We start from the raw sequence: 54972 nt of genomic DNA on the forward strand, positions 1-54972 counted from the left end.
GGAAACCCGAGACGACATGCACGACGCGTTCCTCCAGCTCGCCCAATGCATGATCCTCGCCCGCAAGATCCCAGCATTCTGAAAGGACCCCTAAGAGACAGGTCGGCACAGCCCGCGGACTGGGTCGGCAACTGCCGGATAGCGCGCCGTCAGCTCCGCCGCGTCCCCGTGTTCATAGCCCTCGAACGTGAAGCCGGGGGCCATCGTGCAGCCGAACAGGGTCCACTGCCCGCCCTCGCGCACCCTGCCGCCCATCCACGTGCCCGCCGGGATCGTGAACTGGACGTGCTGGCCGTCGAGGACGTCCGGTCCGAGGACCGCCGTCCGCGTGCTGCCGTCCGGGGCGAGCAGGAGGAGCTCCAGGGGGTCGCCGAGGTAGAAGTGCCAGATCTCGTCGGTCGGCAGGCGGTGCAGGGCGGAGAAGTCGTCCGCTGTGAGGAGCGCGACGATCGCCGTGCCCTCCGGTCTGCCGTCGGGGCGTTCGGGACCGGCCCAGGTCTGGCGGAACAGGCCGCCCTCCCGGGGGATCGGCTCCAGGCCGTAGTGAGCGATGAGGTCGTCGGGCGTCACGCGGGGAAGAGTATCTCCCGGTCGAGGAAGGCGAGCTGGGCCTTCTTCTCGGGCAGGTACACGTCCGGCAGGTCGATCTCCGGCAGGACCACCACCGGCCCCGGGGTGAAGCCCATTGTGAGGAAACGGGCGACCGCCTTCTCGTTGCGGACGTCCGGGTCGACCACGATCCGCCGGCGGTCCAGCCCGAGCAGGACGTACCGGGCGACGGCGGTCACGAGCCGTGCGGTCCAGCCGGAGCGGGTGCCGCCCGGGCCGGCGGGGGCGATCAACAGGTGGACGCCGATGTCGCCGGGGCGGACGTCGTAGCACTCGCTGACGCGGTCCGCCTCCGGCTCGTAGGTCTGGAGGAGGGCGACCGGCTCGCCGTCGCGGACGACGAGGTAGGCGTGGTGGGTGGGGAGGGTGTCCATGTGGGCGTAGATCTCGGCGACCTGACGCTCGGTGAGGCCGGTCATGCCCCAGAAGGCGGCCCGGTCCTCGCTCACCCAGCGGTGGACCGTCCCGGCGTCGGCCTCCGGGTCCAGGGGCAGGACGCGGACGGTGCCGAAGCCGTCGGTCACCTGCTCGTGGACGGCCGTGCGGGAGGTGTACGGGTCAGACATCGGTCTCCTTCTTCAGCAGGGTCCAGTCGGTGACGACCGGGACGAGGTCGCCGACGAGCCACAGGGGGAGCTGGTCGCGGTGGTGGGGTGAGCCGGGGACGCCCGAGGCGCCGAGCGGGACGACCCAGCGGCTGTCCTCGCGCCGGGCCAGGTCCCAGACGTAACGGGCCGCCGGGCCGCGCGCGGCGCGGTCGGTGAGGCCCGGCACGCCCGAGGTGCACAGCACGCAGTCGTGGTCGCCGGACAGCCCCGGTTCGTCGTACGGCGTCTCCGGCTCCCGTGCCCGCCAGGGGGCGAGCCGGTGGGTGTCGCCCCAGACACCGGCGGGCGGCCGGGCGGCCACCTCCTCGACCGCCGCGCGCACGGCCGACGCACGGTCGATTCCGTACAGGTCCTCGACCCGCAGCAGGTGTTCGAGGGCGAAGCCCACGCGGGGGAGGAGGGCGAGCCAGGGCTGGAACACCTCCGGATACGGCGGCGGTGTCGCGAGTGCGGCGAAGGCGGGGTGCGCCGCCAGCTGCCGTACGACCGCGCCGCGCACGGCCGAGTAGAGGGCGGCGTCGGCGCTGTCGGCGTCCATGCGGCGGTTCCAGGCGAGGAGGCGGTCTCGGAGGGCGGAGGCCTCGGGGGTCAGGGCGTCGAGGGCGCGGAGGTGGTCCAAGAGGGCGGACGCGGAGGCGAGGTGGGTGTCCGTGTGGATCGCTGGCATGTCGGCGGCGGACCAGCGGTCCTGGCCGACGAGCAGCGCGGTGATGCGGTCGTGGCGGTGGGGCGGGGCGAACTCGACGCCGAGGGGTTCGGCCGGGCCGCGCTGGTTGGCCATGACGGCGACGCCGTCGGTGAGCCCGGCGCGGGGCGTCTCCTGCCAGCCCTGCCACTCGTGCCCGGGCTCCCAGGCGGGCACCAGGCGCAGGCGGTTGGTCTCGGCGCGCAGTGGCACCCGCCCGGCGACGCGGTGCAGGACACCGCCCTCGGTGTCGGCGGCCTGGACGACGTTGACCGGCTCGGCCCACCGGTCGAACGCGCGGTCCACGTCGGTGACCCGGCGGGCCCGCAGCAGCGGCAGCAGGGCGCCGAAGCCGAGGTCGCCGGTGACGCGGGGCGGGTAGCGCAGGCTGATCGCGACGGGCGGGCCGGCCGGGTCCGTCGGGTCGCCGTCGAGTCCCTCGGGACCGCCGATGACCACCGGGCCCCGCTCGGTCTCGATGACCTCGACCTCGACCGGCTCCTCGCCCGCCACCTCGACGATCTCCGTGTGCCGGGCAGCGCGGTGCCAGACCCCGTCGGGGCCGAGGGCCTCCACCCCGGCGCCGGTGCGCCGCAGCCGCTCCCGATACAGGTCCTGGTAGTCGGCCATGGCGTTGGTGATGGCCCAGGCGACCGTGCCGGTGTGCCCGAAGTGGGCGATGCCGGGGACACCGGGGACGGCCAGGCCGACGACGTCGAACTCCGGGCAGGACAGGCGGATCTGCTGGTAGACGCCCGGGTCCTCGATCCAGCGGTGCGGATCACCGGCGATGACCGCGCGCCCGGTGACGGTCCGCTCCCCGCTCACCAGCCAGCCGTTGCTGCCGGAGGTGCCGGGGCCGTCTGTGGCGAACAGGCCGATGGCGTCCGCGCCCAGGCGGGCCGCGACCTGCTCACGCCAGAGCTTGGCCGGGAACCCGGCGAAGAGGATGTGGGTGGCCAGCCAGACGCCGAGCGGGGTCCAGGGGTGCCAGGTGCCGGGGGTGAGGTGGGCGCGGGCGAACTCGGGGGCCGCGTCGGCACCCGCCGCCAGCCCGCTGTTGACCCCCTCCGCATACGCCCGCAGCCAGTCGGCCGTCTCGGGGTCCCGTCTCTCCAGGTCCGTGAAGCAGCGTCTGGCGGTGTCGTCGAGTCTGGCCCGTCTGGCGAACCGGTCCCAGGACAGGGCGCTCTCGCCGAGGAAGGACGCCGAGGTGCCCTGGGCCCGGTGCCGCTCGACCTCCAGCTGCCAGGCCCGGTCGCGGGCGGTGACGAGGCCCTGGGCGCGGGCGAGTTCGGCCGCGCTGCCCGCGCGCAGATGCGGAATGCCCCAGGCGTCGCGGTAGATCTCGGTGGCCACGCTGTGCCCCCACTTTCTTTTAGGTTAGCCTTGCCTAAGTCATAACTGTGGCGGGAATCGTACGTGAAGGGTGAATACGGGATGGGGCAGGGGCGGGGTTGGGAGGGCGCGGTCCTCAAGCTGCTGCGCGCAAAGGATTTCGTGTTCACCCTGACCGGCGCGGAGGACGTCACCCCGGACTACCGGCGGCTGCGCTTCACCGACGGCGGTCTGCTCGCGGCGGCCGGCGTGCACCCGACCATGTGGGTACGGCTGTGGTTCGACAACGCGGGCAAGCCCCACCAGCGGGCCTACACCCTGGTCGACCCGGACCCGGCGGCCGGGACGTTCAGCCTGGAGTTCGCCCTGCACGAGGGCTGCGCCAGCGACTGGGCCAGGGCGGCGAAGCCGGGCGACACCATCGAGGCGACGGTCCAGGGCACCGGCTTCGAGCACCCCGACCCCACTCCCTCCCATGTCTTCGCCGTCGGCGACCCGGCCTCGCTGCCGGCCATCAACTCCCTGCTGGACGCGCTTGGCTCCGCCCCGGCCACCGTCTGGTTCGAGGGTGGCGACGACGATCTGCCGTTCCGCACCGATCCCGCCCGGCACGAGCTGCGCAAGGTGCCGCGCCAGGACTCCGGCGCACACCTGGTCCAGCAGGTGAAGGCGGACCTGCCCGGCCTGCTCCAGGACACGTCCGACCCGTACGTCTGGATCGCCTGCGACACGACGACGACCCGGTCGCTCGCGGCCTACGTCCGCAAGGAACTGGGCCTGCCCAAGCAGCGGGTGCACGCGCTGGGCTACTGGCGGCCGGCGTCGTAGGCCCGGGCGGGCCGGCCTCCGGACGCGGCCCGGCTCGCCCCGAGGGATGATCGGGGCATGGACGTCACTCTTCACCTCGCCCAGGACCCCGAGGCCGACGCGCTGCTCGGGCGCAGTCCGCTCGCCGCGCTGGTCGGGATGCTCCTCGACCAGCAGATCCCGATGGAGTGGGCGTTCAAGGGCCCGGCGACCATCGCCCAGCGGCTCGGCACGGACGACCTGGACGCGCACGAGATCGCCGCGCACGACCCCGAGGCCTTCGCCGCGCTGCTCTCCCACAAGCCGGCGGTGCACCGCTACCCGGGCTCCATGGCCAAGCGCATCCAGCAACTGTGCCAGTACCTCGTCGAGCACTACGACGGTGACGCCGAGGCCGTCTGGAAGGACGCCACGACCGGCAAGGAACTCCTGAAGCGGCTGGCCGAGCTGCCCGGCTTCGGCAAGCAGAAGGCCCAGATCTTCCTGGCCCTGCTCGGCAAGCAGCTCGGAGTGCGGCCACCGGGCTGGCAGGAGGCCGCGGGCTCCTACGGTGAACCGAAGTCCTTCCGCTCGGTGGCCGACATCACCGGCCCCGAGTCGCTGGCGAAGGTCCGGGCCCACAAGCAGGAAATGAAGGCCGCGGCCAAGGCAGCGAAGGCGACGGGCACGTAGCGGACCGCGGGGCCCCCGCCCCGGCCCTCGCGGCCATCATCCGCGCGGCCCGTCCCAGGTGGCGGGAGTCTCCCGGGCGGGCCAAGCATGGATCATGAGCGGCCATCGAGCGGCTCCCCCCGGGGACCGGAGCGCGGCCCTTTCCACCGGCACGCGCCCGGTGCGCCCCGGGGCTCGGGGCCCGACGTCATCGCCCTGCGTAACCGGGGTCGTCGTACGCCCAGCGGGCGGAACTCGCAGTCGGCGGGATGAACCGCGTACTCGCGGCGGGGAACCGCCTCCCGTGAACTCCGCACCGCAGCCGGCCCCCCGCGCCACCCGTCGGAGGACGTGGCCGCGGGTGCTCGTCCTGCTGCTCGCCCTGCTCGTGCCCGGCGCGCACGCCGAGGCGCACGCGGGGCCGATGGCCTCCGTCTCCGCGGAGAGCACGGCCATCGAGTGCGACGTCCTCGACACCGCCCTGCGCCCACCGGCCCGGGGCGCCCGGCGCACAGCCGTCCCTCTGCGCCCCGCCCCGCTCCCGACCTCCGGGCCCGCGTACACCGCGCCGCATCGTGTGCCCGTACCGCCGGCGGCGCGGCACGACCCCCGGCCCCTGTGTTCCGAGGTCCTGCGCTGCTGACAGGGCCGGACACCTGTCCGTCAGCCCGTACGCAGCCATGCGCAGCAACACGGAACGAGGAACACAGCCATGCTCGAAGACCCGTACGCGGTCCTGCGCGCTCTCCTGCGCGCCGAGGCCGTCCGCAACACCCCCAAGCCGTCCCAGCCCCAGCCTCAGCGCCCGTCCGGGCCAAAGACCCGGGAACGGCAGCAGACCCCGCAGGAGAGGGAACGCGGCTGACCGAGCCGCAGAGGCAGAGGCGGAGGCGGTGACGGCCAGGCCAGGGCCAGGCCGGCGCCTCCGCCGCCCCCTTTCGGGCGAACCAGGCGCACGCATTGTGTGATCCACTCCAGGAACGCCTCGGCGGCACGGGCCTGGAGCCGGTCGGCCCGCCTCGGGTGTGTGGGGCCGCCGCACGGTCCCGGGCTCCGGCATATTCACACCCCCGTTCCCGGTTCATACCGCCTTGTGAGGGTTTTTTCAGCGCCGCACTCCGCCGCCACGGCTGCGCCCGGAAGGTCCTGCCCGGTAGGCTTTCCGTGTGATCTTCAAGCGCATCGGAAACGGCCGGCCGTACCCCGACCACGGCCGGGACAGCACCCGGCAGTGGGCGGACGTCGCGCCGCGCCCGGTCCGCCTCGATCAGCTCGTGACGACCAAGCAGCAGCTCGATCTCGAGACGCTCCTCGCCGAGGACTCCACGTTCTACGGCGACCTCTTCGCGCACGTCGTGAAGTGGCAGGGCGACCTGTACCTGGAGGACGGCCTGCACCGCGCGGTGCGGGCGGCGCTCCAGCAGCGTCAGGTGCTGCACGCGCGCGTGCTCGAACTCGACTGACCCCGCCGGGTCACGGGTTGACCCTTTCGGGTCTGCTGGGCGACGTCGAATGATCATCTAGTAGGCATCGTCGCCCAGGCGCACTACGCTGCGCTCATGAGCATGCTGACTCCCCCCGGCATGGGCGGCAAATACCGCATCAAGGGAAACAAGTACCCGCGGATGCGCCGGCCCCGGCGGCGCGGCAGGCTCGTCGGGCTGGTGGTCGTCTCGGCCGCGGTGCTCGGTGTGGGCGGCTGGGGCACGTGGCAGCTCATCGACGTCTTCACCGGCGGCGGCGAAAGGGCCTCGGCGGCCGGCAGCGGGACGGACTGCGCCCCGAAGACCAAGGCGAGCCCCTCGCCCCGCGCCAAGGCCCTGCCCGAACCGCGTGCGATCACGGTCAACGTGCTCAACGCCACCACCCGCAGCGGCCTGGCGAAGAAGACCGCCGACGAGCTGAAGAAGCGCGGCTTCAAGATCGGCGACGTGGGCAACGCGACCAAGCAGTACGACAAGAAGGTCAAGGGCACCGGCGTGCTGCTCGGCCCCGCCTCCGCCCTCGACACCTCGCTGCCGGTGCTCGGCACCCAGCTCCCGGGCGCCGAACGGCGCACCGAGGCGGCCCGCAAGGGCACCGCCCTCGACCTCGTCATCGGCGACGGCTTCAAGGAGCTGGCGAAGAAGCCGGACGCCGACCGGGCCCTGACCAAGCTGGCCACGCCCGAGCCGGCGCCGTCGTCGAAGAAGGGCTGCTGAGCAGCCCGGGCCGCGGGGCCTACTCGGCCGCGCCGTACATCCGGTCCCCCGCGTCGCCGAGGCCCGGCACGATGTAGCCGTGCTCGTTCAGGCGCTCGTCGACCGACGCGGTCACGACCGTCACCGGGGTGCCCGCCAGCTCACGCTCCATGACCTCGACGCCCTCCGGCGCGGCCAGCAGCACCACGGCGGTCACGTCGTCGGCGCCGCGCCGGATCAGCTCCTGGATCGCCGCGACCAGCGTGCCGCCGGTGGCGAGCATCGGGTCCAGCACATACACCTGACGGCCCGACAGGTCCTCCGGCATCCGCGTGGCGTACGTGGAGGCCTGGAGCGTCTCCTCGTTGCGGATCATGCCGAGGAAGCCCACCTCGGCGGTCGGCAGCAGCCGGACCATGCCGTCCAGCATGCCGAGGCCTGCCCGCAGGATCGGCACCACCAGCGGACGCGGGTGGGACAGCTTGACGCCCGTGGTCGTGGCCACCGGCGTCTTGATGTCGACCTGTTCGGTGCGCACGTCGCGCGTGGCCTCGTAGGCGAGCAGGGTGACCAGCTCGTCGGCGAGACGGCGGAAGGTCGCGGAGTCGGTGCGCTGGTCGCGCAGCGTGGTGAGCTTGTGGGCGACCAGAGGGTGGTCGACGACGTGGAGACGCATGCCGACAACAGTAACCGGGCCCGTTGACCCCGGCCGCACGGCAAGCCCGCCGTCCGGCCGTCACCCGTACGCCGGCGTCAAACCGCCCGTCCGGGGGAAAGCGGTAGAGACGGACTGGGGATGGTGAGCCTGATGCCCGACCGGGATTCCCGAGACGATCCGTCGCCGCGCGCACGGCCCGCGCCGGACGCGGAGACATACGAGAACGGGGCCTACGACACCGGCAGGACCGGCAAGACCCGTAGGTCCGGCAAGACCCGTAGGCCCGGCAGGACCGGCAGGACCGGTACGGCCGACAGGACCGGTACGGCCGGTGCCGCCGCTGCGGCCGGTGAGACCCGTAGGCCCGGTGCGCCGGCCCGGATCGTCCAGGCCGAGCCGGTGGACGGGGCGGACGAGACCGACGCCGAGCGCCGGCGGCGGCGCGCCCGTTTCCTGCGCGATCTGGCCGAGGCCCGTGAGCTGCGGGACCGCGTCCAGCCGCGCCGCGTCAAAGTGGCCCGGCTGCGGCACGCGATGCGCATGCGCACCTTCCGCTGGTAGGAAACGCCCGGGGAAACCCCCGATGAAACCTCCGGGGAAGATCACGAACCGCGCGGACGTTGTCGAGGTGGCCCGTGCGTGGAGCGGGGGAAAGCCGCGTACGATCCGCAGGTGGCGGCAACGAGCGTGCGAGCAGAACTGCCGGACACAGGGAGCCGAAGACGTCCCCTGAACGCCTTGTTTCTGCCACGATTCCGAGTGGGTGGGGCTCGGACGAGCACTCCCCGCCCGCAACCTCCGCCGGGGGGACCCCCAACCGGCACGCCTATGACCAGTGGGAGAGTCACGGTGTACTTCGCCGCACTGCTCGCGCGCACCGAAGACGGGTGGGAAGCGAGCGACACAGAGCTCGACGATGTGGAAACCCTGTCGGATCTGGCCGACCTGGCCCGTGAAGCCTCCCCCGACGAGGACACGGTGCTCGTGCTCATCGAGCAGGAGGACGCCTGGTTCGGCGTCGTCCGCGTGGACGGCGAGGACGACCCTCGCATCTACGTCTCGGACGCCGCCGCCGCTGCCCGCAGCAGCTACGGCGAGATCCTGCTCACCGACGAGCTGCTCGGACGCGATCCGGACGACGGGGACGACCTCGACGCCCTCGATCTCGACGGCACGGAGGACGGTGATTCCGACGACGACGAGGCCGGTGACGGCGACCCGGTCGCCGGAACCGGCGAGGCCGTGCCGCACGGCCCGGTCGGCGACGCCCAGATCCTGGACGACCTCGGCGTGAGCGAGAAGGAGCTGCGCTCGCTGGCGACGGACGCCGTCACGGAGATCGCCGAGGCCCTCGGCGCCTCGGAAACCCTGGAGACGGTCCGCTGACCGCACGCACCACCCCGGGACCACCGGATCCCGTACGGGACCCCTGGCGGCCCGCGATGCGACTCGCCCTGGACCAGGCCGCCGAGGCCGTCCGGGGCGGGGACGTACCGGTCGGCGCCGTCGTCCTGGCGCCGGACGGCACGACCGTGCTCGCGGCCGGGCACAACGAACGCGAGGCCGGCGGTGACCCGACGGCCCACGCGGAGATCCTCGCTCTCCGGCGGGCCGCGGCCGCACTCGGCCGGTGGCGGCTCGCCGGATGCACCCTCGTGGTGACGCTGGAGCCCTGCACGATGTGCGCGGGCGCGATCCAGCAGTCGCGCGTCGACCGGCTCGTCTACGGCGCCCGCGACGAGAAGGCCGGCGCGGCCGGTTCCCTCTGGGACCTCGTCCGCGACCGGCGGCTCAACCACCGGCCCGAGGTGATCGAGGGCGTGCTCGCCGAGGAGTGCGCCGGGCTGCTCACCGAGTTCTTCCGCGGCCGCTGACCGTCGCCGCTAACCGATTTCAAAGCACGCCGCACCTTGCTGTAAGGTCTCCCTCGGTAGCGTGTCCGAGCGGCCGAAGGAGCTCGCCTCGAAAGCGAGTGTGGCGCAAGTCACCGAGGGTTCAAATCCCTCCGCTACCGCTGGAGAAGGGCCCCGTCGTCAGACGGGGCCCTTCGTGCGATCATGTGCGCTGCATGGGACACCAGTGACTCGGGAGGCCGCGATGGCGGTGAACGCGAAGAAGGTCGCCGTCTACGTCGTCGTGGTCTTCGTGATGTACGTGATCATCACGGATCCGCAGAAGGCCGCCGACTACATGCTGATAGGGTTTCAGGGCATTTCGGACGCCGCCCGCGCCCTCGGCGACTTCGCCACCTGGGTCGCCGACGGAGGAAAGTGATGATCCGGCACCTGGTCCTCTTCAAGCTCCATGACGGCGTCGAGCGCGACGACCCGCGGGTCGTCAAGGGCGTCGAGGCCTTCCGTGCCCTCGAGGACACGATCCCCGGGATCCGCTTCTGGGAGCTCGGCTGGAACGTCAGCGACCGTCCCATCGCCCATGACTTCGCCATCAACTCGGCCTTCGACGACGCGGACGCGCTGCGCCGGTACGTGGAGCACCCCGACCACCAGGCGGGCGTCGCGCTGTGGCGCGAGTTCGCCACGTGGGTGATCGCCGACTACGAGTTCTGACTCCGCCCCTTCGAGCCCCCCGTCGCTCCGACGGGGGGCTCTTCTGCTGTGGGTGCACATCTATGCCGTATTTCATCCCTCAACACGTAGTTATGGGGTGCTTGCACACAGTGCACATGTCTTGTGATGCTATGACCGCTTTTGATGGAAGAGAGAGTTGACGGATGGGTTGACGGATGACGAGGTGGAGTTGACCGTGCTGGCCAGTACCACACCTCAGGCACCATCCTCGGAACCGGCTCCGCAGCGGAGCCGCGGCGCGGACACCCGCGCCCTCACACAGGTCCTCTTCGCGCAGCTCAAGGAGCTCCAGCCGGGCACGCCGGAGCACGACCGGGTGCGCGGGGCGCTCATCGAGGCCAACCTCCCCCTCGTGCGCTACGCGGCCGCCCGGTTCCGCTCCCGCAACGAACCGATGGAGGACGTCGTCCAGGTGGGCACCATCGGGCTCATCAACGCCATCGACCGCTTCGACCCGGACCGGGGCGTGCAGTTCCCGACGTTCGCGATGCCGACGGTGATCGGCGAGATCAAGCGCTACTTCCGCGACAACGTCCGTACGGTCCATGTGCCGCGCCGGCTGCACGAGCTGTGGGTGCAGGTCAACAGCGCGACCGAGGACCTGACGACCGCCTTCGGGCGCACCCCGACGACCGCGGAGATCGCCGAGCGGCTGCGCATCACCGAGGACGAGGTGCTGTCCTGCATCGAGGCCGGACGCTCGTACCACGCGACCTCCCTGGAGGCCGCCCAGGAGGGCGACGGGCTGCCGGGGCTGCTGGACCGGCTCGGCTACGAGGACCCCGCGCTGGACGGGGTGGAGCACCGGGATCTCGTACGGCATCTGCTCGTCCAGCTGCCCGAGAGGGAGCAGCGCATCCTGCTGCTGCGGTACTACAGCAACCTCACGCAGTCTCAGATCAGTGCGGAACTCGGCGTCTCGCAGATGCACGTCTCGCGGCTACTCGCGCGTAGCTTCCAGCGGTTGCGGTCTGCGAACCGGATCGACGCGTAGCCGCGAACCGGGGTGGTGGGTGGCTGTGAGCCGCCTCGGCACGTAACCGCAAACAGTTGCGAGTGGTAACCGTGGAGAGGGAATCGCTCATCAGGGCCGTTCCCGACAGTTGCGGGCCGAAAAGGCGTCAGGCCCGTTGCTTGCAGGGCGGATTGGCGTCTCAGATGTCGACATGTCACTACAGCGTGTTGCCGACATGTGACATTCTGCGGGAAGCGCGTTTGCCGGGGCTTCGGCGCCGGTATTCAGGTGAAGGCTGCGTTCCCCAGACGGGAGCGTTCGCCGCGACCGTCCCGCGACCCAAAGGGGGTGGCATGTCCGCAGAACAGGGCAGCTCGAAGGTGCTCACGCTCGCGGAGAGCGACACAGCTCCCCATGCTCTCGACTCACTTGGCCCCATCGACGACGTTCCGGCCGAGCTCGCGACCGAGCCCGCCCCGGCGCCTGTGGCCACGGGGGCCATCGACACCCGCACCCTGTCCCGCTCCCTGTTCCTGCGGCTGGCCACGCTCGACGAGGACAGCCCCGAGCGTGCGTACGTCCGTGACACGCTGATCGAGCTCAACCTGCCGCTGGTGCGGTACGCGGCGGCGCGGTTCCGCTCCCGCAACGAGCCGATGGAGGACATCGTCCAGGTCGGCACGATCGGGCTGATCAAGGCGATCGACCGGTTCGACTGCGAACGGGGCGTGGAGTTCCCGACGTTCGCGATGCCGACCGTCGTGGGTGAGATCAAGCGGTTCTTCCGCGACACGTCGTGGTCGGTGCGGGTGCCGCGCCGGCTTCAGGAGCTGCGGCTGGCCCTGACGAAGGCCAGTGACGAGCTCTCGCAGAAGCTGGACCGCTCGCCGACGGTCACCGAACTCGCGTCCGTGCTCGGGGTGTCCGAGGAGGACGTCGTCGACGGGCTGGCGGTGGGGAACGCGTACACGGCGTCCTCGCTGGACTCCCCGGCGCCGGAGGACGACGGCGGCGAGGGCTCGCTGGCGGACCGGCTGGGGTACGAGGACAGCGCCCTGGAGGGCGTCGAGTACCGGGAGTCGCTGAAGCCGCTGCTGGCCAAGCTGCCGCCCCGTGAGCGGCGGATCATCATGCTGCGGTTCTTCGCGAACATGACCCAGTCGCAGATCGGCGAGGAGGTCGGCATCTCGCAGATGCACGTGTCCCGCCTGCTGACGAGGACCCTGGCACAGCTGCGGGAAGGCCTCATCTCGGACTGAGCGTGCGCGCGCCCCGGCGCCCACCCGGTGGTGGTGGGTCGGGGCCGCGCCGGGGGTGTCCGTCCTCGGAACGGCGCGATGGGGTCGGACGCCGACTGACTGTCCGTCGACGCGCCAACCGTTGCGGGCGGACTCCCCCCGACACGTCCCCTTCCGTGCGTACGCGGGTGCGCCTTAGCTGCGGGCAGTCGTGCCTCCCCCAGTGCCTTAAAGGCCTGGGAGGCGCCCCCAGGCGGCACGGATGGGCGCAGCGGCACCCCGCAACGCCGGGCTGCGCACCCACCCGGCCTGAGCGGCAACGCCGAGTGCCCTGCGACGCCGGGTCGCGGACCACCCGACGCCGGAGCCCCCAGTTTCAGTAAAACCGCCGTACGCGCCGCACGGCCGACCGCGTCAGCCCAGCGCCAGCCACGCCACCGCCGCGATCACCGCGACGGCGACGACGACGCCGAGGATGAGACCGATACGCGGCCCGCCACCGCTCGTCGCCGCGGCCTGCCGCCCCTGCGGCGCCTCGTCGACGAACGCGCGGAACATCTGGGTGCTGCCGGCGGGGTCGTGATTGCCCTGCGGGGCCTGGTTGTTAGCCATGGCCCGAGACCCTAGCGAAAACGCCTGGGCTCCCCAAGTGGGGGTTGGCATTCCGTTCAGTCCCACCGGACCCCTCCCCCCAGCCTCACGACCTGCACATTTACTACCGCAATACTTGCCTTTGCCAACTTTTTATGCCGCACTTACCTCTTTTATTTGCCTGCAGCAACCAACAGCTCCTATGGTTGCCCTAAGCAACGAAAGCGGGAGGTGTCATGGCCGAGAGGGCGCAGTACGAAGAGCTGGTCCGCCAGTTCAGTGCCTTCGGCGCCGTGAAGCGGGAGCTCAGCCGGATCATGCCGGCCGACTGCCCCGGCGGTTCGGCGACCGTACTGACCATCCTCGGTCGCCACGGCGACATGCGCATGAGCAAGCTCGCGGAGCTGCTCGCGGTGGACATGTCGGTCACCAGTCGCCATGTCGCGCACGTCGTGGACCGAGGCTGGATCGAACGCTCCCCCGACCCCGCGGACAAGCGCTCCCGGATCCTGCGCCTCACCCCGGCGGGCCACGCACAGCTCGACGAGCTGTCCCGGCGGACCACCGAGGTCCTCGCCGAGCGCCTGAGCGACTGGAGCGACGAGGACGTCGGCCGGCTCACGGACCTGATGGCGCGGCTGAGAGAGAGCTTCGACTGCCGCCCCGCGCCCCGGGCGGCACCACCCGCTGTCGCACAGACCACCCGTACACCCGCAAGCACGTAAGAAAAGGAAGCCCATGGCAACGACCACACCAGCCGGTGTGCGGGCTCATGCCAAGCACGGGGGAGGCTCCCACGGCTCCCCCGGCGGCGGCGCTCCGATGACGCACCGGCAGATCATGGAGGCCCTCACCGGCCTCCTGCTCGGCATGTTCGTCGCGATCCTGTCATCGACGATCGTCTCCAACGCCCTGCCCCGGATCATCGGCGACCTCGGCGGCGGCCAGAGCGCCTACACCTGGGTCGTGACGGCGTCCCTGCTGACGATGACCGCGTCGACGCCCCTGTGGGGCAAGCTCGCCGACCTGTTCTCCAAGAAGCTGCTGATCCAGCTCGCCCTGGTGATCTTCGTTCTGGGCTCCGCGGCGGCCGGCATGTCCCAGAACCCGGGCATGCTCATCACCTTCCGCGCCGTCCAGGGCATCGGCATGGGCGGTCTGTCCGCGCTGGCCCAGATCATCATGGCGGCGATGATCTCGCCCCGTGAGCGCGGGCGTTACAACGGCTACCTGGGCGCCGTCTTCGCCACGGCCATGGTCGGCGGCCCGCTGGTCGGCGGTGTCATCACCGACACGGACTGGCTCGGCTGGCGCTGGTGCTTCTACGTCGGCGTGCCCTTCGCCGTGATCGCCCTGATCGTGCTCCAGAAGACCCTGCACCTGCCCGTGGTGAAGCGGAAGGTCAAGGTCGACTGGGCCGGCGCCTTCTTCATCACCGCGGCCGTCTGCCTGCTGCTGGTCTGGGTGACCTTCGCCGGCGACAAGTACGACTGGGTGTCGTGGCAGACGTACGCGATGGTCGGCGGCTCGGTCGTGCTGCTGGCGCTGTTCGTGCTGGTCGAGGCGAAGGCGAGCGAGCCGATCATCCCGCTGCGGCTGTTCCGCAATCGCACGATCACGCTGGCCTCCCTGGCCTCGCTGTTCGTCGGTGTCGCGATGTTCTCGGGGACCGTGTTCTTCAGCCAGTACTTCCAGCTGGCGCGGGACAAGTCGCCGACGATGTCCGGCGTCATGACCATCCCGATGATCGCGGGCCTGTTCGTCTCCTCCACCCTCTCCGGCCAGGTCATCACCCGGACCGGGCGCTGGAAGGGCTGGCTGCTCGGCGGCGGTGTGCTGGTGACCGCGGGCCTCGGGCTGCTGGGCACGATCCGGTACGACACCGAGTACTGGCACATAGCGATCTTCATGGCGCTGATGGGCCTCGGCATCGGCATGATGATGCAGAACCTGGTGCTCTGCACGCAGAACCAGGTGGAGCCGGGTGACCTGGGCGCCGCCAGCTCCACGGTGACCTTCTTCCGGTCCCTGGGCGGTGCCGTGGGCGTCTCGGCGCTGGGCGCGGTCCTGGGCAACAAGATCACCGACTACGTCAAGGACGGCCTCGCCGGCCTCGGCGCCAAGGGCCAGGCCCTCGGCCACGCCGGCACGGGCGGTGGCGGCATCCCCGACCTGAATGCGATGCCCGCGCCGATCCGCACCGTCGTGGAGAGCGCCTACGGCCACGGTGTCGCGGACGTGTTCCTCTACTCGGCCCCGCTGGCGCTGCTCGCGCTGCTGGTGTCGCTGTTCATCAAGGAGGTCCCGTTGAAGACGAAGGGTGGGCTGGCGCAGGCGGCGGACACCGACGCCCGCGCGGAGGCTCCCGCCGTGGCGGCCGCCGAGGCTCCCGTCGCGGAGAAGGCCGTGCCGAGCTGGGCCGTGGCGGACACCGAGACCGCCGACGGCACCGGGCCCGAGGGCACGCAGCGGCTCGCCGCCGTCGCCACGGCGACCCGGGCCGAGGAGCCCGCGTCCGGTGGGAACGGTGTGCCGGTCCGCGGCTTCGTCCGCGGCAACGAGAGCACCCCCGTGCCGCAGGCCGCCGTCACGCTGATCTCGCTGGCCGGGCGTCAGCTGGGCCGGTCCGTGGCGCAGGCCGACGGCTCCTACGCCCTCGACGCGCCGGGCGCCGGGTCGTACGTGCTGATCGCCTCCGCCGACGGCTACCAGCCGCAGGCGTCCACGGTCGTGGTGAACGGCGAGCCGGTCGCCTACGACATCCTGCTCAGCGGCACCAGCGGGCTGACCGGCCTGGTGCGGGCCGCCGACGGCGGGCAGCCGGTCAAGGACGCGATGGTCATCGTGACCGACGTGCGCGGGGACCTGCTGGCCACCCAGGCCACCGGTGAGCAGGGCGAGTTCTCCTTCACCGAGCTGGTGCCCGGGGCGGTGACCGTCGCGGTGAACGCCACCGGGTACCGGCCGCGCGCCCTGCCCGTCGAGGTGGGCGGCACCGGGGTCACCCGGGTCGAGATCGACCTGGACTCGGGCGCCCGCGTCCAGGGTGTCGTCCGCGCCCCGCACGGCCCGCTGGCCGACGCCCGGGTGACGCTGGTCGACCAGGCGGGCAACGTCGTCGGCTCGGCCACGACCGGCTCGGACGGGGCGTACGCCTTCACCGACCTGGACGGCGGCGAGTACACCGTCATCGCCACGGGCTACCCGCCGGTGGCCACCGCCCTGACGGTCACGGGCCGCGGCACCGACGCCCACGACATCGAACTCGCCCACCCCGGCGAGTAGGACAAGCCCCGGCCCGTGGCGGTGGGCGCGCTCCGAGCGGAGGCGCGCCCCTGCCACGGGCCGGTTTCCTTTCGAGTTTCTGTTTTTTGGGGAGTTAGCTGAGATGGGACTGACCGCGAGGATCCGTACCCGGGACGGTTGGGCCGTGTCGCACGCGGTCGTCACCGTGGCCGACATGACCGGTGCGCAGGCCCTGCGCGCCGAGGCCGATGCGGAGGGCGCCGTCCGGGACGCGACGCCACTGGAGCCGGGGGCGTACACCGTCATCGTCACCGCCGTCGGCTACGCGCCCGCCGCCTCCAGCGTGATCGTCACGGCGAGCGGCCGGGCCGAGGTCGGCACGGTGACACTGGCGCGGCAGGGCGGCACCGAGCTGCCGCCGCCGGGGCCGTGGACGGTCGACCCGGTGCACTCCAGTGTGGCCGCCGTGGCACAGCACCTGGGCATCTCCAGCGTGCACGGCCGGTTCACGGAGTTCTCCGGCTCGATCGAGATCGCCCCGGACGACGTCACCAAGTCCCGTGTGGAGGCGGTGATCCGGGCCGCGTCCATCGACACCGGCAACGGCATGCGCGACGGGCACCTGAAGTCGCCGGACTTCCTGGACGTCGAGCGGTTCCCCGAGATCACCTACCGCTCGACGGGGCTCACGGCGACCGGGTCCGACCGGTGGACCGTGCACGGCGAGCTGGGCATGCACGGGGTCGTACGGGCCGTGGACCTGGACCTGGCCTACCTCGGCACGGGTCCGGACCCGTGGGGCGGCACCCGGGCGGCGTTTCGCGCCACGACCGAGCTGCACCGCGAGGACTTCGCGATGAACTACAACCAGGTCCTCCAGGCCGGCATCGCCGCCATCGGCACCACGCTCAAGGTGGAGCTGGACATCCAGGCCGTGCAGGGCGAGTCACTTCCGGCCGTCTGAGGCCGGTCCCGAGACCTTCGCCACCAACTGGTCGCAGAGGTCCCGGAGTTTGACGTTCCGGTGCTGTGAGGCACGGCGCAGCCGCTCCAGCGCGTCCCGGGCGTCGATCCGCTCCCGGGCCATGAGGATGCCGATCGCCTGATCGATGACACTGCGGGAGAGCAGCGCGGTGCGCACGTCGGCCGCCGACTGGCGCTGGTGCTCGATACGCAGCGCGACGTCGATCGCTCCTCCCGCCCGGGCCGCGAAGGTCCGGGCCGTGTCCCGGGCCGCGCCGAGCACCCCGGGCCGCAGGCCGTAGTAGTTGATCGCCGCTCCCGTCTCGCCCTCGACGGCGAGCGGTACCGCCAGCGCGCACCTCACGCCCTTGGCCAGCGCGTACGGCGTGTACGCCGGCCAGCGGGACTCCTCGGCCAGGTCGGGTGCGTACTGCTCGACGCCGGTCTCGGCGGCCTCGACGCAGGGGCCCGAGCCGTTCTCGTACTGCCTCTGGTCCAGGCCGCTGGGCAGGCCGTCGCTGCCGGCCAGGGTGAGCAGCCGGCCGCTGCGGCGCACCGTGATGCTGCACGCGGCCGCGCCCGGCACCTCCTGCACCGCACGGTCGGTCAAATCGCGCAGCAGGGTGTCGAGACCGCTGCTGCGCACCATCGCCTGGTCCAGCGTGTCGGACGTCTCGGAGCTCATGGACGTACGGGTATCCCGTCGGCGTTCCTTAACGCCCCCGCCCTAACTCACGGTGCCTCATGTGGAGTTGTGAGAACCGACGATCCCGCGGGCCAGGTCGCGCAGTTTCACGTTCTCCCGCTGGGAGGCCCGCACCAGGCTCTCGAAGGCGGCGGCCGCGTCGATGCCCTGGCGCTCCATGAGGATGCCGGTGGCCTGGCCGATCAGGTCCCGGGTGTGCATGGCCTCGGTGAGCTGCTCGCGCACGGTGGCGGAGTCCAGGGCGATGCTGACGTGCGCGGTGAACAGCCGGCCGATGCGCGCCGCGTCCTCGTCGAAGGCGCCCGGTTTGCGCGCGTAGGCGGTGAGCACGGTCAGCCGGCGGCGGTCGGCGCGCAGCCGCAGTGACAGCGCCGAGCGCAGTCCCAGGGCGGACAGCACGTCCCAGCCGTCGTCGGCCTCGCTGTCCGTCACCCGCGCCACCGGGCTGTGCCACAACTGGTCCCAGTGCCCCTGCGGTTCGCGGCCGCCGTGCCGGGCCTCGGCGGAGCGTACGACGTCGTCGCTCCAGGCGAGCGTACGGAACTTGTTGCCGCGCTCGATCTCGGAGATGCCGGCGTGTTCGGCCCCGGGCATGAGGTGCACGGCCAGCCGGACCGCCGTGCGCAGCGTGTGGTGCGGCGAGGTCTTCTCGTGCAGCTGCTGAGCCGCCACCGTCAGGGCCTCGGCCAGCTCCAAGCCGACCGGAAAACGGGGCAAATCAGGAAACTCGGACGCAGCCACCACGAACCTCTTCGGCATGCACGACCATGGCCGTGCGCAGGAGAGCTCCGCAGCACATTCCCGACTGCGAGCACAGGACGGACAGCACTCTAGCTGCTCGGTTGCGTCCAGGTGACGTCCGGCCGACGGCCGCCACAGGCGCTTCCCCAGCCGCGACCCGGCGTGGTGGAATGGGCCCGAGGGTCAGGAAGCGGCCTTACCGGAAAACGGACGAACGTCTGTCAGGTGAGCGCTGTGACTTTCTTCCCGAATCCCACCGAATCGCCGGACCTGCCCGGCCGCGTTCGTCTCACCCTGCCCGCCGAGATCGACTTCGGCAACGCGGAGCAGCTGCTTCCGCTCATCGTGTCGGAGACCCGGGCCCGTGGTGACCGGCTCGAGGTGCTCGTCCTCGACCTCACCGCGACCCACTTCATGGACTCCCAGGGCATCCGCCTCATCAACGACGTACGCCACCGGCTGCGCCCCGGGGCCCGGATGCGTGTGGTGGCCCGGCCGGACGGTGTCGCGAGCCGCGTGCTGGAGCTGACCGGCCTGCGCCGGGACGTGCCCGTGTACGACAACCTCGCCGAGGCCATGGCGTCGTAGGCTGCCTGGCATGGCACCGAACATCGCGACGAACACCCGCGTCTCCCTCGACGAGTTGCTCGACTTCGTACGGCCCCGGCACCACGCGATCCTGCTGACCCGGCGGTCCGACGGCGGCCCCCAGGGCTCGCCGCTGACCTGCGGGGTCGACGACTCCGGCCGGATCGTCGTCTCGACGTACCCGGAGCGGGCCAAGACCCGCAACGCCAAGCGGGACCCGCGCGTCAGCCTGCTCGTCCTCAGCGACGACTGGAACGGCCCCTGGGTCCAGATCGACGGCACGGCCGAGGTCCTCGACACCCCCGACTCCGTCGAACCGCTCGTGGAGTACTACCGGAACATCGCCGGGGAGCACCCCGACTGGGACGAGTACCGCGCGGCGATGGTCAAGCAGGGCAAGTCGATCATCCGCATCACACCGGAGCGGTGGGGGCCGGTGGCGACCGGCGGGTTCCCGGCGCGGCTGGTCGAGGGGGAGTAGCGGGAAACCCCGCTCAGTCCCCCCGGCTCAGTCCCCCCGCTCAGTCTCCCCGCTCAGTCCCCCCGGCTCAGTCCTCCCGCTCCCGGGCGACCATGGCCTCGATGCCCGCGATCAGCAGTTCCAGCGCGAACTCGAAGTCCCGCTCCAGCATCTCGGCGACGGTGTCACCGCCGCGCGCCGCCATGATCTCCTGGGACTCCTTGATGACGTCGGCGTCCTGCGGGGCCGCGTTCGCCGTGGTCAGGGACTGCTGGAAGTACTCGTCCACGGTCATGCCCCGGGCCGCGGCCCGGGCGGAGAGATGGCCCTCCAGCGTGCCGTAGCCGTAGACGAACTGGAAGACGGCCGAGATCGTGCTCGTCAGGCGCTTCGCGGGAAGTCCGGTCCGGCGGACGACGTGCTGGACGACCCGTGAGAAGGCCAGGTTGTTGGGGCCGATGTTGAGGAAGACGCCGACCAGGGAGGACACCCAGCGGTGACGCACCAGCAGAGTCCGGTACTCCCGCGCCAGCGCCCGCACCTGGTCCCGCCAGTCCTCGTCGGCGTCCGGATCGGGCAGCCGCATCTCGCCCATGACCTCGTCCAGGGCGAGTTCGAGGAGGTCGTCCTTGGTGTCGACGTACCAGTAGACGGACATCGCGGTGACGTTCAGCTCACCGGCCAGCCGCCGCATCGAGAACTTGGCCAGCCCTTCGGCGTCGAGCAGCCGCACGGTGACCTCGACGATGCGCGCCCGGTCCAGCCCCGAGGGCTGCCCTCCGCCGCCACGCCGCCGGTGCGCTTTGCTCTCCAGCCAGACGCTGGTCCGCGCGGCCTTGTCGGACGCCTTCGCCATGGCGCACCTTCCTCAACTTGCCAACGCCGATCATGCTAGGCGTCCCCTTAGGGGCGCGAGGAACTGCGCGACCAGCCACAACGCACCCGCACCCGCAAGACGACGAGGAGGCCCGAGCTCCTAGGCGGATTCTGCCCGCTCAGCCCGCCGCAGCAACGCCGCCGCGACCAACCCCCCGGCCAGCACAGCCACCGCCCCCACCAACTGACTGGTCTCCAGCCCGGACGCGAACGCGTCGGAAATACGCGCCCTCTCCTCAGCCGAGCCCGCCGCCGCGAGCGCCGCCGGCAACGATGCCGCCGACACGGCGACCAACGACGCGAACCGCGAATTGAGCACCGCGCCGAGGACCGCGACCCCGAGCCCGTTGCCGAACTCCGCGAGCGTCCCGTTGATCCCCGCTCCCACGCCCGCCTTCTCCGGCGGTATCGCACTCATGATCGCGTTGGCCATGGCCGGCATGGACAACGCCACACCCGCGCCCATCACGACCAGGCCGAGCAGCATCCCGCCGTACCCGTGTCCGCCGAGCAGCGCGATCGCCGCCAGCCCGGCCGACACCAGGGTCATGCCGAGCGCGATGGCCGCCGGCGTACCGGCCTTGAGCACGAGCTTCGCGCCGAGCCCCGTGAAGTTGAGCGCCACCACGGTCAACGCCAACGGCGCCGTCCGCAGACCGGCGTCCAGCGGCTCGTAGCCGAGCACGAACTGGAGGTGCTGGGTGAGCAGGAACAGCGAGCCCGTCATGCCGAACGCCACGAGGATCGCGCCCGCGACCGCGCCCACGAACTTCTGGTTGCGGAAGAAGTGCATGTCGAGCATCGGGTTCTCGGTCCGCAGCTCCCACAGCACGAAGAGCCCGAGTACGGCCACGCCGATGAGCGCGGAGACCAGCACCTGGCCGGACGTCCAGCCGTGCTCGGGGCCGGTGATGATCGCGTACACGACGGACGTCATGCCGATGGTCGACAGCACCGCGCCGACCAGGTCGGGCCGGTCACCCGTCCTGTGCTTGGACTCCGGCACGAGGGCCGCGACGGCGATCAGGCCGAGTACGGCGACCGGGATGTTGATCAGGAAGATCGCGCCCCACCAGAAGTGGTTCAGCATCACTCCGCCGATCAGCGGCCCGGCCGCGAAACCGAGCGAACTGACCGTGGACCACAGCGCGATGGCCTTGACGCGCTCCTTGTCGTCGAAGATCTGCACGACGACGGCGAGGATCGTGGTCATCAGCAGCGCGCCGCCGACGCCCATGCCGGCGCGGGCCGCGATCAGCTGGACCGGGCTCTGGGACAGCCCGGCCACCAGCGAGCCCACGCCGAAGATCACCAGGCCCGCCATCAGCAGCAGCTTGCGGCCGTAGCGGTCGGCGGCGTTGCCCGCCGTGAGCAGCAGGCCGGACTGCACCAGTGAGTAGGCGTTCATCATCCACTGGACGTCGGCGGTCGTCGCGTTCATCTCGCGGGTGAGCGAGGGAATCGCCACGTTCAGGATCGTGTTGTCGAGCAGCACGGTGAGCTGCGCGAGGCAGATGACACCGAGGATCAGCCAGCGCTGGGGGTGGCCACCGGATGCCGTCTGCGGCGGGGCCTCTTCCTGGGGGGACGTGGTCATGCTGTACACCGTAGAATAATTCCCATACGGCGTACAACCGGGTAGTCGAGCAACGGAGGAAGGGCGGTGGCTCTCGGCCACCGCCCTTCCCCCGGTCAGGGAACGGTCAGCTGCTCGCCTTCTGCGTGAGGTCGTAGAAGGCGGCCGAACCGGCCGTGACCTTCTTGAAGGTGGCCTCGACCCAGGTGGTGATCCGGGAGGACGTGCCGTCGCTGTCGCCGCGCATACCGCCGCCCGCGCCGGACGCGATGAAGTAGTGGATCTTTCCTTCCGCCACGTACTCCTTGAACTGGACCAGGGTCGGGGACGGGTCCGTGCCGTTGAAGCCGCCGATGGCCATCACCGGCTCGCCGGTGGACAGCTGGTAACTCGCGGCGTTCTGGGCGCCGATGGCCGCCGCGGCCCAGGTGTACTGGTCGGCGTCGGTCGTCAGCAGCTTCTTGGCCTCGGAGCCGACGCTGGCGCCGTTGAGCAGACCGCCGATGCCGCCACCGCGCATGCCGCCCATCCGGCCGCCGTCGCCGGTCCGGCCTCCAGGGGTGGCGTTCTGGCCTCCAGGAGTGGCGTTCTGGCCTCCAGGAGTGGCGTTCTGGCCCTGCTGGTTCTGGCCGGTACCCGGGGAACCGCCGCCGGGGAAGCCGTTGCCCTGCCCGCCCTGGGCGCTGCCGTTGCCGGTGCCGTTGCCGTTGCCGTTCTGCTGGTTCTGGCCGCCGCCGCCCGGGAAGCCGCCACCGCCGGGACCGCCACCACCGCCGGGGCCGCCCCGGCCGCCCGCGACCGCCGGACCCGCCGTGACGATCGAGCCCGTGTGCCCCTCGTTCACCGTGGTGAGCGTGTATGCCGCCGGCCCGGCCAGCGCCGCGACCAGGCCCAGCCCGGCCGCCCCCAGGGCCAGTCCGCGCCCCAGCCGGCCCGCGAAGATCAGGCCGAGCGCCGCCGTCAGGCCGCCGACCAGGACGAGCCACTTCAGCCAGGGCAGGTAGTCGGAGGAGCGGTTGAGCAGGACGTAACCCCAGGCCGCGGTGGCCGTCATCGCCGCCGCCAGGGCCAGCGACGCCCAGACCTTGTCACGCTTCTCCCAGAGCAGCGCCGAGCCCATGCCGATCAGCGGCGCGATGTAGGGGGCGAGCGCCACCGTGTAGTACTCGTGGAAGATGCCCTGCATGTAGCTGAAGACCAGCATGGTCGTCACCAGCGCGCCGCCCCAGACGAGGAACGCACCGCGCGTCACCGACGTACGCCGTGCCCTGCGCGTGGCCACGAGGGCCGCGACGAGCAGGATCAGCGCGGCCGGGATCAGCCAGGAGATCTGGCCGCCGATGCTGGACCCGAACAGCCGGTCCCAGCCGGTCTCGCCCCAGTTGCCGCCGCCGTTGCCCCCGCCGCCTCCGCCTCCGACGCTGCCGGTCTCGTCGCCGTTGAGGCGGCCCAGGCCGTTGTAGCCGAAGGTCAGCTCCAGGAAGCTGTTGTTCTGCGAGCCGCCGATGTACGGGCGGGAGGACGCGGGCCACAGCTCGACGATCGCGACCCACCAGCCACCGGAAACGACCAACGCGACCGTGGCGACGGCCAGTTGCCCGAGGCGCTTCTTCACCGAGACCGGTGCGCACACCCCGTAGACCAGGGCCAGCGGCGGCAGGATGAGGAAGGCCTGGAGGGTCTTGGCGAGGAACGCGAAGCCGATGGCGCCCCCGGCCCACACCAGCCACTTCGTACGGCCGTCCTCCAGGGCCCGGATGACGAAGTAGCAGGCCACGGCCATCAGCAGGGCCAGCATCGCGTCCGGGTTGTTGAAGCGGAACATCAGCGCCGCGACGGGGGTGAGCGCCAGCACCACGCCCGCGATCAGACCGGCCGCGGGGCTGAACCGGCGCCGTACGGAGGCGTACACGACGGCCACCGTGCCGACGGCCATGAGGACCTCGGGGACCAGGATCGCCCAGGAGCTGAGGCCGAACAGCCGCACGGACAGGGCCATCGGCCACAGCGCCGCCGGGGGCTTGTCGACGGTGATGGCGTTGGCCGCGTCGAGCGAACCGAAGAAGAACGCCTTCCAGGACTGGCTGCCCGCCTGGACGGCCGCCGAGTAGAAGGAGTTGGCGTAGCCGGAGGCGCTCAGGTTGTAGAGGTAGAGCACCGCGGTCGCCAGGAGCAGGGCGAGGAAGGCCAGGCGGGCCCAGCGGGGGTCCTCGGGCCGGCCGCGCCACAGCCGGTGCGGCAGGGGCCGCTTGGGTTCACCGGCGTCCGGGGCCGGTGCGGGGGCAGGGGGACGAGGGGTCCGGGGCTCGGGACTCGGGTCTCTCTCGGCGATCTGCTGGTCGTAGTGGACGGTCATCGCAAGTTCCTCGCATCGGTGTCGTGGGGGCGCACCGGCAGCAGCTGCACGGTGGCGTCCTTCCAGGGGCCGTCCGCGGCTTCACCGGCGCGGAACTGGTCGGTGTGGTAGGAGGCGACCACCGTCGTCTCGCTGTCGTGTCGGTCCGGGAACACCCACGCCCGGAAGAGCAGGAAGCGCAGCACGGTCGCCGCGAGGTTGGCGGCGATGAGGACCGCCAGCTCGGTGGAGTGCGCGGGCTCGGACGTGGCCGCGCCCAGCGCGGCGAGCGAGCCGCTGGTCAGGGCGAGCCCGATGCCGAAGACGACCAGTCCCTGCGCCTGGTGCCGTACGGCCCCGCCGCGCCCGCGCACCCCGAACGTGAGCCGCCGGTTGGCGGCGGTGTTGGCGATCGCCGAGACCAGCAGGGCGAGGGCGTTGGCGGTCTGGGAGCCGGTGAAGACGCGGAAGCCGCTGTAGAGGAGCAGGTAGAAGAGGGTGGAGAGACCGCCGACCACGCAGAAACCGACCAACTGGCGGGCGAGGCCCCGCGGTACGTCCGTGATCTCACGGTCGCGCGGGTCGTCGCCGAACGGCCGGGCGAGCCGGTCCAGCGGCAGCGAACCGGTGGCCAGGGCTCGGCCGACCCGCCACACACCCTTGAGGTCGTCGGTCGCGGTCCTGACGATGTGCACGGTCGAGTCGGGGTCGTCGACCCAGTCGACCGGCACCTCGTGGATCCGCAGTCCCGCGCGCTCGGCGAGCACCAGCATCTCCGTGTCGAAGAACCAGCCGGTGTCCTCGATCAGGGGCAGCAGCACCTGCGCCACGTCACGACGGATCGCCTTGAAGCCGCACTGGGCGTCCGAGAAGCGGGCATGGAGCGAGCCGCGCAGGATGAGGTTGTAGACCCGGCTGATGAACTCCCGCTTGGGGCCGCGCACCACGCGGGAGCTGGGCGCCAGCCGGGAGCCGATCGCGAGGTCGGAGTGGCCGGAGATCAGCGGAGCGACCAGCGGGAGGAGGGCGTTGAGGTCGGTGGACAGGTCCACGTCCATGTAGGCGAGGACTGGGGCCTCCGAGGCCGACCAGACCGCCCGCAGGGCCCGGCCGCGGCCCTTCTGCTCCAGGCGGAAGGTGCTGACCTCGGGTATCTCCGCCGCCAGCCGGGCCGCGACCTGCGGGGTGGTGTCCGTCGAGGCGTTGTCCGCGATCGTGATGCGGAACGCGTACGGGAACGTGCGGGCGAGGTGATCGTGCAGTCTGCGCACGCACGGCTGGAGGTCCTTCTCCTCGTCGTAGACGGGGATCACTACGTCCAGGACAGGCGTACCGGCTGGTGCGGCCGGGAGGTGCTCCCGCGCCGGCAGGGTGCCGGGAGAAGAGTCGGTTCGCATGGAACCGACTTTCGTCAGGCGCCCTGTCGCGCCCATGTGGTGACGCTGTGGCGTGCCTGTGAGTGCTGCGGCCGGCTCATGTCCGGCTGCGGCCTGTTCATATAGGGCTGCGGCAGCGCCGGCAGGTGCACTGTGAACACGGTTCGCCCGGGCACGCTGTCGACGGTCACGGCACCGCCGTGCGCGCTCGCCACGGCCTGCACGATGGCGAGGCCGAGACCGGTCGAGCCGGTGGCGCGGGTCCGCGCGGAGTCGCCGCGCGCGAACCGTTCGAAGACGTGCGGCAGCAACTCGGCGGGAATGCCCTGCCCGTTGTCCTCGACGTCCACGCACAGCCAGGGGCCGCGCCGCTGGACGCGGGCGGTGACGGTCGTGCCGGGCGGGGTGTGGGTGCGGGCGTTGCCGAGCAGGTTGACGAGGACCTGCTGGAGCCGGGCCGCGTCCGCCGACACCAGCGCGGGCTCGTCGGGCAGGTCGAGACGCCAGTTGTGGTCCTGGCCGGCCGCACGGGCGTCGCTGATGGTGTCCACGACGAGCGGTACGAGGTCGGTCTGCTCGAACTGCAGCGGCCGCCCCGCGTCCAGTCGGGCGAGCAGCAACAGGTCCTCGACGAGCAGGGTCATGCGCCCGGCCTCGGACTCGATCCGCCCGAGGGCGTGCCGGGTGTCGGGCCCGACGTCCTCTCTGCCGCGCCGGGTCAGCTCGGCGTACCCGCGGATGGAGGCGAGCGGGGTCCGCAGCTCGTGACTGGCGTCGGCGACGAACTGCCTGACCCGCGTCTCGCTCTGCTGCCGTGCGTGCAGGGCGCCGTGGACGTGGTCGAGCATCCGGTTGAGCGCGGCACCGACCTGGCCGACCTCGGTGTGCGGATCGGTCTCGGAGTCGGGGACCCTCTCGCTGAGGTTCACCTCGCCGGTGTGCAGGGGCAGTTCGGAGACACGGGTGGCGGTGGCGGCCACGCGGCGGAGGGGGCGGGTGGCTACGCCGACGATGACGGTGCCCGCGATGCCTGCGGCGATGAGGCCGGCGGCGGTGACACTGACCTCGACAAGGATGAGGGTGTTGAGGGTGTCGGTGACGTCGGTGGTGGGCAGCGCCACGTAGTAAGCGCCGTTGGCCCCCTCGCGGTACTCCACGCGATATTCGCCGAGCCCCGAGATGGTGGCCGTATGTGCGTCGCCGTCCTTGGCGACGGCGTTCAGTTCGGCCATCTGATTCTTGCTCAGCACGTAGGGTGCGGCCTGCGTGACGCCGTTGTCGTCCTTGGCGGGCTTGCTGACCATGCCCTCGGTGACGGCGCCGCCCTGGACCTTCGCGGCGATGGTGCCGATCATCTGCTGCGGACCCTTGGTGACGAGCTCCGAGAGGTCGGGAGCCTTGGGCGCCCTCCCCTCGGGATCGCCCACGGGCTTGGACTGCCCGCCGCCGGGCCGCTCGGGACCGGCTCCCGCGGCGCGGCCCACCACCCCACTGAGCGCGCTGTCCAGTTGGTCGTACAGGCGGGAGTGCATCGCAATCGCCGTCACCGTCCCGATGACGGCGCACACCACCGCGATCAGTGCCAGGGCGGAGACGACGAGCCGCGTGCGCAGCGTGCGCGGCTGTCGTAGTCGCCCCGGCTTCTGCCTCGGCGCCCGCGGCCGCCGCCCGCTCATGAGACCGCGGGCTTGATCAGGTAACCGGCACCACGCCGGGTGTGGATCATCGGCTCGCGCCCCGCGTCGATCTTCCGCCGCAGATACGAGATGTACAGCTCGACCACGTTGGCCTGCCCGCCGAAGTCGTACGACCACACGCGGTCGAGGATCTGCGCCTTGCTGAGCACGCGCCGCGGATTGCGCATCAGGAACCGCAGCAGCTCGAACTCGGTCGCGGTCAGGTGGATGTGCTCACCGGCCCGGGTGACCTCGTGACTGTCCTCGTCGAGGGTGAGGTCGCCGACGACCAGCGTGGAGTCGGAGCGCCGGTCGGCGGCACCGGACCGCCGTATCAGCCCGCGCAGCCGCGCGACGACCTCTTCGAGGCTGAACGGCTTGGTGACGTAGTCGTCCCCGCCGGCCGTCAGCCCGGCGATCCGGTCCTCGACGGCGTCCTTGGCGGTGAGGAAGAGCACCGGCACGTCGGGCAGCTCACGGCGCAGCCGTCCGAGCACCGCCAGCCCGTCCATGTCGGGCAGCATCATGTCGAGCACGACGGCGTCGGGCCGGAAGTCCCGCGCGGTCTGGAGGGCGCCCGTGCCGTCACCGGCGCTCCGGATCTGCCATCCCTCGTAGCGCAGGGCCATGGACAGCAGCTCGGTGATCGACATCTCGTCGTCCACCACGAGCACTCGGACGGGGCTCCCGTCCGGCCTCAGCAGTTCGGTGCGCCCCTGGGGCGAGGTGGTGGTCATGGTGAACACGATGTCGGCGCGCTCTGAGAGCGGCCTTTCGGCAACCTGTGATTTCCCTGAGAAACACACAGGTGCTTCTCAGGGAACGGCTGGGAAGACCAGCGAGCGAGGTTCCTCGGCGGGCGGGTCAGAACAACCCGTCCTGCACCCCCACCTCCTCCTTGAACTCCCGGACCGGCACGGTCACTTCCCCACCCCCGGCAGGCACCAGTCCCCACCCGCTCATCAGCCGCGTGTCCAGCACGACGACCCCGCCCCCGGTCGCGAGATGCAGATCGGGCCCGGCGGCAGCCACGAGCTCCCCACTCACGACCCCGCCGGCGACGAGTTCCCCCACCTCCCCGACGGCGACGGGCAGCCCCGCGAGCCCGAACACCTCCACGTGGTCGACAACGCGCAGGGGCTCCCGCACGAGCGACTCCGGCCACGCGGGAAGCGCCACGGCCCGCGCATGCAACTCGGCGACCTCGGCGGCCCGGTCAGCCGCCGCATCGGGAAGCACGGCCCGTACGGTCCGCTTCTCGACATAGGGAATCCGGTCGGGCACCCCCAGCGCGGCCCGCAACAGCTCTTCCGTACGCCGAGCCGCCATGAGCGGCCCGACACCGAGCCAGCTGAAGCACACGGCTCCCTGCTCCAGCAGCCGCGCGGCGCCCCGCTCCTCCGCCGTGATCCCGACCTTGACCATGCCGGGCCCGAACCACGCCAGATACACGTGATACGGCCGCGGGTCGTCCGCGATCGTGTCGGCGGCCACGGAGTGCGCCCGGTCCAGCCGCGCACACTCCTCGCAGCGCGCCCCCGTACTCCGCGCCGACACGGCCGCCCCCGTCGGACAGGCATGCCCCCGAGCTCCCACGCATGTCCGCACGCCCCCCTCCGCAACCCCGAAGGCCACGCGTTTCCCCCAGGTCAGCGCGCTGCGCCGCCCACCGTCCCACGCCAGCACGGGACCAGCGGCGGACCACCGCAGCCCCGAGCACTTCCACGCCTGTGCCATCTCTGTCGAGACTAGAGGGCACCACTGACAACGGCGTCGGGCGAGCAGCAGCGTCCGATTCAGCGCCCGACGTCGGCTCCCACGGCAGCGGGTTCGCTCTCCCCGCCCACACTCACATCACCCCGTACGACAAGGCGCCCGGCCGGCTCCGCGGTACGGCCCGACCCCGCCTTCCGCCGCCGCCCGGCCAGCCGGCACCCGAGGCACTCGTCGTGCCCGGCCCGCGCCCCCGAGTCCCGCGCCCGCCACCCCCACTCCTCCCGGGGCCGGATCCCAGGACCCTTCCCCCAGCCGGCCAGATGCAGCGCCCAGGTGACCAACAGGCCGACCACACCGATCGCGAACCCGCCGGCGATCAGCACACCGGAGACGAAACACACCCCCGCCCCCGCTACGACGGCCCCGACACTCCCGATCCCGGTTCCGACCCATCCCGCGACGGTATGCCCGTGGTCATACTGATGTGCGCTCATATGCTGCCCCCTTACACACCAAGGCCCGGGGAACCCGCACCCCCGAACCCCTCACCAACTAAGCCTTTTAAAGCCCAAACATCTCACGAACTAAGGGATCTGGGAATGCAAGCCAAGCCGCGTCCGGCCGCCACGCCGGAGCAGGCACTGTCGGCGATGGACCACCTCATCGCGACCCACCTGGTCGGGCAGCACGAGATCGCCCAACAGGTGGGCCTGAGTGTGACCGACCTCACCTGCTTCGCCTACGTCATCGAGGCCGGTGAGAACCTGCCCACGGCCGGCGACCTGGCAGCCCGCGTCCACGTCACGACGGGCGCGGTCACCGGCATCCTCAACCGCCTGGAACGCGCCGGCTACATCACCCGCCGCCCCGACCCGACCGACCGCCGCCGCATCCGCGTAGCCGCCCGGCCCGACGCGGTCGCCCGCGTCCGAGAGGTCTACGAGCCGTACTACGTCCGCCTCACGCAACTCTTCGCGGACTACTCCTCCGACGAAATCGCGGTCCTGAAGGACTGGTTCACCCGCGCGAGCGCACTGGCGGCGGACTACTTGGAGGGTCATTGCCGCAATGACTGAGCACCGCCCCAGGACGGCACCCACTCACTATGCCATTCTCAATGGCATACTCGACTGGGTGACTACAGACGACGACGCGGACTTCCTGCCCGGCGACGGCCCCACCAGCGGTATCTCCGTCACCCTGACCGCCGGAACGCTGCGGGCGATCCGTGAGCGCGTCGGCAAGCGGGGCGTCTCAGCGTATCTGGAGAGGGCCGCCCAGCGGCAGATCGAGCGGGACAACCTCGACGAACTGATCGCGGACTTCGACCAGGTGCACGGCCCGGCCGACCCGGAGGCCGTGGCCGCCAAGCGCGCCCGACTCACCGGCGGCTCTTCCGACGCCGGAGCAGCCGCGTGAGCGGTGCCCTGGCCCTCGACAGCGAGGGCCTGGCGAAGGCCGTACAACGTGACCGGGAGATCCACGAGTGGCTGACAGCGGCCCGCGACGCGGACCTGCCGGTGGTGACCTCTGCGGCGGTGCTGGTCGAGGTGATCCACCCCCGCATCAACGACGCGGCACTCAAGTGGACCCTGTCCCGCTTGACCGTCGAGCCGGTGACCAAGTCCATCGCCCACTCCGCCGCCGCCTTGCTGCGCACGGCGGACCTGCACGGCCAGAAGTACGCCATCGACGCGATGCTCTGCGCCACCGCCCTGCAGCATCCCGGCAGGCTGACGATCCTGACGTCCGACACGGACGACATCGGACTGCTCACCGCCGGGCATCGACGGGTGAGCGTGGAGAAGGTCTGATCCGAGGGCTTCCGCTACGCGCCGGGAGGCCGGTACTGGATCTGCTCCGCGGTGCGCAGGGCCTCGATCGTCTCGTCGACGGTGAGGAGAACCGTCGTCTCGAACGAGCTCAGCGCGCCGCCTCCGCTGATCGCCAGCGCGACCGCGGCCATGGAGACGTTGTCCGGGGCCTCCCACAGGTTGTAGCCGTCGTGCGTGCCGAAGGCGTACCAGAAGCCATGGAGCTTTCCGCCGACGGACTCGATGTACGACTGCGCGGCCCGGGCCCGGTCCTCCGGGTGGCCGATCAGCCTCGCCCAGGTCTCGGGGGTATAGCTGAACCTCGACAGGTAGAGCGGCATTTTGTCTCCCTTTCGTTGCCTCAAGGGATGCCCCCGCGGGCGGGAAATGCGCCGGCGTCGACCCACACATCCCTCGAACGGCCGGGGTGGACGATGAGTGCCATCGAGTCGGGGCGCGGCCCTGGCTGCTGTACGGCCCAAAACGCCAGGAGCCTCGGATCTCTCCAGAGCTCCTCATCAGTGTGTGCACTCGGCAGGATTCCGCCATGCTCAGCCATGCGCCCGAGGACAGGCCCACCATTCACGAAGTGGCCGAAGCCCTTGGCTGACCCGCAATCACCGGTTCGTCCACACCGAAGGGATGGGCTCGGTCTCCGTGCCTACGTGCCCTTCTCGACGTCGGCCTCCACAGGCCGCTCGGCGACAAATGAGCCCAGGCCGACCTCGGCTCGGATGAGTCCTTCCGCCTTGAGATGAGCCAGCGCCTTCTGTGCCGTCGAGCTGGCGATGCCGAACTCGGCAGACAACTCGACGACGGAGGGGACACGAGCACCGACCGGGTACTCGCCGTCAGCGATGCGGGTGGCGATGGTTGCGGCGACCTGTCGCCAGACGGGACGGGTGCGGTCAAGCTCCGGACTCATGCGGTGGACGCTAAAACTCTGCAGTAGACCGCGCGACCGCAGTAGACTGCGGTATACCGCGCTATCGGTACGAAAGACCCCCGCGACGGATGCCGCCGTCCGGGGGCGCGGCCACCAGCCAAACCGATCGGAGCTGACGACGTGACCGACCTTATCCGCCTCCTCACCGCCTGGGCTTCCCTCCTGCTGAAGGGAGGGCGCGGTGCGGACATGCCCTCCGAGCCTCCCAGCTCGGTCTTGCCGACCGACGTCCCTCGGGCCTCCTGGCCACCGCTGCCGTGCAGCCCGTATGCACTGGGCGACAATCCGCTCGACGCCACCGCAGTGAGGTCGGTACGTCCGTACGTCACTGCCCACGAGCAACGCCGCCGCGAACCGGCAACCACCACCACCCTGGGCCAGGACACGACCGCCGGCCCCTACTGGATCCACGGGCTGGAGGCGGCCTGATGCCGAACGATCTTCGTCTGCTCCCTTGGACCGGCGGTGAAGGCAAGCGCTGCTACCTGATCACCGATGACCTTGGGGGACCGGTGTCCCGGCTGGCCGATGTCACGGAGTCGATCCAGCTCGGCATGGGCAACGAACTTCTCGCTCACTCCCACAACATGCTGCCGGACACCCCGCCCGGAGAACTCCGCTTCCTCGCCGAGCGCCTGACCGAAGCGCTGGCAGACGCACTCCGTATCGCCGAGAGCCGGGGGATGCGGCTGAAGAATCTGAACTAGCCGACGAAGCGGTCCAAAACGCCAGGAGCCCCGGATCTCTTCGGGGCTCCTGATCAGTGTGCACTCGGCAGGATTCGAACCTGCAACCTTCTGATCCGTAGTCAGATGCTCTATCCGTTAAGCTACGAGTGCTTGTTTTGTTTTTTCGCCGCTCCCGGGCCTTGCGGCTCGCTCGCGGCGACAGGAAGAACATTACATGACTGCCGCCGCCATGTGAAATCCGTTTGCCGTACCCCTTGTGACCTGCGTAAATGGCCTCAGATGGGGCTTCGTGTTCGGGTGGTGGAGGGGAGCCTTCGTGGGCGGTCCGGTGGTGCTTGAGGTGGCGCAGTGGCAGGGGTCAGGGGCCCCTACGGCCCGTCGGTTGTCCGGTGGGGCCGCCTGGCTCGCCGGGCTGATATCCGCAGGTCGACGGCGGACGGTCACGATCGACGACAGCGTCGGCGAGGCGCGGGGCGGTGTGCAGAGCGCCGATGTGCTGGCGCGCCATCTGGTGGCGGTGCGCGCGGCCTTGGCCGAGGTTCCGGCCGGCGAGCCGACCGTGACCGTCGGCGGCGACTGCGGGGTCGACCTCGCGCCGGTCGAGGCCGCGCTCTCCGCGTTCGAGAACCGGCTGGCGGTGATCTGGTTCGACGCGCACGGGGATCTCAACACCCCCGAGTCGTCGCCTTCCGGAGCCTTCCACGGCATGGTGTTGCGCGCACTCCTCGGCGACGGGCCGGAGGGTCTGCGGCCCGCGCGGAGTCTGTCGGCCGACCGCGTCGTGCTGGCGGGCGCGCGGTCGCTGGACCCGGGTGAGCAAGCTCTTGTCGAGAGCCGCGGCATACGGCACCTCGGCGTGGAGCAGCTGGCGGATCCCGGGCCTCTCCTCGCTGCCGTGCGCGCCACCGGCGCCGAGGCGGTGTACGTCCACATCGACCTCGACGTCCTGGACCCGACAGTGTTCCCGGCCGTCGGTACGCCCGAGCCGGGCGGGCTCGGCGTGGAGGAGCTGGTCGGGGCGGTGCGGGCACTGACCGAGGAGTTCACTCTCGCCGGCCTCGCGCTCACCGAGTACGAGCGGGCGGCGGCCGCCGGCCAGGAGGAGGCGGTGCTGCGGCGGATCGTGGAGGGGCTGTTCGGGGCCGAGCAGTGAAAAACGGCTTGGAACGCGACTCAGGGAGCCCAGCCTCGTGGGGCCGAACTCCCTGGTCAGAGTGCGGAGGCGGAGGGATTTGAACCCTCGATGGGCTTTAAGGCCCAAACCGCATTAGCAGTGCGGCGCCATAGACCGGACTAGGCGACGCCTCCAGTGCACATCCGCCCGCGCGAGCGCGAGTCGGTGCGTGCCGATGATGACACAGTCGAGCGTGCTGTCACCAATCGACCCCCACGGTACTAGGCGGGAAGGTCGCAGGGCAAAAGCCTTGTGCGGCCCCGACAGCCTGTATCGGGGGTGCGGGGCGGGTGGGTGCGCGGTGGAGTCGTGCGGCGCCACCGACCGGCGCGCAACGTAGTGGGCCGCGCCGCGTTAGTCAGGTCATGTCGATGTCGCATGCCATTCGCCGCTCTCAGACCTCGGTGGCCTCTCAGACCTCCGGTGCCTTCCCGTCCACCGCCGGTCCCCGTCTCACCGCCCGCCCCCGCCTGCGGCGGCTCGTCGTCGGTGCCGCCGCCTCCGTCGCCGCCTCCGTCGCCGCCTTCGGGTCGCTGGCCGCGGTGTCACCGGGCGCCGCGTATGCCCAGGCGAGCCCGTCCCCGGTCCGGCTCGCGGGGGACCAGGGCCCGGACCGGGACCATCTCACCGTCGCCGTGCGGAACGCGGGCGGTGAGGTCGACGGGACGTACGAGTTGTACTGCGGGCCCGACGGCGGCAGTCATCCCGATCCGCGCGGAGCCTGTGCCGCCCTGGAGCGGGACACGCGGTGGGGGAAGGACGTCTTCGCACCCGCCCCGGAAGGCGACTTCTGCACCATGCAGTACGGCGGGCCGGCCACCGCGCACGTCACCGGCACCTGGGCCGGACGGCCCGTCGACGCCACGTACGACCGCCGTGACGGCTGCGGGATCGCCCGCTGGGACCGGCTCGTGCCGCTGCTGCCGGACATGACGTCCGAGAAACGCCCCTGAGGGAAGCCCGTGACGATTCCGCCCCGTGTCGCCGCACTCGCCCCGATCCGGCCACCTCACGGCCCCATTCGGCCACCCGGGCGAAAAGGTACAGAAACACTGCCCTCGTAAAGGTCCCGCGAAGGTCCCGCGACGTCCTTGCAGGAGGGCGGGCGTTTCCGCTTACTCGGTCGTCAGTTCGGGGTCACTTCCTCGTGCGACCTCGCTCTCATCCGGCGTCGCGAGCGCAACCACAGCCCTTAGACTCCCTCGCGTGACACGCCGCGGGACGGTTGGCAAGATGGCCCGAGCGGTCGGCAAGGTGCGGTAACAGGGAGGAAGCGTCTCGTGAGCAGCAGGCCATCCCGAGGCGCTGCTCGCCTCGCAGCCATACTGGACGCTCTCCCCGACGCGTTGGTGCTGGTCAATGCCAACGGGACGGTCGTCAACGCGAACACCATCGCCCTGGAAGCCTTCGAGACGCCGGGGACCGCTCTGGTCGGGCGCGGGCTGCTCGACCTGCTGCCGCAGTTCGACTCCAAGCTCATCCCGGGGTCCATGCGGCGGCCGGAGCACCTCGATCCGCAGGCCCGGACCAAGCCGACCCGGATGATCGCGCGCAGGACGGACGGGACGGAGTTCCCCGTCGAGGTCACCAGCGCGAACCTGGAGAACGGGCAGCAGGCCTACGACGGGTACGGGTACAGCGGTGACGAGCTGCTCATGCTCGTCGTGAGGGATCTGACCGGGACCGTCGACACCGAGGCCGAGCTCGCGCGTTCGCAGCGGCAGACCGAGATGATCCTGCGGGCCGCGTCCGAGGGCGTCGTCGGGACCGACACCGACGGGCGGATCGTGCTCGTCAATCCGGCCGCCGCTCAGATACTGGGATTCCGGGCCAGCGACCTCGGTGGGCGCCCACTGCACGATCTCGTGCTGCACTCGCGCGCCGACGGATCGCCCTTCCCGTACGAGGAGTCGCCGCTCGCCGACACCCTGCGCTCCGGGCGCAAGCACCGGGTGCGCGGGCAGGTGCTGTACTCCAAGGACGGCGGCAAGGTGCCGGTCGACCTGACGACCGCGCCCGTGCGCGACGGCGACCAGCTCGTCGGCGCCGTGATGACCTTCACCGACCGGCGGCCGTACGACGCCGTCGTCGAGGAGAAGGAGGCGGCGGAAAAGCGCCACGCGGAAGAGCTGGAGCGGATCGCCGAGGAGCACGCCTCCGAGCTGACCGCGCTGCGCCAGCAGCACGTCACCGAGCTGGAGGAGCTGCACGAGCGGCACGCCGAGGAGCTCGGCGCGAACGAGGACAGGTACGCCGCCCTCGGGGAGCGCGAGAAGGACCGGTACGAGGCGCTCGCCGCGCGGCACGAGCAGCTGCTGACCCTGCTCGGACGGTCCCTGCGCGGGCCGCTGGAGGAGCTGCGGCGCGAGTTGGCCGCGCTGGCCGCGGACGACGCCGGGCAGCTGTGGCCCGAGGCCAACCAGGTGCTGCACCACCTGTCCGCCGGGTATTCGCGCATCACCACCCTCATCGACAACGTCCTCGGCTACCAGCGGCTCGACGCGGGCGGCGAGGGCATCTCGCGTACGAAGGTGATGCTGGACGCCGTCGTGGCCGCCGGTGTCGACGGGGCCGTCGAGCTCATCGGGCCCGGGCGGGTGCAGTTCGCCGTGCACGCGCCGCCCATCGAGGCCGAGGTCGATCCCCGGCTGCTCGCCACCGCCCTCGCGCATCTGGTCGCGGACGTGGCCGGGGTCGACGCGACCGGCAACACGCCCGTGTCGGCGGGCGGTTACCTGGACAACACCGTCGTGGTGGCGGCGGCGCAGCGCGGCGAGGTCGTACGCATCGAGGTGCGCGGGCCGTACGCCGGCGGCGACACCGTGCACGAGCCCATCGTCCGCGGGATCGTCCGGGCTCACGGCGGCGTGCTCCAGACGCATGAAGTGCCGGGGATGAGCGGTAACGCGTACGTCCTCGAAGTGCCGATCGGGGGCGGGGCCGGGGCCGTTGCCGCGGATGCGGACGCGGACGGTGTCCAGGCGCTCGACGCCGCTGCCGATGACGGGCAGATGTCTGGTGGGCAGACTTCTGGTGGGCAGACTTCTGGTGGGCAGACTTCTGGTGGCGGGCGGCGCCGGGCGCGGCGGGGCACCACCGATGCCTTCCTGGACGGTGATGTTCCGGCTGAGGGTGAGCCCACCGGGCGGCGGCGGAGGCGGGCCGCCGGGGAACCGGCCGCCCTTCCCGCACAGGCTTCCGGTGAGGGTGCGCCCGCGTCGGGCGGTACCGGTCGGCGGCGGCGTGCGGCCGAGGACGCCGGTGCGGTTCCGGCCCTGCCCGTCGGCGGTGCCGTCCAGGGTGTCGCCGAAGGGGCCGTCGTCACGGCCGCCGAGCATGCGGCGGGGACCGCCGCCTCGGGTACGGGACTGGGCGGGACCGTTCCGCCGCAGGGCGTGCCCGCGCCCTCCGGGCGGCGGGCCCGGCGTGAGCCCGGTGAGCAGCACGCGCTGCCGCCTGCGCTGCCCGCGCCGTCCGGTGAGGCCGCGGCCAGGGCCGCCGATGCGGCCCAGGGGCAGAGCCTAGAGCAGGGCCAGGGGCAGAGTCAGGGGCAGGCTTCGCAGCCGACCGGGCGGCGGCGTCGGGCGCTGGCTGCCGCCGCCGAGCGGGCGGCTGCGCAGGAGGCCGCGGCGGGGCCGCGTCCGGTGTTCGCCCTGCCGCCGGCCGCGGCGGATCAGGCTCCGGTCGGCCCGTCCGACGCGTCCGGCCCGTCCGGTCCCTCCGATCAGGGGCAGCAGGTCGCGCCAGGTGGTGTGCCCGGTCAGGGACAGGTGCCCGGTCACGGGCAGGTGCCGGGCCAGGCGGCGCACGGGGGCGTGGCGGTTCACGGTTCGGCTGCCGCCGGTGCCGGGGTGGCCGAGGAGGGGCGGCACGACGCCGTCCCGCACGACCAGTCCGCCGATCACACTCCGCCCCAGCCGCATCCCACGAGTGCGCCGACCGGGCGTCGGCGGCGGGCCGTGGCGGCGCAGCCGGCCGACGGGGCCGGAGCGCAGGCGCCGGGTACGCCGGGTACGGCGGCGGGTGCGGTGGCCGGTGCGCCGGTGCAGGGAGCCGGACAGCAGGCTCCTGTGCCGGCCGGGTCCGTGCCCGCGGGGTCCGGGCCCGCGGGGTCCGGGCAGGGAGTTCCCGCGCAGGGAGTTCCCGCGCAGCAGGACGTCACCGGTCAGGTTCCGGTGGGCCAGGCCGGGGTGGCCGCCGGGCAGGTCGCTCCCGGTACGGCCGTGCCGCCGCAGGGCGTGTCCGTCCCCGCCCCGGGCGGTCTCGGGCACAGCGTGCAGGCCGCGGCCCTCCCGGGGCAGGCGCTTCAGCCCGTGTCCCCGAACCAGCCCCTCGGCGCCCAGCCCCTGCCGCAGCAGGGCGTCGCCGCGCCGGAACAGCAGCCCTTCGCCGGTCAGCCGCTGCCCGCCGAGGCCGCGCCCGGACAAGGAACCCCGGCTCAGGGAACCCCTGCCCCGGGCACCACCGTTCCCGGAGCCCCGGCCCCGGCCCCGGCCCCGGTTCCGGCCCAAGGCGCCCCCGCCACGCCCGCCCCCCAAGCCCCCCAACCACAGCCCTGGCCCGCCGCTGACGACAGCTCGGGAGCCGGTGTCGCCGTGCCGCCGAACGGTGCGGCGCAGTCCATGCCGCCGAACGGCGTGGCACAGCCGGCACAGCCCGTGGCCCCCAACGGCACCGCCCAACCCGTAGGCCCCAACGGCACCCCCGCAGCCCAGCCCCCCGCCCAGGCCCCGGCCGCGGCTCCGGGCCTCCAGGCCCACACCCCGGCCCCCGGAGCCCCATTGCCCCCGGAGGGCGCGGCGCAGGCGCATCGCGCGGCTCAGCCGTTGCCCGCGGAGGCGGCCGCGCCCGTCGACCCGAATTCCACGCAGGGGCGGGCGATCAGCGTGCGGACGCTGGGCCAGGGCGTGCCGTTCAACCGGCAGGCGGCTCAGGTGCAGCAGCCGTCGGGCATGCCCGCCGCACGCCCGGTCGGTTCCGCCCCGCAGGTGCCGGGCGCGCCCGCGTCCCAGACGTCGGCGACGCCGCCCCCGCACCAGTCGGGCGGTTCGGGTCGGCGCCGCAAGCTCGGCACGCCGCCCGACCCGGCCACGCGGACGGAAGGGACCGGGCGGCCCGAACAGGCCTCCCGCCAGGAACCGGCGCCCCGCCCGGAGCACGCCGCGCGCCCGCATCCGACGACCGATCCGACTCCCGCACAAGGCACCGCGCAGGGCACGCAGGGCACCGCCCCGGCCCCCACGCCCGTCCCCGCGCCCGTCCCGGCGCAGCCGTCCCTCGCCGGTCAGTCGCGGCTCGCGCAGATGACGGAGGGCGGCGGACGGTCGTACGCCATAGGCGCGCCGGACGAGAACGCCGCCGAGGGGCCGGAGCCGCTGGACGGGCCCGGCGGTGCCGTCGAGGTGGCCGATCCGCCGCGGCCGCAGCCGATGGACGACGAGCTGCCACCGGAGCCGCTGGACAACCCGCGGCGGCTGCTGGTGTGGCCGGCGCCGGACGTCAGCACCTCGCAGGCGCTGAGCGACCGCGGCTACCGGCCCGTGATCGTGAACTCGCGCGAAGAGGTCGACGCGCAGATCGCTGCCTTCCCGGCGGCGCTGTTCGTCGACCCGCTGACCGGGCCGATCACGCGGACGGCGTTGCAGTCGCTGCGGCAGGCCGCGGTCGCCGCCGAGGTGCCCGTCCTGGTCACGGCCGGACTCGGGCAGGCCTCGCGGGACGCGGCGTACGGTGCCGATCCCGCCGTCCTGCTGAAGGCGCTGGCGCCGCGCGACAGTGAGCAGCACCCGCCGCGCGTGCTGCTGATCGAGCAGCACGCGGAGATAGCGCTCGCGCTGACGGCGACGCTGGAGCGGCGCGGGATGCAGGTCGCGCGGGCGGCGAGTGACGCCGACGCTGTGACGCTGGCGGGGCAGTTCCGGCCGAACCTGGTCGTGATGGACCTGATGCAGGTGCACCGGCGGCAGGCCGGGATCGTGGACTGGCTGCGCGCGAACGGGCAGCTCAACCGCACCCCGCTCGTCGTCTACACGGCCGCCGTCGACCAGGCCGATCTGCCGCGGCTGGCCTCCGGCGAAACGGTGCTGTTCCTCGCGGAGCGGTCCACCAGCGGTGACGTGCAGACCCGGATCGTCGAGCTGCTCTCCCGGATCGGGACCAACTAGGCCATACCGGGACCGACTAGGGACCACCGGGACCGACTAGGGACCACCAGGACCCTGGCTGGTCCTACCTGGCCGTGAGGCGGCGCGCCGCCTCCTTGACCGAGCTGCGCAGGCGGTCCTGGTCGGGCTCCTGGCTCCCGACCAGGATGCGCCGCATCTGCGGCACGACCACGGTCCAGTTGGCCAGGGCCGTCAGCAGGAAGAGCAGGTCGGCCGCCGGGATGGCGTCGGTGACGACTCCGCGGTCCTGGCCGTCCTGGAGGGCGGCGACCTTGCGGGCGTAGTGCTCCTGGCGGTCGGACTCGTGGGGCAGTTCGTCGGTGCCGTACTCCAGGCCCTCCCAGAAGAGCAGGCGCAGCAGCTCCGGGTGGGCGGAGTGGTAGTCCATCAGGCGGTCGACCCAGCCCTCGATGTCGTCCGGGTCGACGGGGACGGCCTCGGCCAAGTGGAGCATCTTCTTCTCGAGGACGATCGCGAACAGCTCCGCCTTGTTGCCGAAGTAGGCGTAGATCAACTGCTTGTTGGCCTTCGCCTCGGCGGCGATGCGGTCGATGCGGGCACCGGCGATGCCGTGCCGGGCGAACTCGGCGACCGCCGCCTCGAAGATCCGGGCCTTGGTGGCCTCGGGGTCCCTTGCTCCCATGGGGGAGAGGGTAGCGCCCCAGGTAACCAACTGTTTGGTTGACAGGGAATCGAAGGGCGGCCCACACTGTTGCCTCGTTATCCAACCAACCAGTTAGTTGCTAGAGCCGACTCCAAGGAGTCCTCCTCCCATGCCGTCAGTGACCACCGCCACGACCACGTCCCGCCCGGTCGGCACCGCCCCCGCACGCGAGGCGCGCACGCCCGGCCCCGGCGTCTTCCTCACTCTGATCGCCGTGTGCAGCGCGGTCACCGCCGCCAACATCTACCTGGCCGCCCCCCTGCTCTCGCTCATGGCCCGCGACTTCGGATCGGCGCCCTCGGCCGTCGCCTGGATCGCCTCGGTCGCGCAGCTCGGCTACGCGGTCGGCCTGCTGTTCTTCGCCCCGCTCGGCGACAGCGCGAACCGGCGCCGGCTGGTCGGCGGGCTCACGCTCGTCACGACCGCCGCGCTGGCCGCCAGTGCGGCGGCTCCGGGGGTCACCGCCCTCGCGGTCGCCATGTTCGTCGCCTCGGCCGCGACCGTGATCCCGCAGCTGCTCGTCCCGCTGGTCGCCGAACGCGCCCCGGCCGAGCGGCGTGGCCGCCATGTCGCGGCCGTCATCGCGGGCCTGTTCACCGGGATCGTCGCCGCCCGGGTGCTGGGCGGACTGGCCGGGCAGGCCTTCGGGTGGCGGTGGGTGTTCGCGGGCGCGGCCGCGCTCACCCTCGTCCTGGGGCTCGCCACCGCCCTCGTCCTGCCGTCGCAGCGGCGGCGGGAGGGCCCGCTGTTCGCCGGGCTCGCCGCGCTGCCCGCGGTGCTGCGCCACTCGCCCGACCTGTGGCGCGCCTGCCTGCGGCAGGCCGGGATGTTCGGGGCGTGGAGCGCGCTGTGGACCTCGCTCGCCCTGCTGCTGACCGGGCCGGAGTACGGGCTGTCCACGGCGACGGCCGGGCTCTTCGGGCTGTTCGGGCTCACGGCGAGTGCGGTGGCGCCGCTGGCCGGCGGGCTCGTGGACCGGTTCGGGGCGGCGCGTGTCGTGCGGTCCGCGTATCTGCTCGCCGCCGTGTCCGTGCCGCTGTTCTGGCTGGGTGGCAACACGCTGGGCGCGCTGTTCGCCGCGGCGGTGCTGATCCACGCGGCGCTGGTGGCGTCCCACGTCGCCAACCAGACCCTCGCCCTGACCGCCACCTCCACCCCGGCCACCGCCAACACCGCCTATGTCGTCGCCGGTTTCGCGGGCGGCGCCGGCGCCTCGGCCCTCGCCGGGTTCGCCTTCAGCCACGTCGGCTGGGGCGGGGTGTGCGGGGTGGCGGGCCTGTGGCTGGTGCTGGGGTGGGGGCTGACCGCCGTACGGCGGGATGGCGGTCAGGAGCGGGGCTGACCGCCGTACGACCGTGACGGCGGTCAGGCCACCCGGGCATACGCGGGTTCAGAGCCGGGTGACCTCCAGCTCCCCCTCCGCGTACTGCCTGCGCAGCACCTTCTTGTCGAACTTGCCCACGCTCGTCTTCGGCACCGCCTCGATGACCGTCCAGCGCTCCGGGAGCTGCCACTTGGCGATGCCGCCCTCGTCGGCGAGGAAGGCGCGCAGGGTCTCGAAGGTGGCGGTGGCGCCCTCCTTGAGGACGACCGTGGCCAGGGGGCGCTCACCCCACTTCTCGTCGGGGACGGCGACGACGGCCGCCTCGGCCACCTCGGGGTGGGACATGAGGGCGTTCTCCAGCTCCACCGACGAGATCCACTCGCCGCCGGACTTGATGACGTCCTTGGCCCGGTCGGTGAGGGTGAGATAGCCGTCGGGGGAGATGGTCCCGACGTCGCCCGTCTTGAGCCAGCCGTCCTCGCTGAACTTGTCGGCGGGGCGGAGCGGATCGGCGCCCTGGCCGTTGTAGTAGGCGCCGGCGATCCACGGGCCGCGTACCTCCAGCTCGCCGGCCGACTCGCCGTCCCAGGGGAGGCGTTCGCCGCCCGGGCCGGTCAGCCGGGCCTCGACACCGGCCGGGAAGCGGCCCTGGGTGAGGCGGTAGGCGAACTCCTCCTCCGTGCCTGCCACCACACCGGCCGGGGGACGGGCGATCGTGCCGAGCGGGGACGTCTCCGTCATGCCCCAGGCGTGGCAGACCCGCATGCCCAGCTTGTCGAAGGCCTCCATGAGGGCCGGCGGGCAGGCCGAGCCGCCGATGGTGACCTGCGTGAGGGAGGAGACCTCGCGGGGGTGCGCGGTCAGCTCGGCGAGCAGGCCCTGCCAGATGGTCGGGACGGCGGCGGCGTGGGTCGGCCTCTCGCCCTCGATCATCGCGGCGAGCGGGGCCGGCTGGAGGAAGCGGTCCGGCATCAGCATGTTCACGCCGGTCATGAAGGTCGCGTGCGGCAGCCCCCACGCGTTCACGTGGAACTGCGGCACCACGACCAGCGAGGTGTCCTCGTCGGTCAGGCCCATCGACTGGGCCATGTTGACCTGCATGGAGTGCAGATAAATGGAGCGGTGGCTGTAGACCACGCCCTTGGGGTCGCCGGTGGTGCCGGAGGTGTAGCACATGGAGGCGGCCTGGCGTTCGTCCAGCTCCGGCCAGTCGTACGAGGTGGGCTTCCCGGCGATCAGGTCGTCGTACTCGTGGACCCGCGCGGTCGCGTCCGCGAGCAGGGAGCGGTCCCCGGGGCCGGAGACGACCACGTGCTCGACCGTCTTCAGGTGCGGGAGCAGCGGGGCGAGCAGGGGGAGCAGCGAACCGTTGGCGATGATCACGCGGTCGGCCGCGTGGTTGACGATCCAGGCCAGCTGCTCGGGCGGGAGCCGGAGGTTCAGGGTGTGGAGGACCGCGCCCATGGAGGGGATCGCGAAGTAGGCCTCCACATGCTCCGCGTTGTTCCACATCAGGGTGGCGACCCGCTCGTCGCCGGTGACACCGAGGTCCTCGCGCAGGGCGTGTGCCAGCTGGGCCGCGCGGGTGCCGATCTCGGCGAAGGAGCGGCGGTGCGGCTCGTCCTCCCCGGTCCAGGTGGTCACCTGCGATGTCCCGTGGATCGTCGACCCGTGGGTCAGGATTCTCGAGATCAGCAGCGGTACGTCCTGCATGGTGCTCAGCACGGCGTCCTCCCGGGGCGACATTGCCTGCGCGGTGGTAAAGGTTGCGCTGATTCTGCGCACATACCGCGTGGTATGTCACTAGGACCGGGTGATCGATCACCTCACGGCTGGCGACCAAACCGCTCAGCGGGGCTCGTCACATCCGCTCAACTACGCACAAGCCCCAGCTCAGCGTCCTCCCGGAGCTTGCTGATCGCACGGGAGACGGCCGACTTCACCGTGCCCACCGAGACGCCGAGCACCTCCGCCGTCTGGACCTCACTGAGGTCCTCGTAGTACCTGAGGACGACCATCGCCCGCTGCCGGGCCGGCAGCCGCATGATCGCCCGCCACATCGCGTCGCGCAACGCCTGCTGCTCGGCCGGGTCGTCACCGCCGGGCACCGGATCCGGCTCGGGCAGCTCCTCGCAGGCGAACTCGTCGACCTTGCGCTTGCGCCACTGCGACGTCCGCGTGTTCAGCAGGGCCCGGCGCACATAGCCGTCGAGGGCGCGGTGGTCCTCGATGCGCTCCCAGGCGACGTACGTCTTGGTGAGCGCGGTCTGCAACAGGTCCTCCGCGTCGCTCGGGTTGCCGGTGAGCGAGCGGGCGGTACGCAGCAGCACCGGCTGGCGGGCCCTGACGTACGACGAGAACGACGGGTACGGAGGAGCCTGCGCCGCTGGTGCAGCGGCCTTCGACGCGCTGGTGCAGACGAGTGTGGTCATGGCTCAACGCTATGAGCGGGGCCACCATCAGCGGATCGGCCGCAGGTCCCGAAGCGGGGTCCCCCTCAGGTTGTACGGGTAGGGTTCGCCGCACCTCCTCTAGGTGGAGCGAAGGACCCGGGGTACTGCGGGTCAACCCTGAGAGTCGGCTGTCAGTACGAGTCCGGAGGTGGGCACGCCCGTCCCCGCCGTCACCAGGACCCGCTGCGCACCCGGTATCCGGTTCACGGCCGTCCCCCTGATCTGCCGGACGGCCTCCGCCACGCCGTTCATCCCGTGCAGGTACGCCTCCCCCAGCTGCCCGCCGTGCGTGTTGAGCGGCAGGCGCCCCTCGGCGACGAAGTCCGGCGCCTCGCCGGGGCCGCAGAAGCCGAACTCCTCCAGCTGCATCAGCACGAACGGCGTGAAGTGGTCGTAGAGGATCCCCACGTCGATGTCGGCCGGGGCGAGCCCCGAGGTCCGCCACAGCTGCCGGGCCACCACCGCCGTCTCGGGCAGGCCGGTCAGGTCGTCGCGGTAGAAGCTGGTCATCTGCTCCTGCGCGCGTCCGGCGCCCTGGGCCGCCGCCGCGATCACGGCCGGCGGGTGCGGCAGATCCCGGGCCCGCTCCACGGAGGTGACGACGAGCGCCTGACCGCCGTCCGTCTCCTGGCAGCAGTCCAGCAGTCGCAGCGGCTCGGCGATCCAGCGGGACGCGGCGTGGTCGGCCAGGGTGATGGGCCGGCCGTGGAAGTAGGCGGCCGGGTTGGTCGCCGCGTACCTGCGGCCGGCCACGGCCACGTGCCCGAAGGCCTCCGGGGTCAGCCCGTAGGTGTAGAGGTACCGCTGGGCCGCCATCGCCACCCAGGAGGCCGGGGTGAGCAGGCCGAACGGCAGCACCCAGCCGAGCGCCGCGCCCTCCGCCGACGGCTCCCGGTGCCGCACCCCGGAGCCGAAGCGGCGGCCCGAGCGCTCGTTGAACGCCCGGTAGCAGACGACCACGTCCGCCACGCCCGCGGCGATCGCCAGGGCGGCCTGCTGGACGGTGGCGCAGGCCGCGCCGCCGCCGTAGTGGACGCGGGAGAAGAAGGAGAGCTCGCCGATGCCGGCCGCCTGGGCGACGGTGATCTCGGGGCTCGTGTCCATGGTGAACGTGACCATCCCGTCCACGTCGGCGGGTGTCAGCCCCGCGTCCGCGAGGGCCGCCCGCACCGCCTCGACGGCCAGGCGCAGTTCGCTGCGGCCCGAGTCCTTGGAGAACTCGGTGGCTCCGATGCCGGCGATGGCCGCGCGCCCGCCGAGCCCGTCCCGCCCTCTCAGGCTCATGCCGGAACCCTCACCGTCACCGTGCCCGTGACGTGCTTGCCGAGGCTGTTCGCGCCGACGACCCGGACGGTCGCCGTGTCCCCGTCGACCTCCTCGACCGTGCCCGTCAGCACCATCGTGTCCCCGGGGTGGTTGGGCGCGCCGAGCCGGATCGCCACCCGGCGCAGCTGCGCCCGGGGCCCGAAGTGGTCGGTGACGTAGCGCCCGACCAGGCCGTTGGTCGTCAGGATGTTCATGAAGATGTCGGGGGAGCCCTTCTGCCGGGCGAGCTCCGGGTCGTGGTGCACGTCCTGGTAGTCCCGGGAGGCGATCGCCCCGGCGACGATCAGGGTGCGGGTGATCGGGATCTCCAGCGGCGGGAGGCGGTCGCCGGTGTTCACCGCGTCACCCCCTGGAAGACGGGCAGCACCAGCTCGTCGTCGTACCGCCGGAAGCAGAGCCGTACGGGCATCCCGACGCGCACCTCGTCGTACGGCACCCCCACCACGTTGCTGATGATCCGCACGCCCTCCGCGAGCTCGATCAGCCCGACCGCGTAGGGAGGCTCGAAGGCCGGGAAGGGCGGGTGGTGCATGACGACGTACGAATAGACCGTGCCCTCGCCACTCGCCTCGACGGTGTCCCAGTCCGGGCAGCCGCAGCTGTTGCAGCCCGGCAGCCAGGGGAAACGCAGGGTGCCGCAGCCGGTGCAGCGCTGGATCAGCAGCTCGTGGCGCGCCACGCCCTCCCAGAAGCCGGCGTTGTCGCGGTTGACGACCGGGCGGGGGCGGCGTTCCTCCGGGGCGTTCGAGGCTTTCGGCCGGCGTGCGGGGGCGTATTTGAGGATGCGGAAGCGGTGGGTGCCGGCGAGTTCGCCGCCCGCCCTGACGTCCGTGCGGGTCGTGACGAAGTAGCCCGGTCCCAGTTTCGTGCTCTTGCGCTGCGACACCGACTCGATCACCGAGTCGAAGGTGATCTCGTCCCCGGGGCGCAGGGGGCGGAGGTACTCCTGCTCGCAGTCGGTGGCGACGACCGCGTGGTGGCCCGACTCGTCGAGCAGGCCCAGGAGTTCGTCGTAGGCCGCCGTGCGCTCGGGGCGGCGGGAGAGGCCGGCCATGGTCCACGCCTGGAGCATGGTGGGGGGTGCGATGGCGTCCGGGCCCGTGTACGCCGGGTTGGTGTCGCCCATGGCCTCGCACCAGTGCCTGATCATCGGGGCGTTGACGGGGTCCCGGCCGACCCCGGTGGCGGCGGCCGGGCGGCCCTCGAAGGCCTTCAGGCGCGCCTCGAACTCCTCGTGGACCTCCGGCTCACCGTTCACGGTTTCTGACTGTCCGTCAGATAAGTGGTTCCGTCAAGGCCCCGCAGTCGCCGAAAGCGCCTGGGCGGCGGTACCGAAGTACCGCCGCCCAGGCGCTTGTCACCCCACGAAGCACACCCACACAGGACGCGGGCCGATGCCGGCGCACCCGCCCGCTCAGCTCACCACCACAGCGGGGACAAGCTGATGGCGGTGTTGGCGTTGCCCTGGTTGACGATCACGGGCTCCGTGCCGTTGACCTGGCCGGTGTTGCTCTGGTTGGAGGCCCCCTCACCGACGGCCTGCTGCTGGGTGGTGGCCGCGTTGCCGAAGTTGTCGCCGCCGGCGCCGCTGCCGAGGAGGCCCTGCTCGGCCTCCGTGGCGGACGCGATCGATCCGTTGTCCGCGAAGGCGCCGTTGTCCGCCGTCGCGACACCGGCGAAGAGGGCGGCCGCGAGCGGGAGGGCGGAGACGGCGGCGATGACGCGGCCGGTACGGATACCTGCCATGTTGTTGTCCTGCAGGACTTCAGAAGTACTGCTGCCACCAGGGGAGCCGGCCGACCAACCCCGGTGCGGTACGCGACGTCGGGAGTCCAGAGTTGCCCACCGAATCCCCGGCGAACCACACCGGAAGCCGCCATTCGCACGCAAGCGTGAGGACAAGTCGATAAACCCCTTTGCGTCACTTCCGTCCCGGACGGGGCAGAAGGGGGCGATCGAACCCAGGTGCCGCAAGGGCCGAAGCGTTCCCGTGTTTTCCGTCCGCCTCTCCACCCCGGCGCGTCACACCCGTTCCCTCTTTCTTTTTTCGAACGTACGTACGAAACTAGGGGCATGGCCACCACCGACCGGCAGGCCACGACGCTGGCCCTCGCACATGCCCTGTCAGCCGCCGAACGCGGACTGGCCGTCATCCCCCTGTCCCGCACCAAGCTCCCGGCCCTGCGCTCCCCGCACCACGACGACCCCACCCCCTCCCCCTGCCACGGCGAGTGCGGCCGGCTCGGCCACGGGGTCTACGACGCCTCCAGCGACCCTGCCCGCATCCGCGAACTGTTCGCCGCGGCGCCCTGGGCGACCGGGTACGGCATCGCCTGCGGCCTGCCCCCGCACCATCTGATCGGCATCGACCTGGACGTGAAGACCGGCACGGACGCCTCGGCCGCCCTGCGCGAGCTGGCGCTGCGGCACCTGTTCACCATCCCGCCGACCGTGGTCGTCGTGACCCCGTCCGGCGGCCGTCACCTCTGGCTGAGCGGCCCGCCCGACGTGGTCGTCCCCAACTCGGCGGGCCGCCTCGCCCCCGGCATCGACATCCGGGGCGCCGGCGGCTACCTCGTCGGCCCCGGCTCCCGCACCGGCCAGGGCGTGTACGCCGCGGCCCCGGGGACCGCGCACCTGGCCCCCGCCCCCTGCCCACGATCCCTCCTGCGCCTGCTCCTCCCGCCGCCCCGCGCCCACCACCCCACACCCCCGGCGACCGGCGCACACGGCCAGGGCCTGGTGCAGTTCGTCCTCGCCGCGCACGAGGGCCAGCGCAACACCCGGCTGTTCTGGGCGGCCTGCCGGGCCTACGAGGACGGCATCGGCCCCGCGCTCGTGGACGCCCTGGTCGACGCCGCCCGGGGCACCGGCCTCACCGAACGCGAGGCCCGGGCGACGATCGCGTCGGCAGCGCGGCTGACGGGGCACCGGCCCTGAGCCAGGGCCTGCCCATGAGCACCGAAAGACCTCCATGCGACAGCACGTCAAAACGCCGGCCCTGGCGCTCGCCCGCCTCGTCCTGGCCTCCGGCCGCCCGGTGGATCTCGCCGAGCTGCGGTTCACATCGACGTACGGCGACCTGCTGGAGGGCTATCCCTGCAAGCCGGTGAACGACCGGCGGATCCGCGGCCTGCTGCGCGCCGCCGAGCGGGCCCGCCCCGGCACACCGGTCCACCTGCTCCCGCCGCGGCGCGCCTACCCCGACCAGTACGCGGGCGGCCTCGGGCCCGTCGAGGTCCTGCCCGCCGTGGCCTGCGTCGGCACGTTCCACTCCACGGCTCTCGATCCGGCCCACGACCCGGTCTCCTACCGCTCACGGCTCACCGTCGTCTGGTTCCAGGCCACACCCCGCCTGCCCTCGGGCTGCGACGCGGAGCCCGGGCTGCGCGACCTCGACTGGGCGGGGCTGGCCCGCGACGCCCGGGCGCTTGCGTAGGCTCCTCCGATGAGCGTTTCCCGCACGGAACTGCTGCGCTGGCAGCACGAGTTGACCTGGTCGTTGTTCGAGTACCACCTGGAGCGGCTGGAGCCGGAGGACTTCCTCTGGGAGCCCGCGCCGCACTGCTGGACGCTGCGCAAGGGCGCCGACGGCACCTGGGTACCGGACTGGGCGGAGACCGAACCCGACCCCGTGCCCGTCCCCACCGTCGCCTGGGTGAGCTGGCACATCGGCTGGTGGTGGAGCGTGGCCCTCGACCACACCCAGGGCCGCCCGCCCCGCGACCGCACGGACATCGCCTGGCCCGGCGAGGGCGCCCCGACCGTCGACTGGCTGCGCGGACTGCACACGCAATGGCTGACCGTCCTGGACGCCCTCACCGACCCCGACCTGGACACCACGGCCCCGTTCCCCTGGCCGAACGACCCCCAGTACACGGTCGCGCACATGGCGGCCTGGCTGAACGCGGAACTGATGAAGAACGCGACGGAGATCGGCCAGCTGCGGATGCTGCGGGCGGCTTCCGCCTAAGGCGCGATGCGGTAGACCGTGGACTCGCGGGCCCGGAACCCGAGCCGCTCGTAGAGGCGGTTCGCGGCGGCACGGTCCGGCCGGGAGGTGAGGTCGACCGTACGGGCCCCGGCCTCGCGGGCGATCCGCACGGCCTCCTCGATGAGCAGGCCCGCGATGCCCTGCCCGCGCGCCGCGTCGTCGACGACCACGTCCTCGACGCGGCCCCTCAGCCCGGACGGCAGGGGCAGCAGCACCAGCGTCAGAGTGCCGACGATCACGCCACCGGCCCGGGCCACGAGCACGGTGACGGCGTCGCAGCGGACCATCCGGTCGACCGCCGCCCGGTCCAGGGCCCGGGCCGTCGTGGACAGCTGCGGAAGCAATCGGCCGAAGGCGTCGACGAGTTCCTCGCTCGGCTCCCGGATGATCTCGGCACGCAGGTCCATGACGGAAGCGTATCCGTACTCCTGAATCACTAACGGCAGCCCTGTGATCAGCGGCGAAGCAGTTCGTTGAAGCGGGCAGGCGATCGCGTCTGCTGTCTCGTGCCGCTGTGCTGCTCGTCGCGCTCGTCGTTCTCCAGGGTGGTTCATCCGCCCTGGCCGCCGAACCCGGTGGCGATGGCGGTGGCGGGCGGTCGGGGGCGATCGATCCGATCACGCCGTTCGCGCAGGGCGCCTCGGCGATCGCGGGATGGCGCAGCCGTTCTACGACGCGTTCAACCAGGCAGTGTCACCGGCTCCGAGGGCCTAGCCGGGCTGTTCGTGACATTGTGGAGGCATGAGCATCGACGTTCGGCCGGCCACGGTCTTCGAGGACGTCCGTGCCGTGCTGGGACCCAAGTCGCCCGGGGCGAACGTCTGCTGGTGTCTGAGCTACCGGATCCCCTCCAAGCTCAACAACGAGTTGCGCGGCCCGGCCCGCGGCGAGTACGTCGCCGAGCTGTGTCACCAGGACCCCCCGCCCGGCGTGCTCGCCTACGACGGCGGTGAACCGGTCGGCTGGGCCGCCGTCGCCCCGCGCGCGGACACCTCCTTCGCCCGCAACCGCAAGATCCCGCACGTCGACGACCTGCCCGTCTGGTCGCTGTGGTGCGTCCGGGTCCGCCCCGGTCACCGCAAGCAGGGCATCTCGCACGCCCTCATCGCCGGCGCCGTCGAGTTCGCCCGCGCCCACGGCGCACCGGCGATCGAGGCGTACCCCCTGGACAACGGCGACGCCAAGGTCGACCTGACGATGGCGTACCCCGGCCTCCGCAAGAACTTCGAGCGCGCCGGCTTCACCTACGCGGCCGCCACCACCTCGGTACTGGCCGGCCACCCCCGGGTCCTGATGCGGCTCGACCTACGGGCTCACACGCCCGCATAAGCCCGACGCACCCACGGAAAGGCCCGACCGCTGGCGACGGGGGATGCACCAGCGGTCGGGCTATGGCCAAGGGTAACAAGCGCTTGCCCATCGGAACCGACTGTTCGTCAGCAAAGCCAAGGTTGTGACTCGTATCACTCAACTACCGGGCGGGGACGGCCTGTTGGGCGACCGGCCCCGTCAGGGCTCGCACGGCGGGTCGTAGGACAGCCGGGGCAGGTACTCGCTCCAGGTCTCCGGTGTCAGAACACCCCGGGTCATCGTGCAGACGCGGCGTGCGGCCGCCTCGACGTCCAGGTCCCACAGCCGGATGGTGTCGGTGCCGCTCGACACTCCGATCATGTGGCTGTTCGGGCTGAACGACAGGAAGGTGCCGCCGTTCCTGCCATTGGGGCTCATCGACTGGCCGATCGCGGTGGCCCTGGCGGGGTCGGAGAGGTTCCAGAGCCGCACGGTGCTGTCGTTGCCGCCGCTGGCCAGAGTGTGGCCGCTCCGGCTGAACGTCAGGGACACGACCGCCTCCGTGTGGCCCGTGAGGCTCTTTCGCTGCGAGGCCCTGGCAGGGTTCTCCAGGTCCCAGAGCCGGACCGAGTTGTCGTCGCCGCCGCTGGCCAGCGTCCGCCCGTCGGGGCTGTAGGCGAGGACGTTGACGGCTCCGAGATGCCCCGTGAGGGGTGCGCCGCGCAGGACGGCACGCCCGGGGACCGTCACGTTCCACAGCCGGATCGTGCCGTCGGCGCTGCCGCTGGCGAGCGTATGGCCGTCCGGGCTGAAGACGAGGGAGTTGACGTACCCCTTGTGCCCGGTGAGGGGCGCGCCGAGCGGACGCGGTCGGGACGGGTCGCCGATGTCCCACAGCTGGACGGTGCGGTCGTCGTCGGCGGTCGCCAGCAGGCGCCCGTCCGGGCTGAAGGCCAGCGGGTCGGCGAACCGGATGCGCAGCGGGACGGGCGGCCCGTGGGGGACGGGACGGTCCGGGTCGCCGACGTTCCACAGCTGCAGGGCCCGGTTCCCCGTCACCAGCGCGAGGGTGCGGCCGTCCGCGGAGAACTCCAGGGAGCGCACGCCGCCCTTCGGCCGGAAGGGCTCGCCCATCGGCACGGGCCTGCCGGGCTTGCGCACGTCCCACAGCCGGACCCGCCCGTCGAGCGCCGCCGTCGCGAGCACCCGCCCGTCCGGCCGGAACACTCCGGTCCGGCCGATCATGTCCGCCGTCGGCAGCGCCCACAGACGCACCTTGTTGTCGCCCGACCCGGTGGCCAGGGTGCGCCCGTCGGGACTGAAGCCGAGCGCGTACATCTCGCCGCTGCTGCCCGCCAGGGGCGCGCCGACCTGCGACGGGTACGCCGGATCGTCGACCTTCCACAGACTCGCCGTGCTGTCCGCGCTGGCGGCGGCGAGCATGCTGCCGTCGGGGCTGAAGGCCACGGACCACACCGGGCCCGTGTGGCCGGTGAGCGGAGCTCCGATCGCTGCCGGACGACGCCGGTCGGCCATGTCCCAGAGGCGGATGGTGTTGTCCGAGCTGCCGCTGGCGAGCGTACGGCCGTCCGGGCTGAAGGCCACGGAGTGCACCGTGGCGGTGTGGCCGGTCAGCGGCTCCCCGACCGGCTCCGGGCGCCGGGGGTCCGCCACGTCCCACAGCCGGATCGTGCCGTCGTCGCCGCCGGCCGCCAGCGTCCGGCCGTCCGGGCTGAACGCCACCGACCGCACGGCGGCCTCGTGCCCCGTCAGGGGCTTGCCGAGCGCCCGCGGCCGGCGTGGATCGGCCACGTCCCACAGCCGTACGGTGTGATCGTCGCCGACGGAGGCCAGCGTGCGTCCGTCCGGGCTGAAGGCGACCAGGTAGATCGTGCCATCGTGGCCGGTCATGGGCTTGCCGAGCCGCTTCGGGTGGCCGGGGTCGGTCACGTCCCACAGCCGGATCGTGCCGTCGTCGGAGGCACTGGCGAGGGTATGGCCGTCCGGGCTGAAGACCGCGCTGCTCACCCAGCTGGTGTGACCGGTGAGCGGCTCGCCCAGGGGCTTCGGACGCTTGGGATCGGTCGTGTTCCACAGCCGTACGGTCCGGTCGTAGCTGGCGGTGGCGAGGGTACGGCCGTCCGGGCTGAACGTGGTGAGGTAGACCGCGCCGCTGTGGCCGACCAGCGGCGTGGACAGCGGGGCGTTCACGATGGAGATCAGACGGCTGTTCGCGCCCTTGTCGTCCGGACGCAGCCGGTGTGCCACCAGGTCCAGCTGGGCGGACAGCGAGGGATCGGTGTACTGGACGCGATCGGCCTGGGCGAGCACCTGTTCGAACACGGCTTCGTCCCGCTGCTGCCAGGCGACGACGGCCGCCCCGACGGCCAGCACCGCCAGCACGACCAGGGTCGCCACCGCGCCCCGGCTGATCCAGATGATGCGCCGGCGCAGCCGGACCGAGGCGGCCAGGAACTCCACCGCGCTCCGGGTCAGGAACGTGTCCCCGGCGGATTTCGCCCACCCGTGGGCCTGTTCCAGTCGGGAGCCCCGGTAGAGGAGCGAGGTGTCGCGGTCCGACTCCTCCCAGGCCCGGCCGTCCTCCTCCAGGCGCTGGCGCAGCAGATTGCCCTGCCGGTCGTCGTCGATCCAGTCGCGCAGCCGCGGCCAGGCGTGCAGCAGCGCCTCGTGGGTGATCTCCACGGTCTCCGCGTCGAGCGTCACCAGCCGGGCGCGGACCAGGGCCTCCAGGGACTCCTCGGTCTTGCCGGGGTCGGTCGACTCCTCCGCCAACTGGCGGCGGGTGCCCCGCCTGCGCGTGGCCTGGGTGTCCTCGCCCAGCCGGACCAGCCGGAGCAGGAGCAGCCGGGCCGCCGTGCGCGCCGCCGGGTCGAGACCGGACCAGGCCCGCTCGGCGGTCGCCGCGACCGCTCCCTGGATGCCGCCGGCCGCACGGTACCCGGCGAGCGTGAGCCGGCCCGCCTTCCTGCGCTGCCAGGTGGCGAGCAGGGCGTGCGAGAGGAGCGGCAGCACGCCCGCGTCGTGCGCCCCGCGCGGGCCGTCGGCGCTCACCTCCCGGACGATCAGCTCCGCCAGGCCCGGTTCCAGTTCCAGACCGACGGCCTTGGCCGGGCCCGTCACCGCCTCGCGCAGCTCCGCGGTGGTCAGGGGGCCGAGCACCATGTGCCGGTGCTGGAGCGCGTCGGCCAGTTGGGGATACCGGAGGCACTGCTCGTAGAAGTCGGCACGTATGCCCAGCACCACGACCGCCGGGGCCGGGTCGCCGTCGCCGGCCGGCGAACAGGCGGCATGCAGGACCTCGATGAACGCACGGCGCTCCGCCTCGTCGGGGCAGAGGGTGAACGTCTCCTCGAACTGGTCCACGATGACGACCGGCCGTGCACGGGACGGCGCACCGGACGGCGCACCGCGCCGCGCCCAGGCGGCGACGGCGGCGCGGAGGTCGGGGGCCCTCGGGACGCGGGGGCCCACGGTGGTGGGGACGACGGGGCCCTCCGCGCCGGGGGCATCGGGCGCGTCGGCCGCGATCACGGCCGAGACGACGGGTGCCAGCTCGGGGATGCAGCGGGTCAGCTCTGCCAGAGGATGACTGCCGGGGACGAGCTGCACGACTTCCGTGGCGTCACGGGCCTCGCCGACACCATCTGCACCGCTGGGGTCATTGGGGTCACCGATGCCACTGCCGAAACCGCCGCCACCGGGGCTGCGGTCGCCCCGGTCCCCGCCATCACCGCGCTCGCCACCATCGCCCAGCGCCCCGTCCCGCAGCGCAGGCACCAGCCCTGCGTTCAGCAGCGAGGACTTCCCCGCCCCCGACGCGCCCACGAGCATGACCAGGCCGCCCGTCCCCGCCACGGCCCGGAGCTGGTCGACGAGCGCGTCCGTGCTCCGCTGCCGGCCGAAGAACCACCGGGCGTCCTCCCTGCGGTACGAGGCCAGCCCCCGG

At 72.0% G+C, this 54972-nt stretch carries 57 protein-coding genes and 3 tRNA genes (1 of these 60 only partly in view); 32 read left to right on the forward strand and 28 right to left on the reverse strand.

What is annotated here, in order from left to right:
* Positions 1 to 90: 90 nt before the first annotated feature.
* From ABZ192_RS33220 to ABZ192_RS33230, 3 genes are read right to left on the reverse strand one after another with little or no spacing between them, the layout of a single operon-like run.
* Positions 91 to 570: a cupin domain-containing protein gene (locus ABZ192_RS33220; protein WP_356928188.1), complete on the reverse strand. Its 480-nt coding sequence runs from the start codon at positions 568 to 570 to the stop codon at positions 91 to 93.
* Complete coding sequence (locus ABZ192_RS33225) at positions 567 to 1175, reverse strand: GNAT family N-acetyltransferase (protein ID WP_356928189.1); 609 nt, start codon at positions 1173 to 1175, stop codon at positions 567 to 569. The genes ABZ192_RS33220 and ABZ192_RS33225 overlap by 4 nt, the downstream gene beginning before the upstream one ends.
* A complete protein-coding gene (locus ABZ192_RS33230; protein ID WP_356928190.1) occupies positions 1168 to 3261 on the reverse strand; it encodes a penicillin acylase family protein in 2094 nt (697 codons plus the stop codon). Before ABZ192_RS33230 ends, ABZ192_RS33225 begins: the two co-directional genes overlap by 8 nt.
* Positions 3262 to 3342: 81 nt before the next feature.
* On the opposite strand from ABZ192_RS33230, the gene ABZ192_RS33235 reads away from it, so the two are divergent.
* The 6 genes from ABZ192_RS33235 to ABZ192_RS33260 all read left to right on the forward strand — a co-directional run bounded on the left by ABZ192_RS33235 (position 3343) and on the right by ABZ192_RS33260 (position 6899).
* A complete protein-coding gene (locus ABZ192_RS33235; RefSeq protein ID WP_356928270.1) occupies positions 3343 to 4068 on the forward strand; it encodes a siderophore-interacting protein in 726 nt (241 codons plus the stop codon).
* A gap of 57 nt (positions 4069 to 4125) precedes the next feature.
* Positions 4126 to 4719 (forward strand): HhH-GPD-type base excision DNA repair protein, encoded by a 594-nt coding sequence (locus ABZ192_RS33240; protein WP_356928191.1) that lies wholly within the window; start codon positions 4126 to 4128, stop codon positions 4717 to 4719.
* A gap of 283 nt (positions 4720 to 5002) precedes the next feature.
* Positions 5003 to 5341: a hypothetical protein gene (locus tag ABZ192_RS33245; protein ID WP_356928192.1), complete on the forward strand. Its 339-nt coding sequence runs from the start codon at positions 5003 to 5005 to the stop codon at positions 5339 to 5341.
* Between the two features lie 69 nt (positions 5342 to 5410).
* A complete protein-coding gene (locus ABZ192_RS33250; protein ID WP_356928194.1) occupies positions 5411 to 5563 on the forward strand; it encodes a hypothetical protein in 153 nt (50 codons plus the stop codon).
* Between the two features lie 301 nt (positions 5564 to 5864).
* Entirely contained in the window at positions 5865 to 6161 is a 297-nt protein-coding gene (locus tag ABZ192_RS33255; RefSeq protein WP_003991361.1) for a type II toxin-antitoxin system VapB family antitoxin, read from the forward strand.
* 120 nt (positions 6162 to 6281) lie between these two features.
* The gene (locus ABZ192_RS33260; RefSeq protein ID WP_356928271.1) at positions 6282 to 6899 is read left to right on the forward strand and encodes a LytR C-terminal domain-containing protein; all 618 of its coding nucleotides are present in this window, start codon (positions 6282 to 6284) and stop codon (positions 6897 to 6899) included.
* Between the two features lie 19 nt (positions 6900 to 6918).
* On the opposite strand, the gene upp is transcribed toward ABZ192_RS33260, so the two are convergent.
* A complete protein-coding gene (upp, locus tag ABZ192_RS33265) occupies positions 6919 to 7554 on the reverse strand; it encodes a uracil phosphoribosyltransferase (protein ID WP_037671908.1) in 636 nt (211 codons plus the stop codon).
* A 363-nt stretch (positions 7555 to 7917) separates the two neighbouring features.
* Here upp and ABZ192_RS33270 point away from each other — a divergent pair, with 363 nt between their 5' ends.
* The 8 genes from ABZ192_RS33270 to ABZ192_RS33305 all read left to right on the forward strand — a co-directional run bounded on the left by ABZ192_RS33270 (position 7918) and on the right by ABZ192_RS33305 (position 12338).
* Positions 7918 to 8097 carry a hypothetical protein gene (locus ABZ192_RS33270; protein WP_356928272.1) on the forward strand — a complete coding sequence of 60 codons (180 nt, stop codon included), beginning with the start codon at positions 7918 to 7920 and terminating at the stop codon, positions 8095 to 8097.
* A 288-nt stretch (positions 8098 to 8385) separates the two neighbouring features.
* Complete coding sequence (locus tag ABZ192_RS33275) at positions 8386 to 8922, forward strand: hypothetical protein (protein WP_356928273.1); 537 nt, start codon at positions 8386 to 8388, stop codon at positions 8920 to 8922.
* Between the two features lie 56 nt (positions 8923 to 8978).
* Positions 8979 to 9410 carry a tRNA adenosine(34) deaminase TadA gene (gene tadA / locus ABZ192_RS33280; protein WP_356928195.1) on the forward strand — a complete coding sequence of 144 codons (432 nt, stop codon included), beginning with the start codon at positions 8979 to 8981 and terminating at the stop codon, positions 9408 to 9410.
* A gap of 55 nt (positions 9411 to 9465) precedes the next feature.
* Positions 9466 to 9550: transfer RNA gene (locus ABZ192_RS33285), tRNA-Ser, on the forward strand.
* Between the two features lie 83 nt (positions 9551 to 9633).
* Positions 9634 to 9810 carry a hypothetical protein gene (locus tag ABZ192_RS33290; protein ID WP_356928196.1) on the forward strand — a complete coding sequence of 59 codons (177 nt, stop codon included), beginning with the start codon at positions 9634 to 9636 and terminating at the stop codon, positions 9808 to 9810.
* Positions 9810 to 10103, forward strand: coding sequence for a Dabb family protein (locus tag ABZ192_RS33295; protein WP_356928197.1), 294 nt, complete (start codon positions 9810 to 9812; stop codon positions 10101 to 10103). The genes ABZ192_RS33290 and ABZ192_RS33295 overlap by 1 nt, the downstream gene beginning before the upstream one ends.
* A 184-nt stretch (positions 10104 to 10287) precedes the next feature.
* Positions 10288 to 11118, forward strand: coding sequence for an RNA polymerase sigma factor SigF (locus tag ABZ192_RS33300; RefSeq protein ID WP_356928274.1), 831 nt, complete (start codon positions 10288 to 10290; stop codon positions 11116 to 11118).
* Positions 11119 to 11432: 314 nt separating this feature from the next.
* On the forward strand, positions 11433 to 12338 hold the full coding sequence (locus ABZ192_RS33305) for an RNA polymerase sigma factor SigF (protein WP_356928198.1): 906 nt from the start codon (positions 11433 to 11435) through the stop codon (positions 12336 to 12338).
* Between the two features lie 393 nt (positions 12339 to 12731).
* Here the strand turns inward: ABZ192_RS33305 and ABZ192_RS33310 are convergent, their stop codons facing one another.
* Positions 12732 to 12929 carry a hypothetical protein gene (locus ABZ192_RS33310; protein WP_356928199.1) on the reverse strand — a complete coding sequence of 66 codons (198 nt, stop codon included), beginning with the start codon at positions 12927 to 12929 and terminating at the stop codon, positions 12732 to 12734.
* Positions 12930 to 13144: 215 nt separating this feature from the next.
* Between ABZ192_RS33310 and ABZ192_RS33315 the strand changes: the two genes are divergently transcribed.
* From ABZ192_RS33315 to ABZ192_RS33325, 3 genes are all read left to right on the forward strand, one after another.
* Positions 13145 to 13633, forward strand: coding sequence for a MarR family transcriptional regulator (locus tag ABZ192_RS33315; RefSeq protein ID WP_356928200.1), 489 nt, complete (start codon positions 13145 to 13147; stop codon positions 13631 to 13633).
* 13 nt (positions 13634 to 13646) lie between these two features.
* Positions 13647 to 16193, forward strand: a complete 2547-nt coding sequence (locus tag ABZ192_RS33320; RefSeq protein ID WP_356928201.1) for an MFS transporter — start codon at positions 13647 to 13649, stop codon at positions 16191 to 16193.
* Between the two features lie 103 nt (positions 16194 to 16296).
* Entirely contained in the window at positions 16297 to 17118 is an 822-nt protein-coding gene (locus tag ABZ192_RS33325; RefSeq protein WP_356928202.1) for a YceI family protein, read from the forward strand.
* Here ABZ192_RS33325 and ABZ192_RS33330 read toward each other — a convergent pair.
* Both ABZ192_RS33330 and ABZ192_RS33335 read right to left on the reverse strand, forming a co-directional pair.
* Positions 17101 to 17802 carry a GAF and ANTAR domain-containing protein gene (locus ABZ192_RS33330; RefSeq protein ID WP_356928203.1) on the reverse strand — a complete coding sequence of 234 codons (702 nt, stop codon included), beginning with the start codon at positions 17800 to 17802 and terminating at the stop codon, positions 17101 to 17103. The two genes, ABZ192_RS33325 and ABZ192_RS33330, sit on opposite strands and share 18 nt — an antisense overlap.
* A 57-nt stretch (positions 17803 to 17859) precedes the next feature.
* Positions 17860 to 18582, reverse strand: coding sequence for an ANTAR domain-containing protein (locus tag ABZ192_RS33335; RefSeq protein ID WP_356928204.1), 723 nt, complete (start codon positions 18580 to 18582; stop codon positions 17860 to 17862).
* A 216-nt stretch (positions 18583 to 18798) separates the two neighbouring features.
* Between ABZ192_RS33335 and ABZ192_RS33340 the strand changes: the two genes are divergently transcribed.
* Together ABZ192_RS33340 and ABZ192_RS33345 are read left to right on the forward strand one after the other, a co-directional pair.
* Positions 18799 to 19152, forward strand: coding sequence for an STAS domain-containing protein (locus ABZ192_RS33340; RefSeq protein ID WP_356928275.1), 354 nt, complete (start codon positions 18799 to 18801; stop codon positions 19150 to 19152).
* Between the two features lie 10 nt (positions 19153 to 19162).
* Entirely contained in the window at positions 19163 to 19633 is a 471-nt protein-coding gene (locus tag ABZ192_RS33345) for a PPOX class F420-dependent oxidoreductase (RefSeq protein ID WP_306965611.1), read from the forward strand.
* Positions 19634 to 19700: 67 nt separating this feature from the next.
* Here ABZ192_RS33345 and ABZ192_RS33350 read toward each other — a convergent pair whose 3' ends face one another.
* From ABZ192_RS33350 to ABZ192_RS33385, 8 genes are all read right to left on the reverse strand, one after another.
* Positions 19701 to 20468 (reverse strand): TetR/AcrR family transcriptional regulator, encoded by a 768-nt coding sequence (locus ABZ192_RS33350; RefSeq protein WP_356928205.1) that lies wholly within the window; start codon positions 20466 to 20468, stop codon positions 19701 to 19703.
* A gap of 120 nt (positions 20469 to 20588) precedes the next feature.
* The gene (locus tag ABZ192_RS33355; protein ID WP_356928206.1) at positions 20589 to 22085 is read right to left on the reverse strand and encodes an MFS transporter; all 1497 of its coding nucleotides are present in this window, start codon (positions 22083 to 22085) and stop codon (positions 20589 to 20591) included.
* A gap of 106 nt (positions 22086 to 22191) precedes the next feature.
* A complete protein-coding gene (locus ABZ192_RS33360) occupies positions 22192 to 24420 on the reverse strand; it encodes a glycosyltransferase family 39 protein (protein WP_356928207.1) in 2229 nt (742 codons plus the stop codon).
* Positions 24417 to 25796 (reverse strand): bifunctional glycosyltransferase family 2/GtrA family protein, encoded by a 1380-nt coding sequence (locus ABZ192_RS33365; RefSeq protein ID WP_356928208.1) that lies wholly within the window; start codon positions 25794 to 25796, stop codon positions 24417 to 24419. The genes ABZ192_RS33360 and ABZ192_RS33365 overlap by 4 nt, the downstream gene beginning before the upstream one ends.
* A 14-nt stretch (positions 25797 to 25810) precedes the next feature.
* Positions 25811 to 27451, reverse strand: coding sequence for a HAMP domain-containing sensor histidine kinase (locus tag ABZ192_RS33370; RefSeq protein WP_356928209.1), 1641 nt, complete (start codon positions 27449 to 27451; stop codon positions 25811 to 25813).
* Positions 27448 to 28188 (reverse strand): response regulator transcription factor, encoded by a 741-nt coding sequence (locus ABZ192_RS33375; protein WP_356928210.1) that lies wholly within the window; start codon positions 28186 to 28188, stop codon positions 27448 to 27450. Before ABZ192_RS33375 ends, ABZ192_RS33370 begins: the two co-directional genes overlap by 4 nt.
* Before the next feature lie 127 nt (positions 28189 to 28315).
* On the reverse strand, positions 28316 to 29188 hold the full coding sequence (locus tag ABZ192_RS33380; protein ID WP_356928211.1) for a DUF2797 domain-containing protein: 873 nt from the start codon (positions 29186 to 29188) through the stop codon (positions 28316 to 28318).
* Between the two features lie 59 nt (positions 29189 to 29247).
* On the reverse strand, positions 29248 to 29661 hold the full coding sequence (locus ABZ192_RS33385) for an HGxxPAAW family protein (protein ID WP_356928212.1): 414 nt from the start codon (positions 29659 to 29661) through the stop codon (positions 29248 to 29250).
* Between the two features lie 105 nt (positions 29662 to 29766).
* On the opposite strand from ABZ192_RS33385, the gene ABZ192_RS33390 reads away from it, so the two are divergent.
* Genes ABZ192_RS33390 through ABZ192_RS33400 form a run of 3 tightly spaced genes read left to right on the forward strand, consistent with a single transcriptional unit; the run spans position 29767 to position 30981 of the window.
* On the forward strand, positions 29767 to 30243 hold the full coding sequence (locus tag ABZ192_RS33390; protein WP_356928213.1) for a MarR family transcriptional regulator: 477 nt from the start codon (positions 29767 to 29769) through the stop codon (positions 30241 to 30243).
* Between the two features lie 58 nt (positions 30244 to 30301).
* Positions 30302 to 30586 carry a hypothetical protein gene (locus ABZ192_RS33395; RefSeq protein ID WP_356928214.1) on the forward strand — a complete coding sequence of 95 codons (285 nt, stop codon included), beginning with the start codon at positions 30302 to 30304 and terminating at the stop codon, positions 30584 to 30586.
* A complete protein-coding gene (locus tag ABZ192_RS33400) occupies positions 30583 to 30981 on the forward strand; it encodes a PIN domain-containing protein (RefSeq protein ID WP_356928215.1) in 399 nt (132 codons plus the stop codon). Before ABZ192_RS33395 ends, ABZ192_RS33400 begins: the two co-directional genes overlap by 4 nt.
* A 14-nt stretch (positions 30982 to 30995) precedes the next feature.
* On the opposite strand, the gene ABZ192_RS33405 is transcribed toward ABZ192_RS33400, so the two are convergent.
* Together ABZ192_RS33405 and ABZ192_RS33410 are read right to left on the reverse strand one after the other, a co-directional pair.
* Complete coding sequence (locus tag ABZ192_RS33405) at positions 30996 to 31322, reverse strand: GYD domain-containing protein (protein ID WP_356928216.1); 327 nt, start codon at positions 31320 to 31322, stop codon at positions 30996 to 30998.
* A 320-nt stretch (positions 31323 to 31642) separates the two neighbouring features.
* Complete coding sequence (locus tag ABZ192_RS33410) at positions 31643 to 31906, reverse strand: winged helix-turn-helix domain-containing protein (protein ID WP_356928217.1); 264 nt, start codon at positions 31904 to 31906, stop codon at positions 31643 to 31645.
* A 141-nt stretch (positions 31907 to 32047) separates the two neighbouring features.
* On the opposite strand from ABZ192_RS33410, the gene ABZ192_RS33415 reads away from it, so the two are divergent.
* Both ABZ192_RS33415 and ABZ192_RS33420 read left to right on the forward strand, forming a co-directional pair.
* Positions 32048 to 32356, forward strand: a complete 309-nt coding sequence (locus tag ABZ192_RS33415; protein WP_356928218.1) for a hypothetical protein — start codon at positions 32048 to 32050, stop codon at positions 32354 to 32356.
* A complete protein-coding gene (locus ABZ192_RS33420) occupies positions 32356 to 32634 on the forward strand; it encodes a hypothetical protein (RefSeq protein ID WP_356928219.1) in 279 nt (92 codons plus the stop codon). The genes ABZ192_RS33415 and ABZ192_RS33420 overlap by 1 nt, the downstream gene beginning before the upstream one ends.
* Before the next feature lie 59 nt (positions 32635 to 32693).
* On the opposite strand, the gene ABZ192_RS33425 is transcribed toward ABZ192_RS33420, so the two are convergent.
* Positions 32694 to 32766, reverse strand: a tRNA-Arg gene (locus ABZ192_RS33425).
* 232 nt (positions 32767 to 32998) lie between these two features.
* Between ABZ192_RS33425 and ABZ192_RS33430 the strand changes: the two genes are divergently transcribed.
* Entirely contained in the window at positions 32999 to 33769 is a 771-nt protein-coding gene (locus ABZ192_RS33430; protein WP_356928220.1) for an arginase family protein, read from the forward strand.
* 64 nt (positions 33770 to 33833) lie between these two features.
* Here ABZ192_RS33430 and ABZ192_RS33435 read toward each other — a convergent pair.
* A tRNA-Ser gene (locus ABZ192_RS33435) sits at positions 33834 to 33924 on the reverse strand.
* A gap of 270 nt (positions 33925 to 34194) precedes the next feature.
* Here ABZ192_RS33435 and ABZ192_RS33440 point away from each other — a divergent pair.
* Positions 34195 to 34743 (forward strand): SSI family serine proteinase inhibitor, encoded by a 549-nt coding sequence (locus ABZ192_RS33440; RefSeq protein ID WP_356928221.1) that lies wholly within the window; start codon positions 34195 to 34197, stop codon positions 34741 to 34743.
* A gap of 396 nt (positions 34744 to 35139) precedes the next feature.
* Positions 35140 to 39954: a PAS domain-containing protein gene (locus tag ABZ192_RS33445; protein WP_356928276.1), complete on the forward strand. Its 4815-nt coding sequence runs from the start codon at positions 35140 to 35142 to the stop codon at positions 39952 to 39954.
* 64 nt (positions 39955 to 40018) lie between these two features.
* Here ABZ192_RS33445 and ABZ192_RS33450 read toward each other — a convergent pair whose 3' ends face one another.
* Positions 40019 to 40597: a TetR family transcriptional regulator gene (locus ABZ192_RS33450; protein WP_356928222.1), complete on the reverse strand. Its 579-nt coding sequence runs from the start codon at positions 40595 to 40597 to the stop codon at positions 40019 to 40021.
* Between the two features lie 130 nt (positions 40598 to 40727).
* On the opposite strand from ABZ192_RS33450, the gene ABZ192_RS33455 reads away from it, so the two are divergent.
* On the forward strand, positions 40728 to 41960 hold the full coding sequence (locus ABZ192_RS33455; protein WP_356928223.1) for an MFS transporter: 1233 nt from the start codon (positions 40728 to 40730) through the stop codon (positions 41958 to 41960).
* Between the two features lie 48 nt (positions 41961 to 42008).
* Here ABZ192_RS33455 and ABZ192_RS33460 read toward each other — a convergent pair whose 3' ends face one another.
* From ABZ192_RS33460 to ABZ192_RS33485, 6 genes are all read right to left on the reverse strand, one after another.
* Complete coding sequence (locus tag ABZ192_RS33460; protein ID WP_356928224.1) at positions 42009 to 43688, reverse strand: long-chain fatty acid--CoA ligase; 1680 nt, start codon at positions 43686 to 43688, stop codon at positions 42009 to 42011.
* 125 nt (positions 43689 to 43813) lie between these two features.
* Entirely contained in the window at positions 43814 to 44374 is a 561-nt protein-coding gene (locus ABZ192_RS33465; RefSeq protein WP_356928225.1) for a SigE family RNA polymerase sigma factor, read from the reverse strand.
* A 132-nt stretch (positions 44375 to 44506) separates the two neighbouring features.
* Positions 44507 to 45679 carry a lipid-transfer protein gene (locus tag ABZ192_RS33470; RefSeq protein WP_356928226.1) on the reverse strand — a complete coding sequence of 391 codons (1173 nt, stop codon included), beginning with the start codon at positions 45677 to 45679 and terminating at the stop codon, positions 44507 to 44509.
* Positions 45676 to 46059, reverse strand: coding sequence for a MaoC family dehydratase (locus ABZ192_RS33475; protein WP_356928227.1), 384 nt, complete (start codon positions 46057 to 46059; stop codon positions 45676 to 45678). The genes ABZ192_RS33470 and ABZ192_RS33475 overlap by 4 nt, the downstream gene beginning before the upstream one ends.
* Positions 46056 to 46979, reverse strand: coding sequence for a bifunctional MaoC family dehydratase N-terminal/OB-fold nucleic acid binding domain-containing protein (locus ABZ192_RS33480; protein ID WP_356928228.1), 924 nt, complete (start codon positions 46977 to 46979; stop codon positions 46056 to 46058). The genes ABZ192_RS33475 and ABZ192_RS33480 overlap by 4 nt, the downstream gene beginning before the upstream one ends.
* Before the next feature lie 161 nt (positions 46980 to 47140).
* Positions 47141 to 47467: a hypothetical protein gene (locus ABZ192_RS33485; protein WP_356928230.1), complete on the reverse strand. Its 327-nt coding sequence runs from the start codon at positions 47465 to 47467 to the stop codon at positions 47141 to 47143.
* Positions 47468 to 47794: 327 nt separating this feature from the next.
* Between ABZ192_RS33485 and ABZ192_RS33490 the strand changes: the two genes are divergently transcribed.
* From ABZ192_RS33490 to ABZ192_RS33500, 3 genes are read left to right on the forward strand one after another with little or no spacing between them, the layout of a single operon-like run.
* Positions 47795 to 48661: a bifunctional DNA primase/polymerase gene (locus ABZ192_RS33490; RefSeq protein ID WP_356928231.1), complete on the forward strand. Its 867-nt coding sequence runs from the start codon at positions 47795 to 47797 to the stop codon at positions 48659 to 48661.
* A gap of 34 nt (positions 48662 to 48695) precedes the next feature.
* On the forward strand, positions 48696 to 49160 hold the full coding sequence (locus ABZ192_RS33495; RefSeq protein ID WP_356928232.1) for a hypothetical protein: 465 nt from the start codon (positions 48696 to 48698) through the stop codon (positions 49158 to 49160).
* Between the two features lie 9 nt (positions 49161 to 49169).
* Entirely contained in the window at positions 49170 to 49694 is a 525-nt protein-coding gene (locus tag ABZ192_RS33500) for a DinB family protein (RefSeq protein ID WP_356928233.1), read from the forward strand.
* Here the strand turns inward: ABZ192_RS33500 and ABZ192_RS33505 are convergent.
* A complete protein-coding gene (locus ABZ192_RS33505; RefSeq protein ID WP_356928234.1) occupies positions 49691 to 50122 on the reverse strand; it encodes a GNAT family N-acetyltransferase in 432 nt (143 codons plus the stop codon). The genes ABZ192_RS33500 and ABZ192_RS33505 overlap by 4 nt on opposite strands.
* Before the next feature lie 334 nt (positions 50123 to 50456).
* Here ABZ192_RS33505 and ABZ192_RS33510 point away from each other — a divergent pair, with 334 nt between their 5' ends.
* A complete protein-coding gene (locus ABZ192_RS33510; RefSeq protein ID WP_356928235.1) occupies positions 50457 to 51044 on the forward strand; it encodes a GNAT family N-acetyltransferase in 588 nt (195 codons plus the stop codon).
* Between the two features lie 180 nt (positions 51045 to 51224).
* Here ABZ192_RS33510 and ABZ192_RS33515 read toward each other — a convergent pair whose 3' ends face one another.
* A protein-coding gene (locus ABZ192_RS33515; protein WP_356928236.1) for a hypothetical protein crosses the window boundary here: on the reverse strand, positions 51225 to 54972 show its 3' portion. The gene runs 425 nt beyond the window's last position; the window shows 3748 of its 4173 coding nt (coding positions 426-4173); its start codon lies off the right edge, out of view — the gene reads right to left on this strand; its stop codon occupies positions 51225 to 51227.

The sequence above is a fragment of the Streptomyces sp. NPDC006235 genome, assembly GCF_040613735.1.
Classification (GTDB): domain Bacteria; phylum Actinomycetota; class Actinomycetes; order Streptomycetales; family Streptomycetaceae; genus Streptomyces.

Coding starts and splice junctions, on each gene's coding strand:
- ABZ192_RS33225 (WP_356928189.1), bottom strand. CDS start 1,175: ATGTCTGACCCGTACACCTCCCGCACGGCCGTCCACGAGCAGGTGACC.
- ABZ192_RS33235 (WP_356928270.1), top strand. CDS start 3,343: ATGGGGCAGGGGCGGGGTTGGGAGGGCGCGGTCCTCAAGCTGCTGCGC.
- ABZ192_RS33240 (WP_356928191.1), top strand. CDS start 4,126: ATGGACGTCACTCTTCACCTCGCCCAGGACCCCGAGGCCGACGCGCTG.
- ABZ192_RS33250 (WP_356928194.1), top strand. CDS start 5,411: ATGCTCGAAGACCCGTACGCGGTCCTGCGCGCTCTCCTGCGCGCCGAG.
- ABZ192_RS33260 (WP_356928271.1), top strand. CDS start 6,282: ATGGGCGGCAAATACCGCATCAAGGGAAACAAGTACCCGCGGATGCGC.
- upp (WP_037671908.1), bottom strand. CDS start 7,554: ATGCGTCTCCACGTCGTCGACCACCCTCTGGTCGCCCACAAGCTCACC.
- tadA (WP_356928195.1), top strand. CDS start 8,979: ATGCGACTCGCCCTGGACCAGGCCGCCGAGGCCGTCCGGGGCGGGGAC.
- ABZ192_RS33290 (WP_356928196.1), top strand. CDS start 9,634: ATGGCGGTGAACGCGAAGAAGGTCGCCGTCTACGTCGTCGTGGTCTTC.
- ABZ192_RS33295 (WP_356928197.1), top strand. CDS start 9,810: ATGATCCGGCACCTGGTCCTCTTCAAGCTCCATGACGGCGTCGAGCGC.
- ABZ192_RS33305 (WP_356928198.1), top strand. CDS start 11,433: ATGTCCGCAGAACAGGGCAGCTCGAAGGTGCTCACGCTCGCGGAGAGC.
- ABZ192_RS33310 (WP_356928199.1), bottom strand. CDS start 12,929: ATGGCTAACAACCAGGCCCCGCAGGGCAATCACGACCCCGCCGGCAGC.
- ABZ192_RS33315 (WP_356928200.1), top strand. CDS start 13,145: ATGGCCGAGAGGGCGCAGTACGAAGAGCTGGTCCGCCAGTTCAGTGCC.
- ABZ192_RS33320 (WP_356928201.1), top strand. CDS start 13,647: ATGGCAACGACCACACCAGCCGGTGTGCGGGCTCATGCCAAGCACGGG.
- ABZ192_RS33325 (WP_356928202.1), top strand. CDS start 16,297: ATGGGACTGACCGCGAGGATCCGTACCCGGGACGGTTGGGCCGTGTCG.
- ABZ192_RS33330 (WP_356928203.1), bottom strand. CDS start 17,802: ATGAGCTCCGAGACGTCCGACACGCTGGACCAGGCGATGGTGCGCAGC.
- ABZ192_RS33335 (WP_356928204.1), bottom strand. CDS start 18,582: ATGCCGAAGAGGTTCGTGGTGGCTGCGTCCGAGTTTCCTGATTTGCCC.
- ABZ192_RS33345 (WP_306965611.1), top strand. CDS start 19,163: ATGGCACCGAACATCGCGACGAACACCCGCGTCTCCCTCGACGAGTTG.
- ABZ192_RS33350 (WP_356928205.1), bottom strand. CDS start 20,468: ATGGCGAAGGCGTCCGACAAGGCCGCGCGGACCAGCGTCTGGCTGGAG.
- ABZ192_RS33355 (WP_356928206.1), bottom strand. CDS start 22,085: ATGACCACGTCCCCCCAGGAAGAGGCCCCGCCGCAGACGGCATCCGGT.
- ABZ192_RS33360 (WP_356928207.1), bottom strand. CDS start 24,420: ATGACCGTCCACTACGACCAGCAGATCGCCGAGAGAGACCCGAGTCCC.
- ABZ192_RS33365 (WP_356928208.1), bottom strand. CDS start 25,796: ATGCGAACCGACTCTTCTCCCGGCACCCTGCCGGCGCGGGAGCACCTC.
- ABZ192_RS33370 (WP_356928209.1), bottom strand. CDS start 27,451: ATGAGCGGGCGGCGGCCGCGGGCGCCGAGGCAGAAGCCGGGGCGACTA.
- ABZ192_RS33375 (WP_356928210.1), bottom strand. CDS start 28,188: ATGACCACCACCTCGCCCCAGGGGCGCACCGAACTGCTGAGGCCGGAC.
- ABZ192_RS33380 (WP_356928211.1), bottom strand. CDS start 29,188: ATGGCACAGGCGTGGAAGTGCTCGGGGCTGCGGTGGTCCGCCGCTGGT.
- ABZ192_RS33385 (WP_356928212.1), bottom strand. CDS start 29,661: ATGAGCGCACATCAGTATGACCACGGGCATACCGTCGCGGGATGGGTC.
- ABZ192_RS33390 (WP_356928213.1), top strand. CDS start 29,767: ATGCAAGCCAAGCCGCGTCCGGCCGCCACGCCGGAGCAGGCACTGTCG.
- ABZ192_RS33405 (WP_356928216.1), bottom strand. CDS start 31,322: ATGCCGCTCTACCTGTCGAGGTTCAGCTATACCCCCGAGACCTGGGCG.
- ABZ192_RS33410 (WP_356928217.1), bottom strand. CDS start 31,906: ATGAGTCCGGAGCTTGACCGCACCCGTCCCGTCTGGCGACAGGTCGCC.
- ABZ192_RS33420 (WP_356928219.1), top strand. CDS start 32,356: ATGCCGAACGATCTTCGTCTGCTCCCTTGGACCGGCGGTGAAGGCAAG.
- ABZ192_RS33450 (WP_356928222.1), bottom strand. CDS start 40,597: ATGGGAGCAAGGGACCCCGAGGCCACCAAGGCCCGGATCTTCGAGGCG.
- ABZ192_RS33455 (WP_356928223.1), top strand. CDS start 40,728: ATGCCGTCAGTGACCACCGCCACGACCACGTCCCGCCCGGTCGGCACC.
- ABZ192_RS33460 (WP_356928224.1), bottom strand. CDS start 43,688: ATGTCGCCCCGGGAGGACGCCGTGCTGAGCACCATGCAGGACGTACCG.
- ABZ192_RS33465 (WP_356928225.1), bottom strand. CDS start 44,374: ATGACCACACTCGTCTGCACCAGCGCGTCGAAGGCCGCTGCACCAGCG.
- ABZ192_RS33470 (WP_356928226.1), bottom strand. CDS start 45,679: ATGAGCCTGAGAGGGCGGGACGGGCTCGGCGGGCGCGCGGCCATCGCC.
- ABZ192_RS33485 (WP_356928230.1), bottom strand. CDS start 47,467: ATGGCAGGTATCCGTACCGGCCGCGTCATCGCCGCCGTCTCCGCCCTC.
- ABZ192_RS33490 (WP_356928231.1), top strand. CDS start 47,795: ATGGCCACCACCGACCGGCAGGCCACGACGCTGGCCCTCGCACATGCC.
- ABZ192_RS33495 (WP_356928232.1), top strand. CDS start 48,696: ATGCGACAGCACGTCAAAACGCCGGCCCTGGCGCTCGCCCGCCTCGTC.
- ABZ192_RS33500 (WP_356928233.1), top strand. CDS start 49,170: ATGAGCGTTTCCCGCACGGAACTGCTGCGCTGGCAGCACGAGTTGACC.
- ABZ192_RS33505 (WP_356928234.1), bottom strand. CDS start 50,122: ATGGACCTGCGTGCCGAGATCATCCGGGAGCCGAGCGAGGAACTCGTC.
- ABZ192_RS33510 (WP_356928235.1), top strand. CDS start 50,457: ATGAGCATCGACGTTCGGCCGGCCACGGTCTTCGAGGACGTCCGTGCC.